This window comes from Microbacterium sp. IEGM 1404 (assembly GCF_030056775.1).
Lineage (GTDB): Bacteria > Actinomycetota > Actinomycetes > Actinomycetales > Microbacteriaceae > Microbacterium.
This window is the reverse complement of sequence record NZ_JASHKP010000001.1, coordinates 1-56,461: the sequence shown is the minus strand read 5'-3', so window position 1 is coordinate 56,461 and position 56,461 is coordinate 1. Positions and strand designations below refer to the sequence as shown.

53 protein-coding genes and 1 pseudogene are annotated in these 56,461 nt (G+C 69.0%); 18 read left to right on the top strand and 36 right to left on the bottom strand.

Annotation, left to right across the window (positions count from 1 at the left end; translation table 11 throughout):
• Positions 1 to 21: 21 nt before the first annotated feature.
• The 18 genes from QM517_RS00270 to QM517_RS00185 all read right to left on the bottom strand — a co-directional run bounded on the left by QM517_RS00270 (position 22) and on the right by QM517_RS00185 (position 22,394).
• Entirely contained in the window at positions 22 to 918 is an 897-nt protein-coding gene (locus QM517_RS00270; protein WP_259977976.1) for a bifunctional DNA primase/polymerase, read from the bottom strand.
• A gap of 173 nt (positions 919 to 1,091) precedes the next feature.
• The gene (locus tag QM517_RS18540) at positions 1,092 to 2,222 is read right to left on the bottom strand and encodes a helix-turn-helix transcriptional regulator (protein ID WP_259977977.1); all 1,131 of its coding nucleotides are present in this window, start codon (positions 2,220 to 2,222) and stop codon (positions 1,092 to 1,094) included.
• Positions 2,219 to 3,742, bottom strand: a complete 1,524-nt coding sequence (locus tag QM517_RS00260; protein ID WP_259977978.1) for a multicopper oxidase family protein — start codon at positions 3,740 to 3,742, stop codon at positions 2,219 to 2,221. The genes QM517_RS18540 and QM517_RS00260 overlap by 4 nt, the downstream gene beginning before the upstream one ends.
• The gene (locus QM517_RS00255; RefSeq protein ID WP_259977979.1) at positions 3,739 to 4,758 is read right to left on the bottom strand and encodes a DMT family transporter; all 1,020 of its coding nucleotides are present in this window, start codon (positions 4,756 to 4,758) and stop codon (positions 3,739 to 3,741) included. Before QM517_RS00255 ends, QM517_RS00260 begins: the two co-directional genes overlap by 4 nt.
• The gene (locus QM517_RS00250) at positions 4,755 to 5,042 is read right to left on the bottom strand and encodes a DUF2933 domain-containing protein (protein WP_259977980.1); all 288 of its coding nucleotides are present in this window, start codon (positions 5,040 to 5,042) and stop codon (positions 4,755 to 4,757) included. Before QM517_RS00250 ends, QM517_RS00255 begins: the two co-directional genes overlap by 4 nt.
• A complete protein-coding gene (locus tag QM517_RS00245; RefSeq protein ID WP_259977981.1) occupies positions 5,032 to 6,090 on the bottom strand; it encodes a type II glyceraldehyde-3-phosphate dehydrogenase in 1,059 nt (352 codons plus the stop codon). Before QM517_RS00245 ends, QM517_RS00250 begins: the two co-directional genes overlap by 11 nt.
• 38 nt (positions 6,091 to 6,128) lie before the next feature.
• Positions 6,129 to 7,775, bottom strand: coding sequence for an ABC1 kinase family protein (locus QM517_RS00240; protein WP_283284316.1), 1,647 nt, complete (start codon positions 7,773 to 7,775; stop codon positions 6,129 to 6,131).
• Entirely contained in the window at positions 7,775 to 10,981 is a 3,207-nt protein-coding gene (locus tag QM517_RS00235; RefSeq protein WP_283284315.1) for an HAD-IA family hydrolase, read from the bottom strand. Before QM517_RS00235 ends, QM517_RS00240 begins: the two co-directional genes overlap by 1 nt.
• Positions 10,982 to 11,000: 19 nt before the next feature.
• Complete coding sequence (locus QM517_RS00230; protein WP_283284313.1) at positions 11,001 to 13,595, bottom strand: heavy metal translocating P-type ATPase; 2,595 nt, start codon at positions 13,593 to 13,595, stop codon at positions 11,001 to 11,003.
• Positions 13,592 to 16,045, bottom strand: coding sequence for a phosphoketolase family protein (locus tag QM517_RS00225; RefSeq protein WP_283284312.1), 2,454 nt, complete (start codon positions 16,043 to 16,045; stop codon positions 13,592 to 13,594). Before QM517_RS00225 ends, QM517_RS00230 begins: the two co-directional genes overlap by 4 nt.
• A gap of 58 nt (positions 16,046 to 16,103) precedes the next feature.
• Positions 16,104 to 16,961: a F510_1955 family glycosylhydrolase gene (locus QM517_RS00220; RefSeq protein WP_259977987.1), complete on the bottom strand. Its 858-nt coding sequence runs from the start codon at positions 16,959 to 16,961 to the stop codon at positions 16,104 to 16,106.
• Positions 16,962 to 17,157: 196 nt separating this feature from the next.
• Positions 17,158 to 17,784 (bottom strand): DUF305 domain-containing protein, encoded by a 627-nt coding sequence (locus QM517_RS00215; RefSeq protein WP_259977989.1) that lies wholly within the window; start codon positions 17,782 to 17,784, stop codon positions 17,158 to 17,160.
• 105 nt (positions 17,785 to 17,889) lie between these two features.
• The gene (locus QM517_RS00210) at positions 17,890 to 18,381 is read right to left on the bottom strand and encodes a DUF6153 family protein (protein WP_259977990.1); all 492 of its coding nucleotides are present in this window, start codon (positions 18,379 to 18,381) and stop codon (positions 17,890 to 17,892) included.
• 154 nt (positions 18,382 to 18,535) lie between these two features.
• Entirely contained in the window at positions 18,536 to 19,117 is a 582-nt protein-coding gene (locus QM517_RS00205) for a hypothetical protein (protein WP_283284309.1), read from the bottom strand.
• Positions 19,118 to 19,146: 29 nt separating this feature from the next.
• Complete coding sequence (locus QM517_RS00200; RefSeq protein WP_259977992.1) at positions 19,147 to 19,413, bottom strand: hypothetical protein; 267 nt, start codon at positions 19,411 to 19,413, stop codon at positions 19,147 to 19,149.
• Between the two features lie 20 nt (positions 19,414 to 19,433).
• Entirely contained in the window at positions 19,434 to 21,713 is a 2,280-nt protein-coding gene (locus QM517_RS00195; protein WP_283284306.1) for a heavy metal translocating P-type ATPase, read from the bottom strand.
• Positions 21,710 to 22,063, bottom strand: a complete 354-nt coding sequence (locus QM517_RS00190) for a heavy-metal-associated domain-containing protein (RefSeq protein WP_259977994.1) — start codon at positions 22,061 to 22,063, stop codon at positions 21,710 to 21,712. The genes QM517_RS00195 and QM517_RS00190 overlap by 4 nt, the downstream gene beginning before the upstream one ends.
• A gap of 46 nt (positions 22,064 to 22,109) precedes the next feature.
• Positions 22,110 to 22,394: a metal-sensitive transcriptional regulator gene (locus QM517_RS00185; protein WP_259977995.1), complete on the bottom strand. Its 285-nt coding sequence runs from the start codon at positions 22,392 to 22,394 to the stop codon at positions 22,110 to 22,112.
• Positions 22,395 to 22,489: 95 nt separating this feature from the next.
• Here QM517_RS00185 and QM517_RS00180 point away from each other — a divergent pair, with 95 nt between their 5' ends.
• Positions 22,490 to 23,011: an ATP-binding protein gene (locus tag QM517_RS00180; RefSeq protein WP_259977996.1), complete on the top strand. Its 522-nt coding sequence runs from the start codon at positions 22,490 to 22,492 to the stop codon at positions 23,009 to 23,011.
• 113 nt (positions 23,012 to 23,124) lie between these two features.
• Positions 23,125 to 23,613 (top strand): hypothetical protein, encoded by a 489-nt coding sequence (locus QM517_RS00175; RefSeq protein ID WP_259977997.1) that lies wholly within the window; start codon positions 23,125 to 23,127, stop codon positions 23,611 to 23,613.
• Here QM517_RS00175 and QM517_RS00170 read toward each other — a convergent pair.
• Positions 23,603 to 24,724: an acetate/propionate family kinase gene (locus QM517_RS00170; protein WP_283284303.1), complete on the bottom strand. Its 1,122-nt coding sequence runs from the start codon at positions 24,722 to 24,724 to the stop codon at positions 23,603 to 23,605. The genes QM517_RS00175 and QM517_RS00170 overlap by 11 nt on opposite strands.
• Before the next feature lie 132 nt (positions 24,725 to 24,856).
• Between QM517_RS00170 and QM517_RS00165 the strand changes: the two genes are divergently transcribed.
• Positions 24,857 to 25,192, top strand: a complete 336-nt coding sequence (locus tag QM517_RS00165) for a cytochrome c biogenesis CcdA family protein (RefSeq protein ID WP_441338900.1) — start codon at positions 24,857 to 24,859, stop codon at positions 25,190 to 25,192.
• Between the two features lie 400 nt (positions 25,193 to 25,592).
• Here the strand turns inward: QM517_RS00165 and QM517_RS00160 are convergent, their stop codons facing one another.
• A complete protein-coding gene (locus QM517_RS00160; protein WP_283284301.1) occupies positions 25,593 to 26,708 on the bottom strand; it encodes a DNA cytosine methyltransferase in 1,116 nt (371 codons plus the stop codon).
• Between the two features lie 271 nt (positions 26,709 to 26,979).
• On the opposite strand from QM517_RS00160, the gene mobF reads away from it, so the two are divergent.
• The 3 genes from mobF to QM517_RS00145 all read left to right on the top strand — a co-directional run bounded on the left by mobF (position 26,980) and on the right by QM517_RS00145 (position 31,470).
• The gene (gene mobF, locus QM517_RS00155; RefSeq protein WP_283284299.1) at positions 26,980 to 30,543 is read left to right on the top strand and encodes a MobF family relaxase; all 3,564 of its coding nucleotides are present in this window, start codon (positions 26,980 to 26,982) and stop codon (positions 30,541 to 30,543) included.
• Positions 30,544 to 30,699: 156 nt separating this feature from the next.
• Positions 30,700 to 31,038 (top strand): sulfate permease, encoded by a 339-nt coding sequence (locus tag QM517_RS00150; RefSeq protein ID WP_259978005.1) that lies wholly within the window; start codon positions 30,700 to 30,702, stop codon positions 31,036 to 31,038.
• Between the two features lie 111 nt (positions 31,039 to 31,149).
• The gene (locus tag QM517_RS00145) at positions 31,150 to 31,470 is read left to right on the top strand and encodes a helix-turn-helix domain-containing protein (protein WP_259978006.1); all 321 of its coding nucleotides are present in this window, start codon (positions 31,150 to 31,152) and stop codon (positions 31,468 to 31,470) included.
• Between the two features lie 221 nt (positions 31,471 to 31,691).
• On the opposite strand, the gene QM517_RS00140 is transcribed toward QM517_RS00145, so the two are convergent.
• The 6 genes from QM517_RS00140 to QM517_RS00115 all read right to left on the bottom strand — a co-directional run bounded on the left by QM517_RS00140 (position 31,692) and on the right by QM517_RS00115 (position 38,663).
• A complete protein-coding gene (locus tag QM517_RS00140) occupies positions 31,692 to 34,694 on the bottom strand; it encodes a hypothetical protein (protein ID WP_283284294.1) in 3,003 nt (1,000 codons plus the stop codon).
• A 170-nt stretch (positions 34,695 to 34,864) separates the two neighbouring features.
• Complete coding sequence (locus QM517_RS00135) at positions 34,865 to 35,308, bottom strand: hypothetical protein (protein ID WP_283284292.1); 444 nt, start codon at positions 35,306 to 35,308, stop codon at positions 34,865 to 34,867.
• 409 nt (positions 35,309 to 35,717) lie between these two features.
• The gene (locus QM517_RS00130) at positions 35,718 to 36,692 is read right to left on the bottom strand and encodes an aldo/keto reductase (RefSeq protein ID WP_283284291.1); all 975 of its coding nucleotides are present in this window, start codon (positions 36,690 to 36,692) and stop codon (positions 35,718 to 35,720) included.
• 62 nt (positions 36,693 to 36,754) lie between these two features.
• Positions 36,755 to 37,027, bottom strand: coding sequence for a DUF2255 family protein (locus tag QM517_RS00125; RefSeq protein ID WP_283284289.1), 273 nt, complete (start codon positions 37,025 to 37,027; stop codon positions 36,755 to 36,757).
• A gap of 97 nt (positions 37,028 to 37,124) precedes the next feature.
• Entirely contained in the window at positions 37,125 to 37,778 is a 654-nt protein-coding gene (locus tag QM517_RS00120) for a flavodoxin (protein ID WP_283284287.1), read from the bottom strand.
• 30 nt (positions 37,779 to 37,808) lie between these two features.
• Positions 37,809 to 38,663 (bottom strand): aldo/keto reductase, encoded by an 855-nt coding sequence (locus QM517_RS00115; protein ID WP_283284285.1) that lies wholly within the window; start codon positions 38,661 to 38,663, stop codon positions 37,809 to 37,811.
• Positions 38,664 to 38,855: 192 nt separating this feature from the next.
• Between QM517_RS00115 and QM517_RS00110 the strand changes: the two genes are divergently transcribed.
• The 6 genes and pseudogenes from QM517_RS00110 (at position 38,856) to QM517_RS00085 (ending at position 43,760) form a co-directional block, all read left to right on the top strand.
• The gene (locus tag QM517_RS00110) at positions 38,856 to 39,722 is read left to right on the top strand and encodes a helix-turn-helix domain-containing protein (protein ID WP_283284283.1); all 867 of its coding nucleotides are present in this window, start codon (positions 38,856 to 38,858) and stop codon (positions 39,720 to 39,722) included.
• Positions 39,723 to 39,905: 183 nt separating this feature from the next.
• The gene (locus QM517_RS00105; protein WP_283284281.1) at positions 39,906 to 40,211 is read left to right on the top strand and encodes a transposase; all 306 of its coding nucleotides are present in this window, start codon (positions 39,906 to 39,908) and stop codon (positions 40,209 to 40,211) included.
• Positions 40,208 to 40,681, top strand: a complete 474-nt coding sequence (locus tag QM517_RS00100; RefSeq protein ID WP_283284279.1) for an IS3 family transposase — start codon at positions 40,208 to 40,210, stop codon at positions 40,679 to 40,681. The genes QM517_RS00105 and QM517_RS00100 overlap by 4 nt, the downstream gene beginning before the upstream one ends.
• 542 nt (positions 40,682 to 41,223) lie before the next feature.
• On the top strand, positions 41,224 to 42,651 hold the full coding sequence (gene ltrA / locus QM517_RS00095; protein ID WP_228179573.1) for a group II intron reverse transcriptase/maturase: 1,428 nt from the start codon (positions 41,224 to 41,226) through the stop codon (positions 42,649 to 42,651).
• Between the two features lie 106 nt (positions 42,652 to 42,757).
• Positions 42,758 to 43,234 (top strand): annotated as a pseudogene (locus tag QM517_RS00090) (transposase); the annotation flags it as partial.
• Positions 43,235 to 43,433: 199 nt separating this feature from the next.
• Positions 43,434 to 43,760 (top strand): DUF6221 family protein, encoded by a 327-nt coding sequence (locus QM517_RS00085; RefSeq protein WP_283284277.1) that lies wholly within the window; start codon positions 43,434 to 43,436, stop codon positions 43,758 to 43,760.
• An 82-nt stretch (positions 43,761 to 43,842) separates the two neighbouring features.
• On the opposite strand, the gene QM517_RS00080 is transcribed toward QM517_RS00085, so the two are convergent.
• The 4 genes from QM517_RS00080 to QM517_RS00065 are packed head-to-tail and all read right to left on the bottom strand — an operon-like array spanning position 43,843 to position 46,577.
• A complete protein-coding gene (locus tag QM517_RS00080; RefSeq protein WP_283284275.1) occupies positions 43,843 to 44,565 on the bottom strand; it encodes an aquaporin in 723 nt (240 codons plus the stop codon).
• Entirely contained in the window at positions 44,562 to 45,224 is a 663-nt protein-coding gene (locus QM517_RS00075) for an arsenate reductase ArsC (protein ID WP_283284273.1), read from the bottom strand. Before QM517_RS00075 ends, QM517_RS00080 begins: the two co-directional genes overlap by 4 nt.
• On the bottom strand, positions 45,221 to 45,637 hold the full coding sequence (locus QM517_RS00070; RefSeq protein WP_283284271.1) for an arsenate reductase ArsC: 417 nt from the start codon (positions 45,635 to 45,637) through the stop codon (positions 45,221 to 45,223). The genes QM517_RS00075 and QM517_RS00070 overlap by 4 nt, the downstream gene beginning before the upstream one ends.
• Before the next feature lie 49 nt (positions 45,638 to 45,686).
• Positions 45,687 to 46,577 (bottom strand): metalloregulator ArsR/SmtB family transcription factor, encoded by an 891-nt coding sequence (locus tag QM517_RS00065; protein ID WP_283284269.1) that lies wholly within the window; start codon positions 46,575 to 46,577, stop codon positions 45,687 to 45,689.
• Positions 46,578 to 46,645: 68 nt separating this feature from the next.
• On the opposite strand from QM517_RS00065, the gene chrA reads away from it, so the two are divergent.
• Complete coding sequence (gene chrA, locus QM517_RS00060) at positions 46,646 to 47,854, top strand: chromate efflux transporter (RefSeq protein WP_283284267.1); 1,209 nt, start codon at positions 46,646 to 46,648, stop codon at positions 47,852 to 47,854.
• A 36-nt stretch (positions 47,855 to 47,890) separates the two neighbouring features.
• On the opposite strand, the gene QM517_RS00055 is transcribed toward chrA, so the two are convergent.
• From QM517_RS00055 to QM517_RS00045, 3 genes are all read right to left on the bottom strand, one after another.
• Complete coding sequence (locus QM517_RS00055) at positions 47,891 to 49,120, bottom strand: hypothetical protein (RefSeq protein ID WP_283284265.1); 1,230 nt, start codon at positions 49,118 to 49,120, stop codon at positions 47,891 to 47,893.
• Positions 49,121 to 49,845: 725 nt separating this feature from the next.
• Complete coding sequence (locus QM517_RS00050) at positions 49,846 to 50,172, bottom strand: helix-turn-helix domain-containing protein (protein WP_283284263.1); 327 nt, start codon at positions 50,170 to 50,172, stop codon at positions 49,846 to 49,848.
• Complete coding sequence (locus QM517_RS00045; protein WP_283284261.1) at positions 50,169 to 51,257, bottom strand: tyrosine-type recombinase/integrase; 1,089 nt, start codon at positions 51,255 to 51,257, stop codon at positions 50,169 to 50,171. The genes QM517_RS00050 and QM517_RS00045 overlap by 4 nt, the downstream gene beginning before the upstream one ends.
• A 256-nt stretch (positions 51,258 to 51,513) precedes the next feature.
• On the opposite strand from QM517_RS00045, the gene QM517_RS00040 reads away from it, so the two are divergent.
• Genes QM517_RS00040 through QM517_RS00020 form a run of 5 tightly spaced genes read left to right on the top strand, consistent with a single transcriptional unit; the run spans position 51,514 to position 54,597 of the window.
• Entirely contained in the window at positions 51,514 to 51,762 is a 249-nt protein-coding gene (locus QM517_RS00040) for a glutaredoxin domain-containing protein (RefSeq protein ID WP_283284259.1), read from the top strand.
• On the top strand, positions 51,759 to 51,965 hold the full coding sequence (locus tag QM517_RS00035) for a hypothetical protein (RefSeq protein ID WP_283284257.1): 207 nt from the start codon (positions 51,759 to 51,761) through the stop codon (positions 51,963 to 51,965). Before QM517_RS00040 ends, QM517_RS00035 begins: the two co-directional genes overlap by 4 nt.
• The gene (locus tag QM517_RS00030; protein WP_283284255.1) at positions 51,965 to 52,162 is read left to right on the top strand and encodes a hypothetical protein; all 198 of its coding nucleotides are present in this window, start codon (positions 51,965 to 51,967) and stop codon (positions 52,160 to 52,162) included. Before QM517_RS00035 ends, QM517_RS00030 begins: the two co-directional genes overlap by 1 nt.
• 52 nt (positions 52,163 to 52,214) lie before the next feature.
• Positions 52,215 to 53,879, top strand: coding sequence for an HsdM family class I SAM-dependent methyltransferase (locus QM517_RS00025; RefSeq protein WP_283284253.1), 1,665 nt, complete (start codon positions 52,215 to 52,217; stop codon positions 53,877 to 53,879).
• Entirely contained in the window at positions 53,866 to 54,597 is a 732-nt protein-coding gene (locus tag QM517_RS00020; protein WP_283284251.1) for a hypothetical protein, read from the top strand. Before QM517_RS00025 ends, QM517_RS00020 begins: the two co-directional genes overlap by 14 nt.
• 18 nt (positions 54,598 to 54,615) lie before the next feature.
• Here the strand turns inward: QM517_RS00020 and QM517_RS00015 are convergent, their stop codons facing one another.
• From QM517_RS00015 to QM517_RS00005, 3 genes are read right to left on the bottom strand one after another with little or no spacing between them, the layout of a single operon-like run.
• Positions 54,616 to 55,194: a recombinase family protein gene (locus tag QM517_RS00015; protein ID WP_283284249.1), complete on the bottom strand. Its 579-nt coding sequence runs from the start codon at positions 55,192 to 55,194 to the stop codon at positions 54,616 to 54,618.
• Positions 55,191 to 55,949 (bottom strand): Fic/DOC family protein, encoded by a 759-nt coding sequence (locus QM517_RS00010; protein WP_283284247.1) that lies wholly within the window; start codon positions 55,947 to 55,949, stop codon positions 55,191 to 55,193. Before QM517_RS00010 ends, QM517_RS00015 begins: the two co-directional genes overlap by 4 nt.
• Entirely contained in the window at positions 55,942 to 56,145 is a 204-nt protein-coding gene (locus QM517_RS00005; protein ID WP_283284245.1) for a hypothetical protein, read from the bottom strand. Before QM517_RS00005 ends, QM517_RS00010 begins: the two co-directional genes overlap by 8 nt.
• Positions 56,146 to 56,461 lie beyond the last annotated feature (316 nt).

Below are 56,461 nucleotides of genomic sequence, written 5' to 3'. Positions count from 1 at the left end.
GCCGCACCTGGGGCTGACCGTTCACAAGGCCGCCCGGATCGAGGGCTGCACAGCGACCGGGGACATTCCGGCAGGCACGGGCCGGGCCGCGGCCTGCGGGTGTGCGATGCGATACGCGGAGCGGATCGTCGTAGTGATCTCGGGAACCGGCAAGCCGGCGCGTTCGGCGGCCGGCCCAAGGACGGCGTGGGCGTCGGCGGAGGGGACGCCGGCCTCGGCGGCGCGGCACGCGGCCCAGAACAGGGCACGGTTGCGTTCGCCCTCACCGCGCGCGGCAACCCAGCGTGCCAGCCGATCGGGGTCGAGGTCTCCGACGCGCTCCCGCGGCCCCGCCCACGGGACCGGCTCGGGGCGCGGGTCCAGCAGCTCCCGCAAGGCGCGCGCGTCGACCGGCGCGCCGTCGGAGGTCGCGGTGGCGACCACCGTATAGGAGCGCTTCCCAGCCCGCCCGATCACCGTTGAGGGCGGCACGACGATGTAGCCGCCGTCGCCACGGAAGTCGATGTGCGCGGCCGGCGCCTGCCAGGAACGGTGCGGATCGTCCGGGCTTGCCGGGTAGTAGGCGTGCAGCCCGCCGGACGGGGTGCGCACGAGCGCGGCCCATCCGTCGACCAGGCCCTCGCGCTGCGCTCGCCCGAACGCGACGTATCCGGTTCCGGCCGGGTGGACGTCGACGTCGACCACCTCGAAGCCCGAGACCGCGCCGGTCGGCACGCCGATGTTCGCGGTCGGCCAGCGCCGCCACCACGCGGCCACCTGTCGCAACTCGGCGCTCGCGTCATGGAACCCGTGCTCGGTGCGCGGCTCCTTCCCCAGACGCCGGCACGGGAAGACGGGGACGCCGGCCTGGGCGAACGACCTCGCCGCATCCGACAGCGGCATCGCCGCGGCGGCGCGTAGCACGACGCCGATGTCCATAGCCGGCCTCCTCCCTACGCCCCCGATACCAGGGCTCGCTTCATGGCTTGCGACCATGAGGTGCGCGAGGTTCACCACGCAGCAGGCAGACGGACGATCAGCGAGTACGCCCGTCAGGTGCAGCGGTGAACCTGACGTATCAACCCGGCCTACCGGGAGGGCGCAGAGATCGTCTAGGAAAGCCGCCGAATGTGCGCGTCGCGGCGCGAATCACGCGACACCGCACGAGTTACGGGCTCAAGGACCGGAGTGAGGGCGCACACACCACGGCACGACTCGCACGGCATGGCGCCGGTGCAAGAAGGGTGCGGATGCCGCCGGTACTGCGTGGGGGTGATTCCGAAGCGCTTGCGGAACCATACTGCCGCAACTCGCGCGTCGTTCCATCCGACTTGCCGGGATGCATCGGCGATCGGCAGGTCGGTTTCCTCGATCAGTCGCGTGAACTCCGTCAGGCGGGTCTCGATGAGGAACCGCATGGGGGCGACACCGACCTGCTGGGTGAAAACGCGTGTGAGATGGGCGCGGGAGACGGCCACCTCCGCGGCGAGCCTGCCGACCGTCCACGGCTCGGTCATGCGCGAGCGCAGCAGGACGACCGAGCGGCGCACGGGGCGAGCGATTGGCGGCTGCGCGAGCCGGCCGCGCACCGGGAGGACGAACCTCTCGGGCACGGCGCCGTCGTCGGCGAGCAGCGTCGGTAGGGCAATCTCGACGGCGCGGGAAAACAGAGAGATCAGTCGGGTGGTCGCGACCTCCGGTGGCGCGGTCTCGTTCACGAGGCTGATCTGGCGCCACAGCGGTTCGATGCGGTGCAGGATGTCCACGCCAGGCTGCAGCACGAGTGCCGAGCCGTCCCAGGCGTCAGGATGCACGCCCGGACGGACGCGCGTGGTGTCGGCGAGCACCCATCGCATGTGGGAGCGGAGGAAGGACTCGTCGAAGTAGAGCGTCCATAGCCGCACAGTCGGGTCTGGGCGCACTGAGCACCACATGCCGGCCCCGAGAGCCATCGCGTAGCCCGGTGTCAACTCGTGGATGCCTGTGGCTGTCTCAATATGTGCGGCGCCCTCGAGGACGTGGACGATCTTGGCGTGCCCAAACACGGCGCGGTGGATGCGTTCGGCGCGGACGCTCTCCACCGCCGACAACGGCGGACCGGCCGGCCGGCCAATAACGTAGCCGCGGCCGGTATCGTCACGATCCCGCAGGGGTGCGACCGCATCCCGTCCGATCAATGGCGCCGTCACGCGTTCATCGACACGACCAGTTCCGTGGCCTCCGGAAGGTTGCGCCGTGGTCACGCCCGATAGCCGATGACAGTGGTCATGCCGGTTTCGGCGTGGTAGATGTTGTGGCAGTGGGCGACCCAGAGACCTGGGTTGTCAGCGTCGAAGTCGACGGTGAGGGTCTGCTTGGGCAGGACGATCGAGGTGTCTTTCCGCGGGCCGCCACCTTCATGCTGGTAGGTGTGACCGTGTAGATGGAATGGGTGCCACATCTCGGTGTCATTAGTGATCGTGAACCGGACGCGTTCGCCTTCGCGGATCTCGTGCGCGCCGTCGAGGGGCTGATTCATATCGAACCGTCGCCCGTCGATGCCCCAGTCGTATTCGGCCATACCTCCGGTGAGAGTGATCGCCACGGTCCGATCGGGCTGCCGTGAGGACAGCGCAACGCTGCTATCTGACGTCAGCAGCTGTGCGGTCCCGATCCGGCTGCTAGTGAGCTCCGGGATGCTCACATCGGCCGTCGGTGCTGCCGCGGCGCTGCCGGTGCGGATGACGGCGAAACCGCGATCGCGTTTGCCCTCGGCCTGAGCGATGAGGGGGAACGCGCCGTCATCCAGGGTAATGATCGCGTCGTAGCGTTCGCCCATGCCGATGAGGATGCTGTCGACTTCGACCGGTTCCACGGGGAATCCGTCGGTATGGGTGATGGTGAGCGTGTGACCGCCGATGGCGATGCGGAACGCGGTGTCGCTGCCGGCGTTGATGATCCGCAGCCGCACCTTCTCGCCGGCCCGCCCGGTGAACTGGGTCGGGTCGGCGGGGGGCTTCCCGTTGACGAGGTAGAGGGGATAGTAGACGTCGCCGGCGTCGCCGCCGAGCAGGTCGGAGGTGGCGCCCATGAGGGTGTTGCCCATCCGCATGAACATGTCGCCCATCCCGCCCATGTCGCCCATCCCGGCGGACAGCTCGTCAAGGACGTCGTCGGGGGTGGCGGTGACGCCGTCGAGCCAGTCGTCGAGGATGATGACCCACTCGTCCTCGTACCCGCCGGGCTCGGCGGGGTCCTCGACGATCAGCGCCCCGTACAGGCCACGGTCCAGCTGCACCCCGACGTGGGGGTGAAACCAGTAGGTGCCGGGATCGGGCGCGATGAACTCGTAGTCGAAACTGGCCCCGGCCTTGATGGGCTGCTGGGTGACCGGCGGGACGCCGTCCATGTCGTTGCGCAGCGCGAGCCCGTGCCAGTGCACGGAGGTGTCCGCCTCGAGCTGGTTCCGGACGGTGGCCTTCAGAGTGTCTCCGGCGCCGAGACGGATCACGGGCGCCGGAACAGACCCGAACGCCCAGGTCGGCGCGGTCGCCCCGGCTAGGTCCAGCACGGTCGGGGCGGCGGTGAGGGTCGCGGTGGTGACCTTCCCGGTGCCGCCGCGGCGCCGCTCGGCGCCTTGGACCTGGGCGCCGTCGGGCTGCACCCAGTTCGCCGCCGGCGCGCAGGATGCCAGCGCGACCGTCGCGACGGCGCCAATGCTGACGCCGAGGAACCCTCGCCGAGTTAGGAGGAAGCGGGGGCGTGGGGCGGGCGACGGGTTCATCGTTGTTTCCTTTCCGGCCGGGAGCGCGGGCCGTGGTTTTCGTCAGGGAGGCCGTCCGGGTCGGACGTCGCATGATCGGCGGAGGCTCGTGGGGCACGATTGCCGGTTGCCGTGACGGCCGAGGGCTCTGAGCGCCTGGATCCGATGGCGAGCAACGCCATTGCGATAAGCACGATCACGGTCCCGATCCAGCCCCACAGGCCCGGGTCCTCGCGCAGGATCAGCAGCGACAGCAGGATCCCGAAGACCGGCACGAGCAGCGTCCACGCGGCGAGGAGGTCGAGCCGGGCACGTCCGATCTCGGTGAACCAGGCGACCGTGGTGGCGGCGGTGCCGACCAGTGATAGGAACAGCAGGGTGAGGATGAACCGGATGTTCCAGTCGATCGTGGGCGGCCCTTCTGTGACGGCTGCGGTGCCGGCGAGGATCGCACCTCCGATGAGCAGCTGAGCTGCCGCCACGATTCGGACGTCTGCGTGCACGATCCGGCCGATGAGGGTGCCTGCGGTGATCGCGGCGGCGGACGTCAGTGAGAGCCACGCTCCGGTGCCGAGCCCGGAGGGAAGGACGATGATGAGTAGGCCGGTGAAGCCCAGGCCGATCGCGGCGATCGCGGCCGGGGTGGGACGCTCGCGGTAGAGCCACCACGCGGGCAGCAGGATCAGGATCGGCTGCGCGTTGGCGAGCACCGTGGCGATCCCGGTCGACAGTCCGGTGGCGGCGACGAACATCGTCGCGAATGCCAGGGCGATGTTCACCAGTCCGAGGCAGCCGATCAGTGCCCATGTCTTCGGGTCGCGGGGAAGAGGTGCCCGCTGGATGCCGGCGACGGTTGCCAACGCGACCCCGGCGATGAGGGCTCTCAGTGCCGCGAGCCACAGCGGCGGGGCGTCTTGCAGGCCGACGGTGATCGCGACGAAGCACGACCCCCAGGCGAGCGTCACCCACAGCATCCGCAGCGGTCGGGGATGCCCGTGCCGGCTGGCGTGCGCGAGGGGGCGGACGACGGTGTTCACGACGAGTCTCGCGTGTCGATACCGCTGTCGCCCCCGTGGCGCCGATGATCCGAGTCGTGGCCGCCGGTGTGGTGGCGGTGGCCGAACAGGTGCATGGCGGCCATGCCGATGATCGCGACGTAGGGCAGCACTGCGACGACGTGGGGAAGGTGGTCGATGAACAGGTAGATCGCGATCCCGAGCACGGAGATCCCGATGATCAGCCACGCCGTCACAGGCATCCGTCGCCGCGGGCCGCCTTCGCCGGGATGGTCGGCGGAGTGCGGTTGGTGATCACCGGTCATGGCCTGGCTCCGCCGCCGCTGTGAGGAAGTCCTGGCGCATGCCGAGGCTCTCGTCGGTGAGGCGGATCGAGGTCGCGGCGTCGGGGACGGTGCCCGTCAGCGCGCGGATCGCGTCGATCGTCTCGGGCACGACGATGGCCTCGTTGTAGACCTGGTAGGCGAGGTAGGCCTCGCTGCCGTTCACGGTGACCAGGTCCTCCCACACCGCGACCTCCCACATGTCTCCCCGGGGGCGGCCGAGATCGCGCATCAGCTCGACGGTGGAGTTGAGGGCGACCAGGCCGTCGGACATCCGGATGAACGCGATGCGGGGCGCGGCGCGCAGAGCGTCCAGCACCTCGTCGCGGGTCGCCTCCCGGGTCAGCTGCAGCGTCCAGTAGTGGCTGTGGGTCTGCGTGTGGGCGCCTTTGGCGGCGATGGTGACGACATCGAGTCCGGGGAGCACGGTCTGTGCGTCGGGGCCCTGATGAGAGGGGATGGTCGGTTCCGGGACCATCGTGTTCATGACCCCGCCCAGGTGCGACTCCCACGGATCGGTGGCGCGGCGGATGAGCACCCCACGGGCGCGCAGCAGGAGTCCGGCCGCATCCAGCGCGCCGAGGATCCGCACGATGCTGGTGGTGTTGCAGGAGACCACCCGGGTGCTGTCCCTGCCGATGGCGCTGGCGTAGTTGGCTTGGGCGACGAAGGAGTGGCCGGTGGTGGAGTGGGACTCGCCGCCTTGGAGGACCACCTTGACGCCGAGGGCGCGGTAGCGCTCCAGGTTCCCCGCTGCCACATGCTTGGGGGTGGTGTCGACGACCACGTCGCACTGCGCGAGAAGGTCGTCGAGCACTCCCCGTGCGGTCACGTCGGCGGCCCGCATGGCCTGCTGCGCCTCGATGGTGGAGGCGAACACGGGCAGGCGGTTCGCTGCGGACTTGATCCGCCAATCGGTGGCGATGTCCGCGACGCCGACCAGGTCCATGTCCGACTGCAGCAGGACCGCGTCGGCGACGCGCTTGCCGATGACGCCGTAGCCGTTGACACCGACTCGAATGGTGTTCATGTGCGTGCCTTTCTGATGAGGGATGGGAACCGCGGCGGTCATCGCCGTCGCCGCGTGGTCCAGAGCAGGTAGCCGCCGAGTGCGGTGACCACGCTCGCGCCGGCGCCGATCATGACGCCTTCCCGCGAGCGCCATCTCGTGTTCCCGCTGACGAGTTCGCCGATGCCGTTGATCAGGGCGGCGGTGATCATGCCGGCGATCAGGCGATTGCCGATCCGTTCAGCCCGTCCCACGAGCGGTTCCAGTTCGGCCGCGCGCAGGTGCACCTCGAGGCCGCCGTTCTCCAGCACCCGCCGGAGCTGCTTGAGCGTTCCGGGCAGCTCGAGCAGCAGTGCTCCGGCATCCGCGGATGCCTGTGCCCAGCGTTTCGCCAGGGCGGGGAGGGAGAACTGTCGCTGCACGATCCGCTCCGAGAAGGGGGTGAGCGCCTGCAGCATCTCGAACTCGGGGTCGAGCCGTGCCGCCAGTGCCTCGCCCATCATCAGGACCTTGAACAGCAGAGCGGTCTGCTGCGGCAGCTGGAGGTGGTGGTGGCGCAGCAGGGCGAGCAGCTCTCCGAGCAGGTGGCTGAGGTGGATCTCGGACAGGGGACGCCCGCGATACCGCGACACGAAGACGTCCAGGGAGCGGCCGAGCTCGCCGCGGTCGGAGGTGTTCTTGGTGATCGAGAGCGCGAGCAGGGCCGTGGCGAGCGCGTCGGAATCTCCGCGGGTGAAGGCGAGCAGCACGTCGGAGAGCTGCTCGGTGACCTCTTCGTCGAGTTGGCCGACCATGCCGAAGTCGATGAGGGCGATGGATCCGTCGGGGTGGATGAACATGTTTCCCGGGTGCGGGTCGGCGTGGAAGAAGCGGTTCTCGAACACCATGGTGAGGATGAGGTCTGCGCCTCGCCGGGCCAGCTGGCGCCGGTCGATGCCGGCCGCGTCCAGGGCGGGCAGGTCGTCGACTCGGATGCCGTGCATCCGTTCCAGGGTCAGCACACGTGACGTGGTCGTCTCCCAGAACACCTGGGGGACGGCGACGTCGGGTGAGTCGGCGAAGTCGGCGGCGAACCGCTCCGCGTTCCGGCCCTCCTGCAAATAGTCGAGCTCGGCGCGCAGCGTGCGGGAGAACTCCTCGACGATGCCCGGCAGGTTGTACTGGCGGGCGGACTCCCACCGTTTGTCGGCGCGCTCGGCGAGGTTCTGCAGGATCTCCAGGTCTTCGTGGATCTGGGCGACCGCGCCGGGTCGGCGGACCTTCACGACGACCTGGGTGCCGTCGTGGAGGATCGCGGCATACGCCTGCCCGATCGACGCGGCGGCCAGCGGTTGCGGGTCGAACTGTGCGAAGAGCTGTTCCGGGTCCGCGCCGAGCTCCTCGCGGATCACCGCCTTCATCGGCTCCCAGTCCTCGGGCGGCGCGGCGTCCTGAAGCTTGGCGAGCTCGGCGAGGTAGGCGGCGGGCAGCAGGTCGTTGCGGGTGGACAGCAGCTGGCCGAGTTTGATGAAGGTCGGTCCGAGCTCCTCGAGGGCGAATCGGAGGTGTTCCGGGCTGGTGTAGGGCTCGTCCCGGCGCGCATGCCCGAGAACACCCTTGTTGAAGGGAATCCACTTCTCCAGTCCGAGCAGCCCGAGTCCGAGTCCGAGTCCGTGGTGCTCGAGGATGGTGGCGATGCGCCGATACCGGCTCCGATGCGTGCTCATCAGTCGAGGCCTCCTTCGCGGTTGGTCGCGTCGCGGGCCGAGCTGCCCGGGCCGATCGCGAACGTCCTGATCTGTCCGGCCGAGAGCGGCACGGCGACCGCGCCGACGCGCACGTGGATCGCGGGTGCTGAGCCGGCGTGCACGCGAAGCTCCAGGCTGCGGTCACGGAGCATCACGTCGACGAGGTGGCCGCGGTATCGGATCTGGAACCCGACCCGGGTGAGGTTCGGAGGCAGTCGGGGGGCGAAGACGAGCTCGTCGTCACCGAGGGTCATGCCGGCGAAGGAGCGGACTGGCAGGTCGATGGTGCCGGCCATCGCGCCGAGGTGGATCCCTTCGCGGGTCGTGCCGCCCTGGGAGTCGTCGAGGTCGGCGATCAGCGCCTCGCGGAACGCGATCCAGGAGCGGGACGGGTCGATGCCGGCCAGGACGGAGGCGTTCACGACTCGGCTGAGCGTCGACCCGTTGGCCGTGCGGGCGAGGTAGTACTCGACCGTGCGGGTCAGGTCCTGCTCGGAGAACGGGTAGCCGAGCGTGGCGAGCTGCGCCCGGAGCCCGTCGTGGCCGAGCAGGTAGACCAGCATGACGACGTCGGGCTGCTTGGCGAGCTTGTACCGGTTGGTGCTGTCGTTCTCGGACTCGAGGATGAGGTCGAGCCGGCCGATGTTCCCGTACTCCTCGCGGTAGTGGTCCCAGTCCAGCTCCTGCAGGCTCTCGTAGCCGTCGAACTGGGTGAGGATGCCGTCGCGGTGGAACCCCACCGCGAGTCGTGTGCTGAGCCGGGCCCATCCCGCGATCTCCTCGTCGGTGACGCGGAGCCGGTCGCGGAGGCTCTCGCCGCGGTGCCCGTGGAGCAGGGCGAGTGTCTGGGCCGCTCGCGTGGCGACCCACGAGGCGAGGACGTTGGTGTACGTGTTGTCGCGCAGGCCGCTGCCGGGAGCGTCCGGGGCGCCGTCATGGAACTCGTCGGGTCCCATCACCCCGGCGATGTGGAAGCGGTCGGTGGCAGTGTCGTGCTCGGCGAGCGAGGCGAACAGGCGGGTGACCTCGATGATCAGCTCGCCGCCGCGTTCGGCGAGCCACTCGAGGTCGCCGGTGGCCTGGTAGTGCTGCCAGGCGTTGTAGGCGATGGCCAGGCCGACGTGGCGTTGACGGTGGGAGTTGTCCGGCATCCACCGGCCCGAACGCGGGTTGTAGAGCGCCTCGGGCGTCTCCTCGCGACCGTCGCTGCCGCTCTGCCAGGGGAAGAGGACTCCGGCGAGTCCGGCGGCGGTCGCCGCGGCGCGGGCGGCGTCCAGTCGCCGCCAGCGGTAGTCGATCAGCGCCCGGCTGATCTCGGGCGTGCGCAGAGCGATCACGGGCAGGACGAACACCTCGTCCCAGAAGACGTGCCCCCGATACCCCTCACCGTGCAGGCCGCGGGCGGGCACCCCGGCGTCGAGCTCGACGGTGTGAGGCGAGAGGGTCTGGAGCAGGTGGAAGACGTGCAGGTTCAGGATGAGTCGGCTGTGCGTGTCGGCGTCCAGGGTGACCGCGAAGCGTTCCCAGAGTCGCCGCCACGCCGCCGCGTGGCGTTCCCGCAGCCCCTCGACGTCGCCATCGCGCTCGGTGAGCAGGGTCAGGGCGGCACCACCCGGCTCGCTGATCGCCCGATCGTGGGAGGTGTAGATCGCGACCGTCTTGGTGAGGGTGACAGGTCGACCCTGCTCCAGAGGGATGCGGAACTCCCGGGTGTACTGCGATGACGCGTCGATGCGGTGATCGGTCGCGCTGTCGGTTCCGGTGAGGGTCGTGCGGACGGCGGTGGCGATGTGGACCCGGCTCTGTCGGGTCCGCACCTCGCAGAGGGTGGTGTCGCCGACGTGGCGGAACGTCGGCTGCGTGAGGTGGGTGGCGTCCGATCCGAGGTACGCGGCCACGTTGCTGTTGCGCACCCCGGCGTCGATCCCGGCGCGGAGGGTGACCGTGCCGCTCCAGTCGGGGGCGGTGAGCGTGGTCTCCAGCACGGCCAGGTGAGGTTCGTCCAGGGAGGTGAACGTCGTCTGCACGAAGTCGAGTCGATCCCCGTTCCCAGCGGTGAGGACCGCGCGGCGGACGACCAGGCCGCGGCGCAGGTCGAGCTCGCGTTGTTCGCTGTGCGTCACGACCTGGCCGGTGGACAGCCACGGCCCGTCTCCGATGCGGAGGTCCACCGGAAGCCAGTTGGGCGTGTTGACGAGATGCTCCTCCTCGAGCTCGCGCCCGTGGATGGTGCTCGCCAGTCGGTTGTACACGGCGGCGAGGTAGGTGCCGGGATAGTGGATGCCGTCGTCGTGGTGCTCGGGCCGGGCGCCACGGGTGGCCAGGTAGCCGTTGCCCAGCGCGGTGAGCGCCTCCCGGTGCCCTTCGTGCGCGGGGTCGAAGCCGTCGTAGACCAGCTGCCACGGATCCGTGGTGGAGACGCCCAGGTCGAGCTCGGCGACATCGGCCAGGACGAGGTCGGCGCCCGCGGCCTCGAGCTGCTCCCGCGCTCCGGCGCGGTCGATGCCGACGACGAAGCCGAAGCCTCCGCGCCTCGCGGCCGCTACGCCGGCGACCGAGTCCTCGACGACCGCGGTGCGGGCCGCGGCGACACCCAGTCGCCGGGCCGCCTCCACGAACATGGCGGGATCCGGCTTGCCTTTCAGGTGGTGCGTGAGCGCGATCCGGCCGTCCACCACGGTGTCGAAGCAGCCGGCCAGTCCTGCGGCGGCGAGCATCTGCTGCGCGTTCCGGCTCGCGGTGACCAGCCCGACCGGCACGGCCGCGTCCCGCAGGCGATGCAGCAGCGCCGCCGTGCCCGGATAGACCCGCAGCCCGCGGGTGTCCAGCTCCGCCAGGAACAGCTCGTTCTTGCGCGCCGCGAGCCCCGCGATCGTCCACGCCGTTGGTGGGTCGTCGGGATCTCCGGCGTCCAGGGCGATCCCACGGGCCGTCAGGTACGCCGATACCCCGTCCTCGCGGGTTCGCCCGTCCACATAGCGGCGGTAGTCGGCGACCGGGTCGAAGGTCGTCTCGGGGTCGTCCACCTGCACACGCGGGTCTCGCAGCACCTCGTCGAACAGCTGCTTCCACGCGGCGGCATGGATCGCGGCGGTGTTCGTGACCACGCCGTCCATGTCGAACAGCACCGCGTCGTAGACGGCATCGAGGTGGTGAGTCCCGTGCTCTGCGGGCCGCGGAGTCATCGCGGCGCCTCGCGTCCGGTCATGAGGCGCCGCCGGGCGTCGACGCCGGGGCGAGGCTGCTCGCCTCTGCCGGGGCCGCGGGGGCCTGCTGGGCGGGCAGCCGGAGCCGCTTGAGCAGGAGCGCGTTGACGGCGACGATCACGCTGGAGCCGGACATGCTGATGGCGGCGATCTCCGGGGAGAGCATGATCCCGAACGCGGGGTAGAACACGCCGGCGGCGATGGGCAGCGCGATCGCGTTGTAGCCGATGGCCCAGCCGAGGTTCTGCCGCATCTTCCGCAGCGTGCCCTTCCCGATCTTCAGCGCGATCGCGACATCGAGCGGGTCGGAGCGCATCAGGACGACGTCTGCGGTCTCGATGGCGACGTCGGTGCCGGCGCCGATCGCGATGCCGAGGTCCGCCTGGGCGAGGGCGGGGGCGTCGTTGACGCCGTCGCCGACCATCGCGACCTTCTTGCCGGATGCCTGGAGTTCGGCGATCTTGGCGGACTTGTCCTCGGGCAGCACGTCGGCGATCACGGTGTCGATGCCCAGCAGCGAGGCGATGCGCTCGGCGGTGGGCTTGTTGTCGCCGGTGAGCATCGCCACCTCGATGCCCTGCTCGTGGAGTGCGTCGATCGCGGCTTTCGCGGTGTCGCGGGGGGCGTCGGCGAGGGCGATCACGCCGGCGATCTGCCCGTCGACGGCGAACATGATCGCGGTGCGGCCGCCGTCTGCGAGGGCCTGCTGCTGCGAGACGACCGGGCCGGTGTCGATGCCCTGCGCGGCCATCAGCCGGGCGTTGCCGAGCACCACCTGCTTCCCGTCCACGGTGGCGATCGCGCCCTGCCCGGTGACGTTGCGGAACGCGGACGCGGTGCGGCGCGGGATGTTCCGGCTGTCGGCGTAGGTGACGATCGCCTTGGCCAGCGGGTGCTCCGACTCCCGCTCGAGCGCGGCGGCGAGGGCGAGCAGCTCGAGGTCGTCCATGCCGATGGGGATGTAGTCGGTGACCTCCGGCTCGCCCTTGGTGAGCGTGCCGGTCTTGTCCAGCACGACGGTGTCGATGTGCGCGGCGGTCTCGATGCCGGTCGCGTTCTTGAACAGCACGCCGCGCTTGGCGCCCAGGCCCGTGCCGACCATGATCGCGGTCGGCGTGGCGAGCCCGAGGGCGTCGGGGCAGGTGATGACGACGACGGTGATCGCGAACAGGATCGCCATCGGCAGCTCCGCCCCGGCGAGGAACCACACCAGGAACGTCAGGGTGCCGCCGAGGAGGGCGAGCAGGACGAGCCAGAACGCGGCCCGGTCGGCGAGGCGTTGGCCGGGGGCTTTGGAGTTCTGCGCCTCCTGCACCAGCTTCACGATCTGCGCCAGCGCGGTGTCCGCGCCGACCTTCGTGGCGCGCACACGGAGTGTGCCGACGGTGTTCACGGTCGCCCCGATCACCTCCGAGCCGGGCGCCTTCTCGACCGGCATGGACTCGCCGGTGACCATCGACTCGTCGATCTCGGACTCGCCGTCCTCCACCACGCCGTCGGTGGGGACCTTCGCGCCGGGGCGGATGAGCATGAGGTCACCGGGGACGACCTCGGAGGTGGGAATCTCGACCTCCTCGCCGTCGCGGAGGACGACCGCGCGGGCGGGCGCGAGCTCCAGCAGCCGACGGATGGCGTCGTTCGCACCTCCCCGGGCGCGCATCTCGACCCAGTGCCCGAGCAGCACGAAGGTGGCCAGCACGGTCGCGGCTTCGTAGAACACCTCGCCGCCTCCGGTGAGGGTGATGATCAGGCTGTAGATCCAGCCGGCGCCGACACCGACCGCGACCAGCACCATCATGTCCAGGGTGCGGGCGCGCAGAGCCCGGTAGGCGCCGTCGAAAAAGATCCAGGCCGAGTAGAAGATCACCGGCAGCGACAGGATCAGCATGAACACGTCGTCGCGCAGCCCGAACGGGGCCGGCGCCTCGAAGCCGAGCACCTCCCGGCCGATCGGGGACCACAGGGTGATCGGGATCGACAGGATCAACGCGACCAGGAACCGGTTGCGCATGTCGCGGATCATCGCCGCCATCGACATGCCGCCGTGATGCCCGCCGTGGCCCATCACATCCTGCGCGCTGCGGCCGGCCGGCTGAGCCCCGTGATCGTGCCCACCCTCGGTGGCCGGAGCGTGACCGGCATGCTCACCGGCGTCCACTGCGGAGTGGTCAGCGTGGTCCGCTGCCGGGTGCGGGTGCTCGTGCCCCGCCGGGGTGTCATGACCGGTGGAGACCGCGCGTCCCTCGTGCTCGGCGTGTTCCTGGTGGCCGTCGTGCGCGTCATGCCCGGCGCGGGCATCGTGCTCGGCGTGGTCGTGGTGGTCGGCGTGCTCGTGGGGTTCGTGGGCGGGGTCGCAGATGTGGTCCGGGACGGACTGCCCGGCGCAGTGGTAGCCGCATTCGATCACCCACTTCTGCAGGTGCGCGACCGAGGTGGCCTGCGGGTCGTAGGTGACGGTCGCGGTCTGGGAGACCGGGTTCGCGTCGACGGACAGGACGCCCGGCTGGCGGGCGAGGTGGGCTTCGGTGACGTTCTTGGAGGTCGCGCGGATCATGCCGCTGACCTGCAGGGTCACGGTCTTGGTGTCGGTCATCGGATTTCCTTCGCGGTGGAGGGGTGGTTCGGGTCAGTGTCGGGGTGGGGCCAGCGCCAGTCGGCGACGGCGGGGATGTCGGTGCCGTGCTCGCGGGTGTGGGCGCGGGCGCACAGCCGGGCGTCGACGAGTTCCTGCCGCAGCTGCGCGTGGGTCGCGGCAAGGCCCGGGACGTGGTCGAGGACGTCGATCGCGAGCCGGTAGCGGTCGAGGTCGTTGAGCATGACCATGTCGAACGGCGTCGTGGTGGTGCCCTTCTCCACGAAGCCGCGCACGTGCAGGTTCTGGTGCCCGGCGCGCTTGTAGGTGAGCCGGTGGATCAGCCACGGGTAGCCGTGGTAGGCGAAGATCACCGGCTTGTCGGGGGTGAAGATCGCGTCGAACTCCCGGTCCGGCAGGCCGTGCGGGTGCTGGTCCTCGGATTGCAGCCGGGTCAGGTCGACCACGTTCACGACCCGCACCGACAGGTCCGGGATGTGCTCGCGCAGCAGCGCGGCCGCGGCGAGGACCTCGAGGGTGGGCACGTCGCCAGCGGCGGCGAGCACCACGTCCGGCTCGGTCCCCTCGGTCTCGGTGCCGGCCCACGGCAGGATGCCCAGGCCCCGGGTGCAGTGCTCGATCGCCTCGTCCATGGTGAGCCACTGCGGGGCGGGCTGCTTCCCGGCGACGACGACGTTGATGTAGCCGGTGGAGCGCAGGCAGTGGTCGTAGGTGGACAGCAGCGTGTTCGCGTCGAACGGGAGGTAGACCCGGACGATGTCGGGGCTCTTGTTCAGGGCGAGGTCGATGAACCCGGGATCCTGATGGCTGAACCCGTTGTGGTCCTGCCGCCAGACGTGGCTGGAGAGCAGGTAGTTGAAGCTCGGCACCGGTTCCCGCCAGGGCACCTCGCGGGCGGCTTCGAGCCATTTGGCGTGCTGGTTGAACATCGAGTCGACGATGTGCGTGAACGCCTCGTAGCAGTTGAACAGGCCGTGCCGGCCGGTCAGGACGTACCCTTCGAGCCAGCCCTGGCACTGGTGCTCGCTGAGCACCTCCATCACCCGCCCGGTCGGCGCCAGATACTCGTCCACCGGCAGCACGGTCGCGTTCCACTGCTTGCCGGTGGCCTCGAACACGGGCGGGGCGAGCCGGTTGGAGGCGGTCTCGTCGGGGCCGAAGATGCGGAAGTTGTCCGGGTTGTGCCGGATCACGTCGGCGAGCCACTCGCCAAGCATCCGGGTCGCCTCCGCCGTTCCCGCGCCTCGCGCCTCGGGGTCGACCGGGTGGGCGTGGTCGCGGAAGTCGCCCAGGCGCAGCGGGACGGTCAGCTGCCCGCCGTTCGCGACCGGGTTCGCGCTCATCCGCCGCGCTCCCACCGGGGCGGCGGCGACCGTGGCGGGGAACGGGGCGCCGTCGGCGTCGAAGAGCTCGTCGGGCCGGTAGGAGGCCAGCCAGTCCTGGAGGATCTGCAGGTGCTCGGGGGTGTCGCGGACCTCGGCGAGCGGCACCTGGTGGGACCGCCAGGTGCCCTCCACGGGGAGCCCGTCGATCACCGGCGGGCAGGTCCAGCCCTTCGGGCTGCGCAGCACGATCGCTGGCCACGCAGGCCGGCCCTCCAGGGTGCCGGCCGCCGCGGCGGCCTTGATGTCCGCGATCCGGTCCAGCACCTCGTCCAGCACGCCGGCGAACCGGGCGTGGGACTCCCGCGGGTCCTCGCCGTCGAAGCCGACGGTGACCACAAACGGCTCGTGCCCGTAGCCGCGCAGCAGCGCGACCAGCTCGTCCTCGGGGATGCGGGACAGCACCGTCGGGTTGGCGATCTTGTACCCGTTCAGGTGCAGGATCGGCAGCACCACCCCGTCCGCGGCGGGGTTGAGGAACTTGTTGCCGTGCCACGCGGTCGCCAGCGGCCCGGTCTCGGCCTCCCCGTCGCCGATCACGCAGGCGACCAGCAGGTCCGGGTTGTCGAACGCGGCGCCGTAGGCGTGGACGAGGGAGTAGCCGAGCTCGCCGCCCTCGTTGATCGACCCGGGCGTGTCCGGGGAGGCGTGCGAGGGGATGCCGCCGGGGAAGGAGAACTGCCGGAACAGCGCCCGCAGCCCCTCCTCGGTGCGGTCGATCCGCGGGTACAGCTCCGTGTAGGTACCGTCCAGGTAGGCGTTCGCGACCATGCCCGGCCCGCCGTGCCCCGGACCGGTCACGTACAGCGTGTTCAGATCCCGGTCGGTGATCGCCCGGTTGAGGTGGGCGTACAGGAAGTTCAGGCCCGGGGTGGTGCCCCAGTGCCCCAGCAGCCGGGGCTTGATGTGCTCCGCGATGAGCGGGTCGCGCAGCAGCGGGTTGTCCAGCAGGTAGATCTGCCCGATGCTCAGGTAGTTCGCCGCCCGCCACCACGCATCCACCCCCTCCAATCGTTCCGGGGTGACGGCGGTGGTGCGGTGGGCCCAGCGGGCCGGTGCGGTGCTCATGGTCGGTCTCCTCGCGGTTCGCGGCCGGGGCCGCCGAATGTGGTCATGGTGATGGTGGTCATTGTGCGGTCCCTGTCGGGAGGACGACGGTGGTCTCGGTGCCGTGGATCCAGACGATGCCGCGGTCGTCGACGAGCACGACCGCCCCATCTGCGTTCCCGAGCGCCTGGACGGTGCCCGTGGCGGCGCCGACGCTGTCCCAGGATCCGGTGCCGGTGAGCCGCCAGAGGGTGCCGTCGGTGTCGACGCCGACCAGCCCGCCCGTGGAGTCCGCCTCCACCAGGTAGAGCGGCGGCGCATCCGCGACGAGGTCGAAGGTGGCGCCTGCATCCCGGCTCTCCTGCAGGCCCTGCCGCGTCGCGGCGTAGAGGGTGCCGTCGGTGGTGACGGTCAGGTCGGCGGCGGGGAGCTCGGCGCCGTCGATCCAGGTGGTCCCGCCGTCGGGGCTGGTGCGGATGGTGATCGAGCTGGACCCGATCCCGTGGATCGCACCGTCTCCGGCGGTGAGGACGTGGAAGTCCTCCTGCCCGGTGAACGCGACCGGCTCCCAGGTGGTCCCGGCGTCGGTGCTTCGGATGAGTCCCAGGTTGTGCTCGCCGAGCTCCGCCGGGGTGTTCGGTCCGGGGTGCCCGGAGGCGTAGAGGACGTCGCCGTCGGCGGTCAGGCCCATCGCGTCGAAGTCCGCGCCTCCCAGGGGGCCGGAGACGTCGCCGGTGTCGGTGAGGGTGTAGAGGCCGGTGTGGGTGCCCAGCAGCACGGTGCTCCCGCCGAGGTCGACGATGCCGTGCACATGACCGAGACCCGTGTCCGGGGCGGGTGCCGAGATGGCGGTCGGCGTGGGGGTGCAGCCGGTCAGCAGCAGGCCCGCGGCAGCGGCGACGGCAGCGGCCGTGATCGTGGTGGCGTTGCTGCTCATGCGATCGCCTGGATGAAGAGGATGGTCGCCGCGGAGAGGATGATCAGGGCGAGGATGATGCCCACGAAGCACGCGGCCAGAGTCCGGGAAGTCATGATGGGCCTTTCGACGGGCCGGCGCTGTCGGTCAGGACGGATGCGCCGGGCCTCGGGCGGGGCCAGGTCAGGGGTGGTCGGCCCCGCCCGAGGGGTTCGGGTCAGAGGGTGGCGAGGATGTCCTGCATGGTGGTGATCTCGGCGGTCTGTCCGTCGATGATCTGCTGGGCGAGCGCGGCCACGTCCGGGTTCTCGCCGTTGTTCAGCACCATCTGGGCCATGGTGACGGCGCCCTGGTGGTGGCCGACCATGCCCTCGAGGAACAGCCGGGTCGCCTCGACCCCGGTGGCGGCGTCCAGGGCGGCCATGTCGTCGTCGGACATCATCCCGTCGCCGTGGTCCATGCCGCCCATCCCGCCCATGTCGGACATGGAGTCGTCGTAGGGGATTCCCCAGTCCTCGAGCCAGCCCTTCATGGTCTGGATCTCGGGGCCTTGGGCGGCTTTGATCTGCTCGGCGAGGGTCACGACCCGCTCGTCGATGCCGTCCTTGGCCAGGATCTGATCGGCCATCTCGATGGCCTGTTCGTGGTGCGGGATCATCATCGTGACGAACATCTCGTCAGCGGAGTTGAACGATGCCTGCTCGGAGGGGGCGGGGGTGCTGCTGGTCATGCCGCCGGGGCCGTGGTCCATGCCGGGCATGGATCCGTCGGTGGGGGCGCAGCCGGCGAGCACGAGCGCAGCGGCGAGCGCGCCGGTGCTCAGCGCGAGAATGCGGAAACGCATGGGTGGGTGTCCTTGTCTAGTCGGTCGAATGGTGAGTTGATTCCCGTGCCGTATGCGGGCACGGCGCAGCATCTCCCGGCACAGCGGTGACGGGAGGGCGGGGAATCAGGTTCGACTGATCGACAGGACGATGAGGGAAGGTGGTCGGGGGTGCGGTAACGCGGTGAGCACATTCCGCCCGTGCAGGCGCAGCAGGGCGAGGGCGGTGCCCAGGCGGGCCAGCAGCGCCGGGGCGAGCAGCACGATAGTGGCGGCCAGCAGCGCCAGCACGCACGCCATCATCAGCATCGAATGGTCCGGCATTCCGCCCGAGCTGTCGCAGTCGCCCTCGCAGTGCCCGCCCGATGCCTCGGGGCCTGTCCCGATGGTGTTCTCGAGCATGCTCCCGGTCGCGACGGTGCCGCCCAGGTCAGAGTCGGGCGCGGCATGGGCGGCTTCGGAGGCCGCTGCGGGGGTGTCGGCGTGCCCGCTGGTGAGCGTGCCGGTGAGGGTGTGCATGGCCAGCAGGCCGGCGATCAGCAGGAGCGCGGTCGCGAAGGTCAGCAGCAGCCGGTGCAGCCCGGATGGGGCGTGCACCAGGGTTCGGATGTGGTTCACCGCCGACCTCCTTCCCGCGTCCAGCGTACCCCGGTGTGCCTGGATCCCCGCCGGCGCCGATCGGGCGCACGGCGGTCCTGCCCAGCCTGGTCGCCCGACCGATGCCTGGCCAGGGGCGATGGTCCCGGATGGGGACCGGTGCGCGGCAGCCGGCTCATCGGCGGCCCGTTCCGGCGCGGTGGGCCTTCTCCATCAGAGCCAGCAGCCCGAGGGCGTCGTCCTTGATCTGGGTGCGGCCGACGACGGCCCAGTTGCGGGCGAGGTGATCGCGGAGATAGTCGAGGATGTGCTCGAGGGGGACGGTGTGCCAGGAGCCGGACCGATGGGGGCGGGCGGTGTTGCCGAACGCGACCGTGCGGATCAGGTGGCCCTCCGGGGCGAGGACCTGCCCGGTCGTCAGCAGCTCCTGGACGAGGGCGGGCGCGTCGGCGGGGGTGCAGCAGCCGAACCGGGCGAACGCGGCCTCCAGCACCGCGGGGTCGCGCATCGCGGGGTTCAGCTTCGGGGCGCCCTCCTTGACCTCGCCGACGATCATGTCCGGCGCCCCGGGGCGGGCGCCGAGGGCCGGGTCGGGGTCGTCGCCGGGGATGTGGTGCAGTCGGATCGCGAGGATGTCCAGGTCGGTGACGGTGCGCGGCCCGTCCGGACCGGTCGCGTCCAGCACTGGGTACTCGGCGACGGTGAAGTACCCGTTCGCGCGCAGGTAGGCCTGCACCAGCCCGACCGCTGTATCCATCCCGCGCCCCCTTTCCCTGCCGTCGTGGGTCAGGCGGCGTTGGCGTAGCGGGCGGGGTCGGCGTCGAACAGCGGCCCGCACTCGGGGCAGCAGAACCAGTACCGCGCGCTCTCGTAGTCGCGGAACAGGCCGCGCTTCTCGGCCCATGCCGGGTCGACCTGGTTGCCGGGCATGACCGGGCAGGTGACGAGGTCGGTCGCCCCGGCCGGGGGCTCGTGGTGATGGTGCTCGTGGGACCCGTGATCGTGCGCGACGTGCTCGTGGTCGTGGTGCTCGTGGTCGTGGTCGTGTGTCATAGCTGTCTCCTTGCGGGGTGTCAGGCGTGGACGGGGGTGATGTCGCGGCTGGGCGTCGGGACGGTGGGCACTGGGGCGGGCAGGGGGCGGAAGCGGCGCAGTCGGAGGCTGTTGGTGACCACGAAGACGCTGCTGAACGCCATCGCGGCGGCGGCGAGGATGGGGTTGAGCAGGGCGAGCATCGCGACCGGGATCGCGGCGACGTTGTAGGCGAACGCCCAGAACAGGTTGCCCTTGATGGTGCCCAGGGTGCGGCGGGCGAGCCGGATCGCGTCCGGGACCAGGAGCAGGTCGCCGGAGACGATGGTCAGGTCCGCGGCGGTGATGGCCGCGTCGGTGCCGGTGCCCATCGCGATGCCGAGGTCCGCTTGGGCGAGGGCGGCGGCGTCGTTCACGCCGTCGCCGACCATCGCGACCACCCGGCCGGCGGCTTGCAGCTCCCGGATGGTGTCGAGCTTGCCCTGCGGGGTGACTCCGGCGCGGACGTCCTCGATTCCGGCGTCGTCGGCGATGGTGCGGGCGGCGCCCGGGTTGTCGCCGGTGAGCAGGATCGGGGTCAGCCCGAGCCCGCGCAGCCGGGCGATGGCCTCACGGCTGGTGGGCTTGATGGTGTCGGCGACGCTGATCGCGCCGCGCGCCCGCCCGTCCCACGCCACGACGGTCACGGTGGCGCCCGCGGCCTCATCGGCCGTGATCGTCGCGGCGAGCTCGCCGGGGATCGCGATCGCCCATTGCCCGGTGATCCAGGTGGCGCGGCCGGCGGCAACCATGCGGCCGTCGACGATGCCCTGCACGCCTTGGCCGGCCTCGGCGGCGAACGACTCCACGGCATCCACCGGGCCGTCGGCTGCGGCGGTGATGGCGCGGCCGATGGGGTGCTCGGAGCCGTGCTCGAGCGCGGCAGCGACCCGGATCAGCTCCGCCTCATCGGTGCCGGGGGCTGGGTGGATGCCGGTGACGGTCATGGTGCCGGCGGTGATGGTGCCGGTCTTGTCGAGGACGACGGTGTCGATGCGGCGGGTCTGCTCGAGCACCTGGGGTCCGCGGATGAGGATGCCCAGCTGGGCGCCGCGGCCGGTGCCGACCAGCAGAGCGGTCGGCGTCGCCAGCCCCAGCGCGCACGGGCAGGCGATGATCAGGGTGGTCACCGCGGCGGTGAACGCGACCTCCAGCGGCGCTCCCGCGATCAGCCACCCGGCGAACGCGGCCAGGGCGAGGACGATGACGATGGGGACGAAGACTGCCGACACCCGGTCGGCGAGGCGCTGCACCTGTGCCTTGCCGGTCTGCGCCTCCTCGACCAGCCGCGCCATCCGGGCCAGCTCCGTGTCGGCGCCGACCCGCGTGATCTGCACGAGCAGGCGCCCGCCGGTGTTCACGGTCGCTCCGACCACGCGGGATCCGGGGGCGACCTCGACCGGCACGGACTCGCCGGTCAGCATCGACTCGTCCACCGCGGAGACGCCCTCGGTGACCAGGCCGTCGGCGGGGATCTTCTCACCCGGCCGCACCACCACGACATCACCCGGAACGAGCTGTGCGACGGGGACGCGCTGCTCAGTGCCTTCGCGAAGGATCACTGCGTCTTTGGCGCCGAGTTCCAGCAGGGCGCGCAGGGCCTCGCCGGACTGCCGCTTGGCACGGACCTCGAGGTAGCGGCCGAGGAGGATGAACACGGTCACCAGTGCGGCGACCTCCAGGTACACCTCATGACCGCCGGACTGCGGGGTGCCGACGAAGGTGACGCTCATCCGCATTCCCGGCATCCCCGCGCCGCCGAAGAACAGCGCGTACAGCGACCAGCCGAACGCGGCCAGCACGCCGACGCTGATCAAGGTGTCCATCGTCGCCGCCCCATGCCGGGCATTGATCGCCGCGGCGCGGTGGAACGGCCACGCCCCCCACACCACCACCGGGGCGGCCAGGGTGAGCGTGAGCCACTGCCAGTAGGTGAACTGCAGGGCGGGGATCATCGACAGCACCGCCACCGGCACCGCCAGCACCGCCGAGACGATCAGCCGCTGGCGCAGTGACGCCAGCTCCTCGTCCCGCGGGGTGGTCTGCTCATCTGTGTCGGGGGCGGGTGGGGTGGGGACGCTCGCCCCGTACCCGGCCTGCTCGACCGCCGCGATCAGTTCCTCGACCGGCACCGGGGCCTCCGAGTGCACGCGGGCCTTCTCGGTGGCGAAGTTGACGGTCGCCGCCACGCCGGGCAGTTTGTTCAGCTTCCGCTCGACCCGCGTCGCGCACGACGCGCAGGTCATTCCGGTGATGTCGAGATCGACGTCCAGCGTGCTCATGATGTTGCGGCGAGGCTGTATCCGGCCTCCTCGACCGCCTCCCGCACCCGCTCCGCGTCCACCGGGGCGGTGCTGGACACGGTCACCGTGGACACGCCGCCGGGGTGCAGGTCGACCTCGACGCCGGAGACCCCGTCGATCGCGGAGACCTCCTCGGTGACGCTGCGTACGCAGTGCGAGCACGTCATGCCCTCCACCAGGAACTGGGCCGACAGATCGCCCGACGCTGGTTGCGCCGTCGCCGGAGCGGTAGTGCTCGCCGTGGTCGCGTGCGAGGCGGGGCCGCAGCAGGCGCAGCCCCCGCCGTTCGTCGCCTGCAGGCCGAGGTCCTGGAATCTCTGTCCGGTCATGTTGTGCTCCTTTCGCGAGCGTGTTGATGCGTGTGGTGTGAACGTTCTAGGAGCGGACCAGCCGCGCGATCGCGGCGTTCGCTTCGCGGAGCTTCTCCTCCGCGACCGGGCCGCCCTGCGCGGTCGCCTGCGCGACGCAATGCCCGAGATGGTCCTCCAGCAGCGTCAGCGCGACCGACTCCAGCGCCTTCGTCGCCGCCGAGACCTGGGTCAGGATGTCGATGCAGTACACGTCCTCGTCGACCATCCGCGCGATCCCGCGCACCTGCCCCTCCGCCCGATGCAACCGCGCCAGCAGTGCCTGCTTGTCATCCACGTATCCGTGTGCCATCTCAGCCACCTCCGACGTCAATCCTATACCCTCTAGGGGTATAAGGTACTTCGTGAAGAGGATATTCCCGGTGCGGGCAGAGCGAAAGGGCGAACGTGACCAACTGGTACGTCATCACCGGCGGGCCCAGCTCGGGCAAGACCACCACCGTGAACCTGCTGCGGGACCGCGGCTACACCACCACCATCGAGCATGCCCGGCACTATCTCGACCTGCAGCGCATCGCCGGCCGCACCGTCGAGGAGGTCCGCGCGAAGCAGCGGCAGTTCCAGCGCGGCGTCCTGAACATGCAGCTCGCGGAGGAAGCTGCCCTCGACCCGGACGCCACCGTGTTCCTCGACCGGGCCGTCCCCGACTCCCTCGCCTACTACCGCTTCCTCGACCTCGAGCCCGACCCCGCCCTGCTCACCGCGCTCGAGCACGTCGATTACCGCAAGACGTTCATCCTCGACCTGCTGCCCCTGGCCGCCGACTACGCCCGCACCGAGGACACCGCCGCCCAGCAGCGCATCCACGAACTGCTGACCCAGGTGTACGAAGCGCTGCCCTTCCCGGTCGTGCGGGTTCCGGTCCTCAGCGCCGAGGAGCGGGTGCAGTTCATCCTGGACCGGCTCTGACCGCTCTCGCCCGATCGGGGTGTCCTGTGCAACGCTTGGCACCCAGGGCATATCTCACCGGCACAGGTCCAGGCGAGAACGCGCCCCACGGTCGAACAGGACGGATGTCTCGGATGCCCACTCAGGAACGTCTCCGGAAGGACCTGCTAGGCGGCGCTGTCACGACCGCGCTCGGCGTCTTCACCCTCGGGATCGGGGTCTACTTCCTGTTCCTTCGACCCTCCCTCCTGCCCGAAGACATCCGGCATACGGGTATCGACGCCGCCACGCTGCCAGTGGCATTCGTGGACTGGCTCGGGATCGTCTTCTCGACCTGGGGCGGCTTCATCGCGGGGTTCGGGATCGTGCTGCTGGGCATTGGCGCGTCCCTGCTGTCCCGCCGCACGCTGTGGCTCTACCTCGGCACGGCGGCCGGGGTGCTCGTCGCCTTCGGCCGCTTCGTCATCAGCAACATCCTGATCGGCTCGGACTTCCTGTGGTTCATCGCGACCATGTTCGTGCTGGCACTGGTGCTCGCAACCGTCCTCGTCTTGAACGTCATCCGACGGCATCGGACGAACGAGACCGCCTCCTCCGACGTCGACCGAACCGCTAGACGCTGACCGCTGCGAGCGACTGCCGGGCGATCTCGAGCTCCTCGTCCGTGAGAACGATCAGCACGGCGACCGGTGAGCTCGGGTCCGAGATCGCTCGCGCCCCGTCGGCCCTCGCCTCGTTGCGTGCCGGGTCGATCAGGATGCCCAGGCCCGCCATGCCGGAGACCACCGCCGCGCGCGTCGCGGCGGCGTTCTCGCCGACGCCGCCGGTGAAGACGATCGCGTCCGCTCCGCCGAGCTGGGCGAGGTAGGCGCCGAGATAGTGGCGCAGCCGGTGATGGTAAACGTCGAGCGCAGCGGCGGCTCTCGCATCCCCAGCGGCGGCCGCGGCGTGGATGTCGCGCATGTCCTCGGTGCCGGCCAGCGCCCGCAGGCCGCTCTCGCGCGTGAGCAGCGCCTCCAGCCGATCCCATGCTACGCCGGCGCGGCCGAGCGCGAGGAGCACCCCCGGATCCAGGTCCCCGGCGCGAGTGCCCATCACGAGCCCCTCCAGGGGCGTCATGCCCATCGAGGTTTCCACCGAGCGGCCGCCGGCCATTGCGCAAGCGGATGCCCCGTTGCCCAGGTGGAAGATGATCAGCCGAAGCTCCGACAGCGGACGCCCGAGCAGTTCGGCGGTGCGGGCGGAGACGTGCTGGTAGGAGATGCCGTGGAAGCCGTATCGGCGGATCTGATGTCGCTGGACGAGGTCTGCGGGAAGCGCATACGATGCCGACGCAGCCGGCAGGGTGCGGTGGAACGCGGTGTCGAACACCGCGACGTTCGGGATGTCCGGGAAGGCGGCGCGCGCAGCGCGGATGCCGGTCAGGTTGACCGAGTTGTGCAACGGAGCCAGGGTGGCGAGCTCGTCGATCTGATGTTCAACCTCGTCAGTAATCAGCGCAGCCGCTGCGAATCGGTCGCCGCCGTGCACGACGCGGTGGCCGATGACCGCGATGCGCTCGTGCTCCAGTCCGGCCAGCAGCGTGCTGATCACGGCGCCGTGCTCACGCCCATCCGCACCGGCGTGGCCGAGCCGCTCCACGACGCCGCCCCGGATCGTCGTGCCCGTTTCCCCGTCGACCAGTCTCCACTTGACCGAGGATGAGCCCGCATTGAGGACGAAAACGACCGTCATCCGCGACCTCCCGAAGGCTCCACCACCGTAGTCGTCGGATTCTATGGTCTCCACCGCACCGACTTCCGGCCTGCAGCACAGCGCACCGCGAAACTCGGCATCAGACCCTCAACCGGCCTGGCCGGCGCACCCATGCTGGGCATCGCCTTCGGCCTCGGTTGGACGCCCTGTCTCGGCCCCACGCTCGCTGCGATCTCCGCACTCAGCCTCAGCGCCGCATCGGCACCACGGGGCGCACTGCTCGCCACCGTGTACTGTGTCGGCCTCGGCCTGCCGTTCCTGGCCCTCGCCACCGGGCTGGGATGGGCGACCACAGCGACCGCGTTCCTGCGCCGGCACATCCGCGCGATCAACATCGCCGGCGGCGTCGCAATGATCGGAATCGGCATCTTCATGATCAGCGGGCTGTGGACAATGCTCGTCTACTCGCTCCAAGGACTCATCAGCGGGACGGTCTTGCCGATCTAGCTCATCACTAACTCGAGCCCTGTAGGCCGTCGCCGAACCAGAAGCTGGGTCAGGCGCCGTCGGACGGAAGAGGACGGCGTATCCAGGCCGAGTAAAATGCCGCTGGGTTGACGAGCTGGAATCGCCAGTGCGCCTTTTCCTCGCGGTCGAATCCTGGGGCACTCATCCCAACCGCTCCCCGCGGTTCCGCATGAACGAGATCGGGTCGACGACTCAATTTTCTGGCCGAGCAGATGGTGATTGATCGCCCGGGCGCGCGACTCTGCGACGACATCGGCGAGCAGCACAAGCAGCAAGGGCAAGGGCAAGGGCAAGGGCAAGAAAGAGCTAGGCCTTGAAGGCCTCAAGATCCGCTGCGATGGAAAGCCGTGAAGCGTATGGGATGAGCAAGAGGCGCCAACTACATGGTGATACCCCGACGTAAGGCGTCGAGGGCTCGGATCGCTTGGCGTGGTAGGACGCCGTTGCCGAGTGCGGTGAGCTGCTCGCTGCCAGTCAACTCGTGATCGGGGTCTGTGACCCAACCGTCAGGCAAACCCATGAGCCATTCCACGAATCGCGGCGCAGGGCGAGGCTGACCGCCGTCATTCAGGAGGGCCGGCGAGGGGGCAGTCCGTCCGGTGAAGTATTCCCACCGTCGGATGGCTCCGGCGTAGTGTCCCCACCGTCGAACAGCTGCTCGATCAGCGGCCACAGCCCGGCCGGCTCCTTGCCCTGCCAGGATCGGGGTCCGTTCTGCGCCAGGTCGATGATCTGATGCGAGAGGGCGATCGTGCCGCGTCGGGCTCGGACCTGTTCCAGGGTCTCCGCGCCACGGGCGACGTCCGAGGCGAGCGGGGTGCGGAAGAGTGCGCCGGGCGAGGATGAAGATCCGAAATCGGGTGTGGGGTGCGCCGACGTGGGAAGCGGGTAGGCCAAGCCAGCGAGCGTCGTACCGGAGGTCGGCCAGATCGCCGAGTACGGCTCCAAGTGCCCGTAGAGGTCGGGCTGGTGTGTCTCCCAGATTCCACGGGTCGGGTTCCATTGCGCGAAGGGCAGAGCGTTCGGCGGGGGTTGCGAACTCGAGGGCTGCGGAGAGGGGGTTGCTTTCATCGGGGTCGTCCTTTGGTTCGGGGCGTCGAGCGGTGGCCGAGAGCAGGCCACGGACGTTCTCGGCGACGACCCACTCGGGTTGCAGCACGTCGATCGCAGTCGCCATCTGCGCCCAGAGGCCAGAGCGGGTGCCGGGGGCGAGGCCGGCGCGCTTGCCGACCGTGGAGACGTCCTGGCAAGGGAAACCTCCGCACAGCACGTCGACCGGCTCGGTCTGTCGCCAGTCGATCTGGGTGATGTCGCCGAGGTTGGGGACGCCGGGCCAGTGATGCGCGAAGACGCGGGCCGGGGCAGAGTTGAGCTCGGAGAACCACACCGTGCGCCCGCCGAAGACGTGCTCGACGGCGAGGTCGAGGCCGCCGTAGCCGGAGAACAGCGATCCGATCCGCAGCGGGGCGGCCGGGGCGGTGGCTGTGTCGAGCATCGCGGTTCCATGACGGTCGGCGCGTCCCGGTCGAGACGTCGCCGGGCTGGTCACCTTCCAGGTGCGCGCGCCATCCACGCGTCCCGGCGCTCCGCCCGTGATCGCGACACCGATCGCTCAGCGCGTCGGCCCCGGATCGCGTCCGCGAGAGCGTCGTCCCGGTGCGGCCGGTCAGCCGGCCTTCGGTCGGTCCACGCCTCTTGCAGACGAGGTTCGGACCTGGCGCGAGCGCCGGGTCCGAAGCCGGTGATCTCGTTCGCACCTGACGGGCATGACGGTCTCGATGCGGGTGATGAGCGCGGGCGAGGGTTACAAGTACCTGCTCAAGACGGTCGCCTCGGGCGACGGGAACCGTGCCTTGTCGACCCCGCTGACGAGGTACTACCTCGAGGAAGGAACTCCCCCCGGTCGCTGGATGGGCAGCAGCGTGCCGGCCCTCGGCGGCGGGAGGATCGTGTCCGGCGATCCGGTCTCGGAGGCCCAACTCCAGCTGCTTGTCGGCATGGGCCGCGATCCGATCACGGGCGATCCGCTCGGCCGCGCCTACCAGGACTTCTCCACCGCTACCGCTCGTGTGGAGAAGCGGATCGCGTCGCTGGACCCGAGCCTGGGCGTGGTCGCGCGGGCCGAGGCCATCGCGCAGATCGAGGCTGAGGAAGCCGCGCGCGGGACGCGGCGTGCCGTCGCCGGGTTCGACTTCACGTTCTCGATCCCGAAGGCTGCATCGGTCGTGTGGGCGGTTGCGGACGCCGGCACGCAGGCGATCATCGCCGACGCTCACCATGCAGCGGTTGCGGAGGTGGTTGCGTTCATGGAGCGGGAGATTGCGGCTACGCGCGTCGGCGCAACCGGACGCGACGGGGCCGTTGCACAGGTCGGCGTCGGCGGGCTCATTGCAACCGCGTTCGATCACTACGACAGCAGGGCGGGCGATCCCCACTTGCACACCCATGTTGTGCTCTCCAACAAGGTGCAGACGTTGCTGGACGGCAAGTGGCGGTCGCTGGACGGCCGGCCCCTGCACGCGGCGGTCGTCGCCCTGTCGGAGCTGCACGAGGCGGTGTTCGCCGATCACCTCACGCGGACACTAGGCGTCGAGTGGGAGGCGCGGGCTCGTGGCCGGGACCGGAACCCGGCGTGGGCGATCACGACCGTCCCGGAGTCGCTGATCGCGTTGTTCTCCTCCCGGTCGCGGGACATCGACCAGGAGACCGACCGGCTCATCGAGCGATACATCGGCGAGCACGGCCGGCGCCCGTCACCGGCGACGATCGTGAAGCTGCGCGCTCAGGCGACGCTGACGACGAGACCCGACAAGCAGGTGCAATCCCTCGCCGCGCTGACGGCGCAATGGCGTGAGCGTGCGAGTGCGAGCTTGGGCGAGAACGCGACCGAGTGGGCGCGGCGGATCACCGCCGCCCCGTCGCCGCCGATGCTGCGCGCCGATGACGTCCCGCTCGACGTGATCCGCGAACTCGGCCAGACGGTGATCGAGGTCGTCGGCGAGAAGCGGGCGACGTGGCGACGCTGGAACCTCTACGCCGAGGCCGCGCGGCAGACGATGGGGTGGCGATTCGCCAGCACGATGGATCGGGAGGCGATCGTGGGCATGATCGCCGATGCCGCCGAGGCGGGGTCGCTGCGGCTCACGCCGCCTGAGCTGGCGAGCAGCCCGGCGATCTTCCGACGCTCGGACGGCACGAGCGCGTTCCGGCCGAGGCACGCCACGGTCTATTCCTCCGAGCAGCTGCTGGCCGCGGAGGATCGCCTGCTCGAACGGTCCCGGATGCTGACCGCTGCGACGCTCGACCTCGCCCAGCTCGAGCGCGTCACCCGCCGGCCCGACCGTCGCGGTCTCGTGCTCGGCGCCGACCAGGCCGCCGCATTGGCGACGGTCGCCGTCTCCGGCCGCGTCCTCGATGTGCTGGTCGGACCTGCCGGCGCGGGGAAGACGACGGCGATGAGCGCGCTGCGTCGGGCCTGGGAGATGCAGCATGGCGAAGGGTCGGTCATCGGGCTTGCCCCGTCTGCCGCTGCGGCGCAGGTGCTCGGCGACGACCTCGGGATCGTCACGGAGAACACGGCGAAGTGGTGGCAGGATCACCTCGTTCACGGCACGACGTTCCACGCCGGCCAGCTGGTCATCATCGACGAGGCGTCCCTCGCCGGGACGCTGACCCTGGATCGGCTTTCCGCGCTCGTGGCGCAGGCCGGTGCGAAGGCGCTGCTGGTCGGCGATTGGGCGCAGTTGCAGTCGGTCGATGCGGGCGGTGCATTCTCGATGCTCGTCCACGACCGGGACGACGCGCCCGAACTGGTCGACATCCACCGCTTCACGCACCGCTGGGAGAAGGCGGCGTCACTCGGGCTGCGCCACGGCGATGCCGCCGTGATCGACGAGTACGACGCCCACGGTCGGGTTCACGGCGGCGACACCGACACGATGGCGGACGCCGCCTACACAGGATGGCGGAGCGACATGCTCGCCGGACGTCAGTCGGTGCTGATCGCGGAGACCCACGATTCCGTCTCCGCTCTGAACCAGCGGGCGCGCGCCGACCTGATCCTCGACGGCGCCGTGACCCCGCGGCACGGCTCCGTGGTACTGCACGACGGCACGGTCGCCTCACCAGGCGATGCCGTGATCTCCCGCCATAACGACCGGCGCCTGCGCGCCGCAGGGCGCGGCTGGGTCCGCAACGGCGACCGCTGGACGATGACCGCCGTGCGCAGCGACGGCTCGGTCACCGTCCGCCGAGCCGGCCGACGACGCGGCGCGTCCGTGGTGCTGCCTGCCGGCTACGTCCGCGAACACCTGGATCTCGGCTACGCGGTCACCGCGCACCGCGCGCAGGGGCTCACGACTGACACCGCGCATGCGCTGATCGAGGCGACGACGACCAAGGAGAACTTGTACGTCGCGATGACCCGCGGGCGCGAGGCGAACCACGCCTACGTCGCGACCGACCGGCCCGACGGTGTGCATGCCGGCCCGCATCCCAGCGACAACACGGCCGCGACCGCCCGCACGGTGCTGTTCGGCGTCGTCCAGCATTCCGGCGCCGAGCTGTCCGCGCACGAGACGACCACCTCCGAGCAGGAGGCATGGTCGTCCATCCGGCAGATCGCGGCCGAATACGAAACGATCGCCGCCGCCGCGCAGCAAGACCGCTGGGTCGAGCTGATCCGCGCCAGCGGCCTCACCGAGCAGGAGGCCGAGGATGCGATCGCCTCTGACGCCTTCGGCGCGCTCGCCGCCGAGCTGCGCCACGCCGAGGCCAACCACCACGACGTCGCCGTGCTGCTGCCCCGCCTGGTCGCCTCCCGCAGTCTCCACGACGCGGAGGACGTCGCGGCCGTGCTGCACGCGCGCCTGGCCGCCGTCACAGCCAGACCCGCAGGCGCGGGCCGCGCCCGTCGCGCGCCCCGCCTGATCGCCGGGCTCATCCCCGAAGCCGGCGGCCCGATGGACGCACAGATGCGGCGCGCCCTTCAGGAGCGCCGACAGCTCATCGAGGACCGCGCAGACGCGCTCGCTCATGCCGCAGTCGCCGAGCATCTCGCATGGGCCGGCCACCTCGGAGCGCCGCCGACGCGCGAGGCCGCCCGAGCCCGATGGTGGCAGGCTGCCGCGACCATCGCCGCGTACCGAGACCGCTACGGGATCGCAGCGGACATCCCGCTCGGCGCTGCCCCCGATTCGACCGCGCAACGCCTCGACGCCGCCCGCGCCCGCGCAGCGCTCGACCGCGCTCGTGCCCTGACCGACACGGCCGAGGGCGACGCATGGACACCACGCGATCCGCGCGCCGAGCGGAGCGGTCCCAGCCTGTGATCGGCGATGCGCTTCCGATGTCGCACCTGTCGGCGTATTCTGTGTGCAGGCAGTTCCTTTCGGCGCCGTCGCTTGTTGCGAAGGCATGACCGCACCGCTGGCCGGGTTGGTCCTTCTAGTTACTCGCTGCCGAGTCACTAGGAGAGGACCGCCCTCATGATCCGGCTGCTCTGGACTCTCAGCGTCCGTACCCGCGCATTCCTGCGCCGCTATATGCCGACTAACATTCTGCTCGACACGATCCGCACCCGCCGCGGCCTCAAGTGGGGTGTCCCCGCGATGCTCATCGCCGTCCCCTATCTGCTCGCTGCCGCCGCCTTGGCGGCCGTGGTCGCCGACGGCGGCCCTGGTTGGCTGAACGTCCTGGTCGTGCTGTTCATCTGGAACGCCGCGAAGTTCGCGTTCATCGGCCCGGTGAGCCTCATCCTGCTGGCCCGGACCCGCCTGCACGAAGCTCGCGCCCGCCGCGCACGGAGCCGCTACGCCGTCGTCTGACACGACCGCTCTCTACCCCGGTCAAACGGGCAGCCTCTCGCCTAGTGGATAACGGTATTATCCCCTTGTGGGCGAGGCGAGACGACGAGGCGACTCCGGCAGAATGGAGGGGTGCCTGAACACGTTCGCCCCGACCTGCCTCCGGGGGTCGGTGACGCCGTGAGCGCGTTCGGCTACGGGGTCCGGGTCGCGATCATTGGCTACATCCACGAGCACGGACCAGCCACTCGCGGACAGCTCGCGACCGCCCTGGGCCTGGTGCCCAAGACCGTGCAGTTCCACCTCACCGGCTTGACCGCGCTCGGCGTCGTCGTCCCTGACCCAGCTCCCGAGCTCGCCCGTCGCGGACAGCGCACCCGATATAGCATCGATGCCGCGCGGGTGCTCGATCTGTACGCCGAGCTCGGCAAGCACCTGGGCATCGGCGACTGAACCCTCCCGGCCCTGACTACCCCGGAGAGCGTCGCGATCCGCTGCGAGTCAATCGTGCCGCCGGCCCAGGGCTGTGCTTCTGGTGGCGGCGCTGCGTTCTACGCGATCACGCTCCAGGTGTTCGAGGCGTTCGGTCGCTGCTCTGACTGCGCGACCGTCAACTGACGCGTAGGTGAAGGTGCGGGCACGGTCAACGACCGTGCCCGCACCTGTGTCTGCGATCAGCGCTGCTCGTCGAACAGTGCCAGGAAGTCCTCGTCCTCCTCTCGCACGTAGCCATTGCGCTCGCGGTAGATCGCCAGGCGACGGCCGAACCACAACGTGAGCACGCCGGCCAGGGCGAAGATGCCGCCAGCGATGCCGAACGGGAGCATCCAATCCCCGGCGCCGGTCAGCGCCAGCGACGGCGGCAGGTCCGGCGTCTCGGGCGTCTCCGGAACGGGGATCACGGCCGTGGTCTCGTTGGGCGCTCCGCATAGGCCGCGGTGGATCTCAGTGCCGTTCTCATCGAACAGCGTCTCGATCCAGTAGTAGGTGCCGACCTGCTCGAACACCACTTCCTCGGAGGCGTACTCGCCGGGGCCGTCCAGCGGCATCGGTTCAGTGCGGAACGCGAGTTCGTCGGCCGTGCAGGTCGCCGTCTCCCCGTCCTCCCGGTATGCCTCGAAGACGAGCGTGGTGCCGTCCGGGACCGTCCCGCTGACGCGGGCGAGGTCATGCGCGGGCTCGCCGAGGGTGACCTCGGCGACGGCCTGCGTCGTGACCGTCAGCTGCTCGGGCTGCTCGGTGACCACGGTGGTCTCGCCGGGGGCGCCGCAGGTGCCTTGCACGAGGATCGTCCCGTCCGCGTCGTAGAGCGTCTCGATCCAGTAGACGTTGCCCGGCTGGTCGGTCGTGGTCTGGCCCGAGGCGTAGACGCCCGGCTGGGTGACCGGGATCGACTCGCTCTCGTAGAGCACGGTCGTGCAGTTCGGCTCCGCGTCGACCGGCTCGGGGCCGTAGGCGCGGAACTGGAGGTACGTCCCTTCGGGGATCGTGCCCTGCACCAGGGCCGTGTCCGCGAACGGCTCGCCCACGCGCGCGGTCGCCGTCGCCTGGGTGATGACCGTGACCGGCAGCTCGACTTCCGGCGTCGGCGGCACGAAGAACCGCTCCAGCACGTCGGCGGGCGAGGAACGATACGGCTGCACCCGGTCGTCACCGTCGAAGGTCGTGACGAGGACGTAGAAGCCGGGCTCGGTCGGAGTGATTCGGTCGGCATCGGTATAGCCGAGTCGGTACACGCCGTTGCGCGCCGGGGTCGTGATCGAGGTCAGCACGGGCGCGTCGGACAGCTCGAGGTCGTCTGTGAGTACGTCGTCCGTCGCGAATGGCCCGTACACGGTGTGAGTCACCTCGTCGTTGTCGGCCTGCCAATACCCGTCGCCCTCGAACTGCCCGTGGTTGGCCGGGAAGCCCGTGACCGTCACCGTGTCGAACGCCCTGCCGCCGGAGTGGACGTTGTACTCGCGCATCAGCGAGGTCGTCGTGATCGGCCAGCGCACGGAGGTCGTCTCGACCGTGATGCCGTAGTCGTCGGTCCAGTCCGCGGCGAGGTAGTCGCGCACCCACTCCGGCTGTGTCGCCGTGTGCGCCCGCCACACCCAAGTCACGAAACCGCCCTGCGGCGCCACGACCTCCGGCGATGTGTACACACCAGGACCGTCCGCGGTGATCGTGACGGTGCCCAGCGGCACCGCCCCGGCGTCCGCGAAACTCGCCTGCGCCGGCGGCACCGTGCCCGGCACCTGATAGGCGGTGCCCTCGAACACGACCGGGATGTACGCGCCGTCGCGCTTGAGCCACGCGCCGTTCGTGCTGGAGACCGTGATCGTGTCGGTCAGCGCGTCACCGGGCACCGCGAGGTGCTGGTCCGCCTCGGAGACGGCGACCGGCTGGAACGGGACGACGCTGCTCTCCGGCACCTGCCCGAAGCGATCGGTGAACGAGTCGGTCAGATACCGGCCGTTGGCGCCCTGGGCCGCCTTGTCGATCGTCCAGACCCAGGAGTAGAAGCCAGACTCAGCCGCGGTCACCGTGCCGGGCGAGGTGTACGAGCCGGCGCCGGTCAGTGTGACCGTCTCCTGACCGGCCACCGGCGCGCCGGCCGGCGCTGCATCGGCCTCGGCGGGCTGCTCATCGAACGGGCCGAACAGCGTTCCCGTCGCGGTGATCGGGACCGGCACGCCGTCGAGCCTGATCCAAGTCCCCTTCGTCAGCGTCACGGAGAGCTGATCGGTGAACGTGTCGCCCTCCGCGACGAAGCGGGAGGACACCTGCGTGGCGATCTGCGGCTGAAAGTCCAAGTCGATCATGGGCGTCCGCGCCTGGGCCGACAGCCCTGTCGAGGAACCAGCGACTGCCGCAATGAGACGCTGCGCTCCCGGCGTCGTGTAGAGGTCGACCTGCGCCCCGTACCCGGCCGCGGCGACGCTCATGCTCGCCTCGATTCGGTAGGACGGCGCCTCGTCGGCAGGGGTTCCCGTGATGCCGTACTGCCCGACGCCGAGCGTGCGCGACGTCGACCCGTCCGCGAACACCGCGCCCGCGAGCGTCGCCCCACCCTGCAGCGACACCGGGTGCGCGGCGACCGTCAGCGTGCCAGCGTATTGATCCGACATGGCGATGCTCAGCGACAGCGACGGATCGGTGACCGCGTTGACCGCGGCCTCCTGCCGCATGACCGCGAGGTTCGCCAGGATCGCGCCGCGCACGCCTACGGGCGCTCGGGCGACGTAGTAGTCATCGCCCGACATCCCGTGGCTGTTGTAGACGCCCGGATCGGCGACCGACCACACGTAGAGCGCGACCGCCGCGGTGAGGGTGGGATCGCCCGACTGGCCCCACCTGTCCAGCACGTAGTTCAGCTCCGCGAGCTGCTGGCGGGAGAGCGAGTCCAGGGAGGTCACCGTCTGCGGCCCAGACGTGGGATCGAACGGGGAGTTCGCGCCGAGGTCGATGCAATACCCCTGCCGACCGTCGACGTCCGTGTTGTATGCCCCAAGGAAACCCGAGTCACCGTAGTAGCCGGTCCCCAGGCTGCCCGCGTGCGCCGGGGCCGCACCGAGCACGACCGTACCCGCCAGCACGAGCAGCGCGACGAGGATGGCAGCGAGACGACGGATCACCGCGCCGGGCGGATGCACACCGCGGGGCTCGGGTGGCGATGCGATCGACGTTGACATGGGTCGTCCTCCTGACTCTGCAAAGGACGGTGGGAAGCGACCGTCCTCAGAGCAGGTGCGCGGATCGGCCCACACGACGTCGCGCAGCCGAAACCGAAGTCAGGTGGCAAGCAGGTCTGAGAGTGCTATACGAGCGATGCGTTACCGGACTTCCGGTTAGGCAGAGACGGTCAAAGCACATGACCCTGCGGCGGGGTTCGAGCGTCCCGCCTTGGACGTTGGAAAGCATCCGCATGAGAGCTCTGATTGCGCACCTTGCGCGTCCACTTCTCGACTTCCACCAGCAGTCCAGCAAGGTCTTCCGGAAAGGTCTCGCCATGCCGCTCTAGCGCCCACACATGTGTTCCGTCTGCCTGGCGGGTGATGCGTTCGGCTCGCCACAGCCATGAAACAGGCAGGCGTTCTGGATCAGACCAATCCCTCCCGGCGGCGTACTGCTCCTCGATTGCGAACCGGGCGCGGGAGTGCTCGGCAGGATAGAAGACGAAATGCCCAGCGCCGAACGTTTCGGGATCTTCCTCCAACAGGCTCACGTCCTCGCTGTGGCGCCGTGCAATGCGCCGAAGCCCGTCGTCAAGCATGAGCATCGCCTGCGTCAGGCGCTCGTCGCTCACAGCACCCACCTCATCTCGCCGGTTCACGAGAAGCAGGTGCGTAGGAACGATCGGGACAGCGCCGAGCGCCGGTTGCATCGCGAGGGCTGTCGACCATTAGGACGCACTGCCCTGTGCCGAGTTCTTCCGGACTCTGCGAACGAACTGGCTGTTGCTCGGAGCACCCGCAGCTACCTGGGTCAGAGATTCCATGTGGTGGTTCGCTGCGATCTCCCATTCTTTCTGCTGCAGATATGCCTTCTGACCAGGCAGGTAGTGCACGGTTGTCGACCGCGCGGTCGACCCGTCCGTTGCGGGATCATGCTCGCCGCAGTTTGGGGGCACGGTTTTCGTGGGTCGGTCGTCGGCCTGTCGAGAATTCGTCGGCGGCCACCGAGAGGCCGCCAGAAGCGATCGTTTTCCGGCGCCTCTAGAATCCGCCGGCATCGCGGACGCGGTAGTGCTCGTTCAGTGCCGTGAGCTCGGCGTCGGTGAGCTCGATGTCGACCGCGGCGGCTGCGTCGTGGAGGTGGTGTGGTTTGGTCGCACCGATGATGGGCGCTGTCACGACGGGGTTGCTGAGGACCCACGCCATGGCGATCTGCGCCATAGGAACGTTTCGTGCCTCGGCGATGCGTTGCACGGCGTCGATGACGGGCCGGTCACGTTCGGGGTCGTTGAAGAGCTTGTTGCCGATCGGGTCGTCGGAGGAGCGCTTGGTCTGCTCGCCTGCGGGCCGCGCGACTCGTCCCTTCGCGAGGGGGCTGTAGGGGATGCTGCCGACGCCCTGGTCGGCGAGCAGTCCGAACATCTCCCGTTCCTCCTCGCGGTAGAGCAGCGAGTACTGGTCCTGCATGGAGACGAATCGGGTCCATCCATGCAAGTCGGCGGCGTGCTGCATCTTGGCGAACTGCCATGCCCACATCGCGGATGCGCCGAGGTAGCGGACCTTGCCTGCCTTCACGAGATCGTGTAGGGCCTCCATGGTTTCCTCGACCGGTGTCTCGGGGTCGAAGCGGTGGATCTGGTACAGGTCCACGTAGTCGGTGCCGAGTCGGCTGAGGGATGCGTCGATCTGCTGCATGATCGCCTTGCGCGACAGGCCGCTGTCTCCGGGGCCGTCGCCGACTTTGATGAACACCTTGGTTGCCAGCACGATTTCGTCGCGATGGGTGAAGCGGCGCAGCGCCTCGCCGACGATCCGCTCAGAGTCGCCGTATGAGTAGACGTTTGCGGTGTCCCAGAAGGTGATGCCCTTGTCGAGCGCCTGCTCGAAGAACGGGAGGGCGTCACCCTGCCGCAGCGTCCACGAGAGGTGTCCGCTCGCGGGGTCGCCGAAGCTCATGCATCCCAGGGCGATGCGGCTGACCTTCAGGCCGGAGTTGCCGAGTCGTGTGTACTTCATGGTGTTCCTCTCGGTTCGGTGGCCCGCGAATGGTGGCCGCATGCGATGTGGGGCCGATCCGTTTACTTCGGGCCGATCCGGAGCGTCGTTCCGAGGGCGATCGGGCGGGTGATCCGCCGGACGCCCTCGCTGGAGCTGCCGTACTTCGCCGCATAGGCGGCGTCGATCTCGGCGTCGTGCTCATCGTCTCGAATGAACGTGACGTCCGTGGAGACCCCGCCGGACTCGATATAGCCTTCGCCGTGGATCTGTGTGCCGCGGAACCAGGCTGCGTCGGGGCCGTTCACCGATCGGACGTAGAGCTCATCGCCGATCCGCACCTGCCAGATGGTCACGAGGTTGCGGAGGCTGCCGTCGTCGCGGCGTCCGGCGATGCGGCGTCCGGCGATGCGGCGCCGATCCTGTCAAGCTCGTCCTGGGTCCAGCTGGTGCTCATTTCTGTGCTTCCTTCTTGTCGAGGCCGACGTGTGCGAGCCATCGGGCGACGTCGTCGGTGGCGTCGGTCGCGGTTTCCCCCTGGACCGCGAGGCCCTCGCCGATGGTCGCGGCGCCGAGCCGCTTCGTGTAGTCGTCCACGACCGATCCGAAGTCGCTGACGGCGTAGGTGACGAACGGCAGCACCCGCTTGCCCGACCAGTCCACGGCGTCGGCGAAGGTCCACATGATCATCGGCGCGCGCACGTTCCAGACCGGGCTGCCGAGGACGATGGTGTCATAGTCCTCGAGCGAGGGGATGGTGCCGGCGATCGCGGGGCGGGCGTCCTGCTGCTCCTCGCGCACATTGCGGGCGACGGTCTGCTCGTAGTCGGCCGGGTAGGGGTCGGCGGCCTCGATGCGGAACACGTCGCAGCCGATCCGGTCGGAGATCATGCGGGCGACGACCTCCGTGTTGCCGACGTCGAGAGTGCGGCGGTCGCCGTAGTAGTAGTTCTCACCGGCGCGGGAGAAGTAGACCAGCAGCACGCGGCCGGAACCCGATGCGCTGCTAGTGGGGGTGCTCATCGGGCGCTGCGCAAGCGGCGGCGCGCAGGCGGCGAGCCCGGCCAGGGCGCCCACGGAGAGCACGCCGAGGGCCGTGCGCAGCATGGCACGCCTCGACGGGTTCGGCCGCAAGGGTCACGCCTCCGCGCGTCCGGTGAGCCAGCGGACCATGTCGGGGTCGGCGTGGGAGAAGAACTGCGACTCGCCCTGATCGAGGGTGGCGATCTGCGCCATGTCGCCGTCGGTGAGCTCGAAGTCAAGCACGTCGATGTTCTGCTGCATCCGCTCCAGCCTGGTCGACTTCGACACGACGACCACCTCGCGCTGCACGAGCCAGCGCAGCATCACCTGAGCTGGACCCTTGCCGTACTTCTCGCCGATGGAGGTGAGGATCGGGCTGCTGAACAGGTCGTTCTTGCCCTCGGCGAACGGCGCCCACGCCTCGATCTGCGTTCCCTCTGCCTTGAGCAGCTGCTGATAGTCGGTCTGCTGCTGGAACGGGTTGGTCTCGACCTGGTTCACGGCCGGGACGACGTCGCTGAACGCGATGAGGTCGACGAAGCGGTCCGAGGCGAAGTTGGAGACCCCGATCGCTCGGATGCGGCCCTCCGTGTACAGCCTCTCCATCGCCCGCCACTCGCCGTAGTAGTCGCCGAACGGCTGGTGGATCAGGTACAGGTCCAGGTAGTCCAGACCGAGCTTCGTCATCGACGTCTCGAACGCCTCCACCGCGCCCTGCTCGCCACGCTTCTGAATCCACAGCTTGGTGGTGATGAATAGCTCCTCGCGCGGGACACCACTCGCGGCGATCGCGCGGCCGACGGCCTCCTCGTTGCCATAGGAAGCGGCCGTGTCGATCAGCCGGTAGCCCGCTGTGACCGCATCGCGGACCGCCTGCTCGGTCTGCTCCGCCGGGATCTGGAAGACGCCGAAGCCGAGGATCGGCATCTCAACACCGTTGTTCAAAGTGACGGTAGGGATGCTGCTCATGAGGGAGTTCCTTTCGTAGGACGGTCGGGGTGACCACCGGAGGTCATTGAGCGCGGTGTCGGGGTTCGCAAAGGACAAGAGCGCCGGCCTGTAACCATGCAACATCCTTCTGACGCTGCGGACCAGACCGGGCTCTTTGGTGTACTGACAGTGCCTGTTAGGACTCCGCGCCGCGGACCTACGCTGGGGTGTATGGATGCCCGAGCCGAAGCAAGCGACTTTCTCAAGAGTCGCCGTGCGCGGCTCACTCCTGACGCGGTGGGTCTGTCGCCGGCGGCCACCGGCCGGCGCGTCAAGGGTCTGCGCCGCGAGGAGGTCGCCACTCTCGCCGGGGTGAGTGCTGAGTATTACAACCGCATGGAACGCGGCATGCTCGACGGCGTATCCGAACCGGTGCTCCATGCCATCGCCCGCGCACTGCGTCTCGACGAGGCCGAGCTGACGCACCTGTTCGACCTCGCCCGATCCGTCTCCGCGACGGCGACCCCGTCGGCGGCCCGCCGGCCCTCCCGCCCACGGACCCGTCAGATCACCCAACGGCTGCTGGACGGCATGACCGAGATACCCGCGTATGCGCGGAACGACCGATACGACATCCTCGCGATGAACCGGCTCGGCGCGGCGCTGCTGCCCGGCCTGAAGACAGACCACCCCAACCTGGCGCGCTACATCTTCCTCGACCCCCACGCACAGACCTTCTACGCCGCGTGGGAGCAAGTCGCCCGCGACACCGTCGCCGCTCTTCGGATCGAGGCCGGCCGCAACCCTTTCGACCGCGGCCTCACCGACCTGATCGGCGAGCTCAGCACCCGCAGCGACGCCTTCCGCACCTGGTGGGCCTCGCACAACGTCCGACTGCACACCAGTGCCACCAAGACGTTCCATCATCCCGAGGTCGGCGACGTCGAAGTCACCGGAGAAGCGTTGAACCTCGCAAGCGAGCCCGGGACCACGATCATCGCCTACACCGTCGAGCCCGCATCTCGATCCGCCGAAAACCTCCAACTCCTCGCGAACTGGATGAATGCGGCCGAGACCCCACGAACCCAACAGAGCTAACGACACCACGCCCAGGACTGGCGCACCACCTCATTGGCTCCAATCGTGCGGAGCTGTCAGTCGCGGAGCGGCGGGAGGGCTCTCGACGGCGAGCTGACAACCTCTGCGGGCAGCGGGCGTGAGGAACGGATCGGTGACAACTGATCGTTAGTGTCGGGAGGCGCTGACGGGGAGGATGTCATCATGCCCGGTCCCTATCCCAGAGAGTTCCGCGAAGACGTTGTCGCGGTCGCTCGCAGCCGCGAGAGCGGCGTCACCATCAAACAGATCGCCATCGACTTCGGCATCAGTGAAGCAACCCTGCAGAACTGGCTCCGCCAGGCCGATGTTGAAGACGGCAATCGACCTGGTCAGACCGCGGCGGACGCGGCCGAGGCTCGGGAGCTGAAGAAGCGGATCCGGTTGCTGGAGCAGGAGAACGAGGTCCTCCGCCGTGCGGCGGCGTATCTGTCGCAGGCGAACCTGCGCCTTGGTGGCTCCCCAAAATGACGTACCCGCTCGTTGCTGAGCTCGCCGAAGCGGGGATTCCCGTGACGGTGTCGTGCCGGGTCCTCAAGCTCGCAAGACAGCCCTACTACCGGTGGCGCAACGCCCCTGTCCGGGACGCGGACGTGCTCCGCGCGTATCGGATCAACGCGCTGCATGACGCGCATCACGACGACCCGACGTTCGGGTATCGATACCTTGCCGACGAAGCCCGTCGGGCGGGATGGCGGATGAGCCGGCGGACGGCGTGGAAGCTGTGCTCGCAGGCCGGGATCCTCTCGTCCGCGCAGCGCCGGCGACGTGGGAAGGGCAAGAAGGCCGGCCCGCCGGTGTTCGACGATCACGTGCAGCGGGTGTTCCGCGCCGATGCCCCGAACCGGCTGTGGCTCACGGACATCGAGCGCCACGAGGCGCTCTTGAACCTTGCGGTGGTGAAAGGACACCGCTCGGCGTCTGTCGCAGCAGGCGTGTGATAGCTGGAGGACGATCTGGCCCGTTGGCGTGAGCGGGTTGGGTGGAGCAGTCCTCGACAACGACGAGTCGTGCCAGAACTGCCAGATGGTGCGGGCTCGGCTAGCGAGACGGAGAGGCATACGGATAGGAACCAGTGGCTGAAAGCCTCTCAATACGAGACCACCGACTCCAACCTGGCGGATGCGGGTCGGGTTGCATCGCGCACCTTCACGGCTTCGGCGGTGAGGGGAACTCCTGGGCTGGGTGATGTCGCCGGTCGGGAGGCCACGGTGAAAGCCTGCGGCGTAGCCGTGGCGAGGATGCTGGGGCATAACTGGGTGCCGATCCCGTCGAAGGGTTCGAGAGTGAACGTGGGAACTATCCCGGCCTCGCCGGAGGTGCGTCGCCGCCAGCGACGACACCGAGGGCTGAGCGCACGGCCTGCTGATCGGGCCGGGATGGGACGGAGGGCCCGTAGTAGTCCGAGGCCGGGAAAGCCGGCCGCATGGCGAAGGGGTCCAGTGTGATCGCAGGATCGACAAGCAGTAAGGGAGACACAACCGTGAATGCGGATGTTCCGTGGCCAGCCGATACTCAGGAGGCGTGGGCGCGGGTACTGAGAATGCAGACGAAACTGCACCAATGGGCGACGACCGACCCCGGTCGTCGCTTCGATGATGTGTTCAACCTGGTCTATGACCCCGGGTTCCTCGTTGCGGCGTGGAGCCGGGTGGCGGGCAACAAGGGAGGCCGCACCGCCGGAGTCGACGGAATCGCCCCGCGATCCGTCCCGCCGGAGAAGGTGCACGGGATGCTCGCCGAGCTGCGCGAGAGCGTGAAGCACGGCGAGTTCGTCCCAGAGCGGGTGCGTCAGAAGTCGATCCCGAAAGCGAACGGCAAGGTCCGCAAGCTCGGGATTCCGACGATGACGGACCGGATCGTTCAGGCCTCTTTGAAGCTGGTGCTGGAACCGATCTTCGAGGCCGACTTCCAGCCGTCCTCGTACGGGTTCCGGCCGCGCAGGCGGGCGCAGGACGCGATCGCGGAGATCCACTACTACGCCTCACGTGGCTACGTGCAGGTGTTCGAAGCGGATATCACCGCGTGTTTCGACGAGATCGACCACGACGCGCTCATGCAGCGCGTCAGGGCGCGGGTCGTCGACAAGCGTGTGTTGCGTCTGGTCCGCGGGTTCCTGAGAGCGGGCGTCCTCAGTGAGGACGGCGTGAACAGGGACACGTTCACCGGCACCCCGCAAGGCGGGATCTTGTCGCCACTGCTGGCGAACATCGCCCTGTCCGTGGTGGACGAGCACTTCCAACGCAAGTGGGACATGCTCGGCCCGCAATGGTCGCGCACGAAGCATCAACGCGCCGGGGGCGCGACGATGAAGCTGGTCCGCTACGCGGACGACTTCGTCGTCCTCGTCCGCGGCACCCGCGAGGATGCCGAAGCGCTCTGGGACGAAACAGCCACCGTGCTCGCGCCGATGGGTTTGCGCCTGTCGGTCGAGAAGACGACGGTCACGCACATAGACACCGGGTTCGACTTCCTCGGGTGGCGCATCCAGCGCCGCCGGATCAGAGGTCATGGCGGGAAGACCGCGATCTACACCTACCCGTCACGGAAGTCGCTGGCTTCCATCCGGGACAAGGTGCGGACGCTGACCCGCCGGGCATCCCATCGAACGCTCGCCGACCTGCTGCGCCGCCTCAACCCGGCGCTGCGGGGCTGGTGCGCCTACTTCCAGCACGGCGTGGTCAAACGCGTCTTCACCGTCATCGATCACTTCGCCTTCTGGCGGATCGTGGGCTGGCTGAAGAAGCGGCACCCGAAGCTGAATATGCGCACCCTCGTCAGACGGCACCTGCCCCGGTGGCAGATCCGCGCCGAGGGGATCGAGTTCTTCCGTGCCTGGCAGGTCCCCGTGACCCGCTACCGCTACCGAGGAACCCGCATCCCGAACCCCTGGGCGAGCGTCACGGCGTGATCGCATGGAGAGCCGGATGCTCAGGAATGGGCACGTCCGGTTCGGAGGGCGGCCAGCAGAAACCCACCCGGCGCAAGCCAGACAGGGCGCTGCTGGCCGACCCTACACGGAGCATCGCACGAGCGAAGGCAAGCTCTACTGCTGCGCGATCAAGGACGTGTTCTCCAACCGCATCGTCGGCTACTCGATCAGCGACCGGATGACCGCGAAGCTCGCCGTCGATGCCGTCCGCAACGCAGTCGCGCGCCGCGGTGAGGTTGCCGGTTGCATCCTGCATGCCGATAGGGGCAGCCAGTTTCGTAGCAGGGCGATGGCCCGCGAGCTGCGCCGTCACGACATGGTCGGATCGATGGGCCGCGTCGGCGCGGCCGGGGACAACGCCGCCATGGAGAGCTTCTGGTCACTGCTGCAGACAAACGTGCTCAACCAGCAGCGGTGGACGACCCGGCAAGACCTGCGGCTCGCGATCGTCGTGTGGATCGAGCGGAAGTATCACCGCCAGCGAGCCCAGGACACCCTCGGCGGGTTGACGCCCATCGAATTCGAAGCCAAGCTAGCCGAGCCGCACACACTCGCGGCCTAAACCGAAACTGTCACCAGTTCGTTCCTCACGCCCAACCGCTGACCGTCTGGTGCAACTCCTCTATCGCACTGGGCAATGTCGGCTGACTTCGCAGTTATGGTGTGCGCGAGTCCGAGCAGGAGTTGGTGCAACGGGTCGTTGCACCAACTCCTGGGTGTGCGATGCTGGCAGGTTGCTCTCGATCGAGGGGGAGGTAGCCATGACGAGCGAGGCGACGGCGCTGGTGGAGTTTCTGCTGGGGAGGGTCGAGGAGGATGAGCGGATCGCGGACCATGTCGCGGCGGTGTCGCCGACGGCTGATATCGGGTTCTGCGTGTGGGCAACGCAGTTCGCGTTCGACCCAGAGCGGATGATCGTCGCGATCGACTATCAGCGCGTGCGTGCCGAGTGCGCTGCCAAGCGCCGGATCGTCGAGGCGTTCCGCACTGCCGCGCCCGCGACGGCAGAGACGCTGGAGGTGGTGCTGCGGGAGCTCACGTTCGCCCATGCAGATCACCCCGACTACCGGGACGAGTGGCGAATCTAGCGAAGTCGTGCGATGTCTAGCTTTTCCCTAGACTTCGCGGGTTCCGTGCGTCCCGGGCAGAGCAAGCTATCAGGGGGCCAAGTCAAGGCACCCGCGAATTGTCCAACGGGTCGTTGGAGAATCTCCGCGGCCGGGGGAACAACACGCCGGTGAGGGCGATCGCGGCGCCGGCGCCCAGGAGTTGAGCGACGAGGAACGGCAGCACCGAGGCAGGGGCGATGCCAGCGAACGTGTCGGTGAAGATCCGGCCGATGGTGACGGCGGGGTTGGCGAACGCGGTGGAGCTGGTGAACCAGTAGGCCGCGCCAATGTATGCCCCAACGGCCGTCGCGATCACTGGTGCGGGCCGGCCGGTGCGACTGAGCCCCATGATCAGGAGCACGAGCCCGGCGGTGGCGACGATCTCGGCGAGGAACGTCGCGGCGGTGGCGCGGTCGGTGGTCGAGATCGCGGTAGGGGTGGCGAACATCGCGTTGGCCAGGACCGCGCCACCGATCCCGCCCAGAATCTGTGCCGGCAGGTAAACCACGAGGTCTCCGGCCGACAGCCCGGTGCCGGCGCGGCGGCCGAGGAGCGTATCGGCGACGGAGACGACGGGGTTGAAGTGAGCGCCGGAGACGGGCGCGAGCAGCACGATCAGGACACCGAGGCCGAGCGCGGTCGCGAGCGAGTTCTCGAGCAGCTGCAACCCGATGTCGGTGGAGAGGCGTTGCGCGGCGATTCCGGAGCCGACCACGACGGTGACCAGCAGCCCGGTGCCGAGGAACTCCGCGAGAGCGCGCCGCCAGAGCGGGAGCCCCGTCACGACCGGGCGGCCGGAACGCTCGGGGTGAGCTCGGTGAGCAGCTGCTCGACGTGCTGCTGGATCTCGTCGCGGACGGCGCGGATCCCGTCCAGGTCGAGGTCTGCGGGGTCATTCAGCTGCCAGTCGAGGTAGCGCTTGCCTGGATAGAGCGGGCAGGCGTCCCCGCACCCCATCGTCACGACGGCGTCCGCGGCGCGGACGACATCGTCTGTGAGCGGCTTGGGGAACTCGTCCGCGACGTCGATCCCGGCCTCTTCGAGCACGGTCACGACACCGGGGAGCAGTCCGGCGGCGGGGTGGGAGCCGGCGGAGCGGACATGGACCTTCTCACCGGCCAGGTGCCTGGTGATCGCGGCGGCCATCTGCGAGCGGCCGGAGTTCTGGACGCAGACGTAGAGGATCTCCGGGACCGGCTTCGCGATCAGACCGCGGGACTGGGCGAGGGCTGTGAGCCGGTCGCGGGCGAACTTCTCCGCGACTGTGGGTAGGTGGGTGGTGACGGCGGCGGTGCGGGCCAGGGCGGTGTAGGACTCGAACACGACCCGCTCGACGGTCTCCTCGTTGACCGTCCCGGTGAACTGGTGTGCGAGCCGTTCGGCGGCGCGGTGCAGCACCAAATCCGGCGAGAGGAGCCCGTCCTGGCCGCGATGCGCGTTCATGCCGCCCGCCCGGCGGGGAGCAGCTCGGCGATCAGGGTCTCGACGCGGGCGCGGATCTCGTCGCGGATGGGCCGGACCGCGTCGATGCCCTGACCTGCGGGGTCGTCGAGTTCCCAGTCCTCGTAACGCTTGCCGGGGAAGATCGGGCAGGCGTCGCCGCAGCCCATCGTGATCACGACGTCGGACTCGTGGACGGCGTCGACGGTGAGCAGCTTCGGGGTGCCGCCGGCGATGTCGATGCCCTCTTCGGCCATCGCGTCGACGGCGACCGGATTGATCTGGTCCTTCGGTGCGGACCCCGCCGAGAGCACCTCGACCCGATCTCCGGCGAGGGACTGCAGGTAGCCGGCGGCCATCTGCGAGCGGCCGGCGTTATGGACGCAGACGAACAGGACGGTGGGCTTCTCACTCATGACGGGTCTCGCTTCCTCTCACCAGAAAGCATAGACCATCATCTATGGATTACGTGACGGATGCGCCAATGAGTTCGGCAAGCAGGCCGCGGACGCGCTGGTCGATGTCGTCGCGGATCTCACGGATCACGCTGAGCGGCTTGCCGACCGGGTCGTCGAGATCCCAGTCGAGGTAGCGGCGTCCGGGATAGACCGGGCAGGCGTCGCCGCAGCCCATCGTGACCACGACGTCCGCCGCCTTGACGGTCTCGTCGGTGAGTGGCTTGGGGAACTCGTTGCCGAGGGTGATGCCGATCTCGTCCAACGCGGTCACGATCGCCGAGCGGACCTCGGCCGCAGGGGCGGACCCGGCGGTGCGGACCGTGACCTTGTCGCCGGCGAGCTGGCGAAGGATGCCCGCGGCCAGCTGGGAGCGGCCGGCGTTCTGGACGCAGACGAACAACACCGACGGCGTCCCGATCGAGTTGCCTTCGGTGCGGTGCAGGGCGTCCAGCCGGGATGCCGCGAATGCCGCGGCGCGAGAGGCCAGCAGCGGGGCGCCGGTGGCGGCGAGCAGGTTCCGGGAGTCGGCGAGGAACCGGGCGACCGTCTCGCGACTGAAGACGCCCCGATAACGGGCGGCGAGGTCGTCAGCCACCCGCCCCCAATCCGGCTCCTCCGCGGCGAAGGCCGGGGTGCCGACCAGCGCGGTGACGCGGTCGGCTTCGTCCGGGTTGATCGAGTACCAGACCCGGCGCCCCTCCGGCTGCCGGATCACGAGGCCCTCGGCGTGCAGCGCCGCCATGTGGTGGCTGACCGTGGGCTGACGCAACCCGAGCTGCTCCGCCAGTCGGCCGACCAAAGCGCGCCCGCCCTCGGCGTCCCGGATGAGCTGGACGAGCCGGGCACGGGTGGGATCGGCAAGCACGCTCAGCGCCGTCGCCTCCACCACCTGATTCATAGACGCGAGTCTATCTTAGATAGGGTGTGAGACGCCCGCCGGGCCCCTACTCAGGAACAGGAGCAGTCATGACGCAGGCATCGACGGTCACGGCCCGCAGCACGGTGTGGGAAGTGTTCCTGGTGTTCCTGAAGCTCGGGACCACCTCGTTCGGCGGCCCGGTCGCGCACCTGGGCTATTTCCGCACAGAGTTCGTGGAACGCCGCAAGTGGATGGACGACCGCGAATACGCCGACCTGGTCGCGCTGTCACAGTTCCTGCCCGGCCCCGCCTCCAGCCAGGTCGGGTTCGGCGTCGGGCTGCTGCGCGCCGGCGGATGGGGCGCGATCGCCGCGTTCGTCGGCTTCACGCTGCCGTCCGCGGCGCTGATGGTCGCCTTCGCCTATGGCGCGTCCTGGTTCGCCGGCCCGATCGGCGAAGGTCTGCTTACGGGGCTGAAGATCGTCGCCGTCGCGATCGTTGCCCAAGCGGTCTGGGGCATGGCGAGAACCCTCACCCCCGACCGGCCCCGCGCCGGCATCGCCGTGATCGCCCTGCTCACCACCATGCTGATGGTCGGATCGGTCGGGCAGATCGCCGCAATCCTCATCGGCGCGCTCGGTGGACTGATCTTCTGCCGCGCCGCCGTGGAAGACCGGCCCGACATGCTCCACTTCCCGGTCCGACGTGCCGCGGGCATCACCAGCCTGGCCGTGTTTGCCGCGCTGCTGATCGGCGCCCCGATCATCGCTGCAGCGACCGGTCTGGGCGGTGTGGCGTTGTTCGACGCGTTCTATCGCGCGGGCGCACTGGTGTTCGGCGGCGGACACGTGGTGCTCCCGCTGCTGCAGGCAGGGGTCGTCGACCCGGGATGGGTCACCAACGCCCAGTTCCTCGCCGGATACGGCGTCGCCCAAGCCGTCCCCGGCCCGCTGTTCACCTTCGCCGGATACCTCGGCGCGATCGCCGACACCGGCCCCGGCGGAATCTGGGGCGCACTCATCGCCCTCATCGCAGTGTTCCTGCCCGGCTTCCTGCTGCTGCTCGGAGTGCTGCCGTTCTGGAACACCTTCCGCCGACACGCGTGGGCGCAAGCCGTCATGCGCGGCGCAAGCGCAGCCGTTGTCGGCATCCTCGCCGCCGCGCTCTACTCACCCGTGTTCACCACCGCCATCACCGACGCCGGATCGTTCTGTCTCGCCGTGATCTGCTTCGTGCTCCTGGTGTCCTGGAAGTTGCCTCCCTGGGTCGTGGTGCTCGTCGGTGCCGCTGGCGGCGTCCTGATCGGTCTGCTGTAGAGCCTCTCGCGGCGGCTACCCGGATATTGTCCAGGCTCACATTCGCATCGCGGGGTATTGCGCGTAGGCGGATGCGGCGACGAGCTGCCAGCGCGCCGCGACGTTCGGTGACATGCCGGTGAGGTCGCAGAGCGGGCCAACGGGCATCGTCGCGGCGAGGTTGAGGAGTGCTGCGCCGCGCAGTCCGACGACGCGGCAGGTGAGATTCTGCAGGTCGGCGGCGAAGCGGCTGGCGTGGACGTGTGCGCCGGCGCGTAGTTTCGAGGGGAACAGCCAGGTCGATGCCGTGTCCCATCGCCGTGGTGCTGCGAGCTGCAGCCTGATCAGCGCCGGCAACGGCGGTGGCAGTTGGACAGGGGTGAGTCCGAGTCGGAGACGCATCTGGTCGCCGTCATCGATGATGCTGGCGGTGGTGAGCGCGGCGATCGTTGTGGTGGGTCTGCCGGTGATCCCGGCGATCAGCCCGCAGATGCGGGTCCGCAGCCGGATCGTCTCGTCGGTGGCGAACCGGCGCATCCATGCCCGGTAGGTGTCGATCGGGTAGGCGGTGTAGGGGTCGGCGTAGGGGGAAGGGACCGGGTGGATGCGATCGGCCGCGCCGCTCTGCGACGCCCAGCGCAGGAACACGGCGAGCGGTTCGAAGTTGCGCGGGTGTCGGTCGAGGTAGGACTCTACGGCGTGCTGTGAGGCGGTCTTCAGCTCGAGGCCGTGAGTGTCGAGGTCGGCCAGGAAGTGGGCGGCGATCCGGCAGATGCGGCGGGCGCGGACGAACGTGCCGTCGGTGATCCCGTTGCGTTGGATGAGCAGGCGGGTGCGGGCGGGAACGTGCCACCGGCAGAACGGCCCGAGGGTGCGGATCAGGTGCTCGGGGCGGTGCTCGAGGAACGTGTCGATCCAGGCCACGAATTGCACCCATGTGGTGTCACGCGGGTCGAGGACGCCGACGTCGACGAGCGCGTGGCGGAGCAGGCTCGCCGCCTGAACGGTGGGGTGTTGGTCCAACGCTGCATGGGTGAGGTCGATGTCTTCGATGAGGATCTCGCGCAGGATCGTGGCGGAGGCGCTGCGGCCGGGCCAGCGGGCCATGCTCTTGGGCTCGGGGTGGTGGAGCAGGCGTTGCCGGAGCGGTTCGAGAGCCTTGCGGCGGGCGGGTGTTCCGGCCGCGAACAGGTCATCCAGGGCGATGCGTGCGAGGCAAGGGTAGCAACGTTTCCCGTTGCGGATGTCCTCGACGCCGCAGTCGGTGCAGATGAACCGGGATCTCACTCCGGTGCAGGTGGAGCAGGCGAGGGTGCCGTCGTCCGCGACGGAGGCGACTAGGCCGACAGCGCCGCAGCGCGGGCAGGGGCGGCGTGTCCCGCGGATCATGTTGAAGCAGGGTTCGCAGGTGACACCGCCGAGGAAGCGGACTCGGACTCGTCGTTCGCGGCCGCAGTGCACGCAGGGCTCGACCTTGCCAGGCGCGCACTGGGGGCAGACCGGGCCGTCCGGGGTGCGGTTGTGGACGAGCCGGTCCTGCCCGCAGCGGATGCAGGTCTCTTTCGCCTCCGGCCGTCGCCGGCGGCAGGTGCCGCAGAAGCTCTTCCCGTCGCGGCGGTGCGAGATCACCCGGATCCGGTCACAGCCGTCGCAGCGGCGGGTGTATCGAGCGTCGCGGCAGTTATCGCAGACCCGGCGGCCGTCCTCCAGCGTCTGGGTGAGCAGCTGTTCCCGGCAGCAGCCGCTGCAGACCGGCAGCGCGACCGGGATCCCGCGGTCTCGGAGCAGCCGCAGCAGCCGTTGCGCCTGACGGGGAAGCTGCGGATCCGCGTCGGTGGGCCAGGCAACGTCGGCATCGGCGAGGAAACGTCGAAGATGCGCTTGCCCCGCCGCCGTAGGGGCGAGCTGCTCGAGAAGCTCACGCACTCCTTCCGCGCCGATCGTCGTCCACGGTTCCCCGTGGCCGAGCAGCGTGGCGATGTTGTCAGGAAGTGCGGTGGATGGTGGCGAGGTCACGACCTGTCGGGCCGGGTGATCCGCGCGGGAACAGTCTTGAGCGTGCCGATGTCGGTGACCGTGGCGCCGCCGACGGCCTTCGGCTGCTGGCGGGCCGCGACGGTGAAAGTGATCAGGTCGTTCGGAGTGCAGTCCAAGATGACGCAGAGCGCGTCGAGGACCTCGATGTTCAGGCGTTGCGGTGCGGCCGTCACGAGCCGGTAGACCTGCTCGCGTGACAGCTGCACTCCCTGCTCGGCGAGCAGCGGCACCAGCTCGGTGGTCTTGTAGATGCCGCGCTCGGCGAGCTTGCGGCGAAGGTGCCAATCGAACTGACGGGTCATGCGGTCGCTCCTTCTCCGAGCACGCGGCGCAGCGCTTCCTGGAAGATCCGGTTCTTGAAGTCGTCACCGACCGACGTGTAGATCGCAGTCGTCGACGAGTGATTGTGGCCGACCTGCTCCTGCACGAACTGGGCGGCGTAGCCGAACTCGATCAAATGAGTCACGTAAGAGTGGCGGAGACTGTGCAACGTCAGCGCGCGATCCAGGCCGGCCGCGTCGCGGATCTCCGCGAACCGCTGATCGACCGTGCGGGTCGTGATCCGGGCGCGCCTCTCACTGATCCAGAGCGCATCGCTGTCACCGGCCAGTCGTGGGCGCACCTCCTCGACCCAGTAGCGCAGTCCTTCCGAAGCCCATGCAAACTCCGGGCATGCCAGCACGGTGCGGCGGCGCGGCGGCGACCCCTTCATCGCTTTGCCGTAACGGACGTGCACCTTCGCATACGCGCCCCACTCGGGCACGTAGGGATTGGGACGGAGGTCGTTCAGATCGAGCATCACCGCCTCGCGCCGCCGAAGCCCGAACGCGTAGACCGTCTTGAAGAACTGCGCATCCCGCAGTGCGGGCAGAGCACCCTTCTTGCGATCAGCGAGCAGGTCGTGGGCTCGCTGATCGGCGTGCGCGAAGAACGCCTCGAGCTCGTCGTAGCCGAACGGTCGCCGAGCCGGCTTCGCCTCGAACTCCGCCAGGTGCGCGAACGTGTTCCACGGATGACAGATCTGCGCCGGCGCGGCCCCGAACCGGTCCAGGCAGACGTCGACCCAGTCGTAGGCCGGATGCGAGATGTACCCGCAGAAGCCCTTCAAGACCTGGTGGTAGCCGCGGATCGTGGAATGCGCCAACGGCTGCGGACCAGACAGCAGTGACGACGTGAAATCCTCGACATCCTGCGGCCGCCACTCCCACGGGTAGGTGCCCGCGAACCGGAAGAACCGCTTCACGCCGTACTGACTCACCCGGATCGTGCCCTCCGACAAGCCGCGAGACCGCATCGACACGGCGTACCCGCGCAGCATCTCGTCAAACGTCGACCGCGCCGGATCCAGGAGCAACACCGGTGCCAGCGACCGCACCTCGCGGATCACCAACCAAACCTCGCCGTTGCGTCAGATGCATCAAACATGCTGTGAACGTATCACAGAGTCTACCAACGCAACGAGACAACCATGGTTGGGCACTGTCGTCCCCACCGGCGTCCCCAGCGTCGATCCACCCCCTCATCAGGGAATCGTCAAGCGATGCCCCTGAAGGCCGAGGCAATCACCCCGCTGCCAGCTCGACGAGGCGCCCCCGCGGTGTGCGGTGCGGGACGCTGAAGGCACGACACCATTGAGTCATCCGATGCAACTCCGCTTGCTTGTGTACTCCAAGGCCGGCTGTGTGCAGTGCACGGCGACGCTGCGGGCGCTCGATGCAGCCGGCATCGCGTACCGGGTGGTCGACCTCGCCGGTGATCCGGTGGCGCTGGAGCACGTCAAAGAGTCGGGCTTCCTACAGGCGCCGGTGGTCGAGGGCGCCGGCGATCCGTGGTCGGGTTTCCGACCTGACCGGATCGACGAGCTGGTCAAGTCGAGGCGGTGTGAGCGATGAGCACGATAGTGAGCTTCGCCACGATCCAGACCACATTCCCCAGCGGGGACAACGATCACTACCGGCTGGCGCAGAAGGTCGCCGAACGCGACCAACAGCTCCACGACTACGGCCGGCACGGGTACCGGTTCGCGAACTCGGTGACGGTCCCCGGAACCGAGTTCGTGACGGTGATCGACACACTCACGAGGGAGAGCGACTGATGCTGCACGAGCACTCCCCCGCACCCGCTCTTCTCACCCCCGACGAGGCGGCAGTCATTCTCGGCCGCGACGTGGCAGAGCTGCGGCGGTGGCGTGGCCAGAACGTCGGGCCCACGTTCCACGACCTCGGCCGCGGACTCATCCGCTACGCCCGCGACTCGGTGGTCGAAGAGGCAGCTACGACGTCGGCTCGATGAGAGACATCGCCGCCAGCCCTCCCGAGGAACGTCGGTCGGACCAGGCAAGATAATGAGTGTGAATTCCGGCGCGCGTGACCCCCTCGACAGCGCTGGACTCCGCAAGTCGCGCGGCGCCTTCTTCACGCCCCCCGAGATCGCTTCGTTCATCGTCGATTGGGCTGTACGTTCCAGGAACGACAAAGTGCTGGAGCCGTCCGCGGGTGACGCGGAGTTTCTTGTTCACGCCACTGCCCGCCTCCAGGCGCTAGGAGTACCAGCGCCGCAGGTCTTTGGAGTGGAGCTGCATGACTGGAGCGCTCGTCTCGGAGTGAGTCGGGTGGCCGCAGCCGGCGGAGACGCCGACATGACCGTGGGGGACTTCTTCGACGCACCCGCGGACGGTCAATATTCAGCAGTTGTCGGTAACCCTCCCTATATCCGCTTCCAGGACTTCTCTGGAGATGCGCGGGCCAAGGCTCGCGCAGCCGCACTACGCGGTGGCGTCGCGCTGTCGGGGCTTGCCTCTTCCTGGGCGGCGTTCACCGTGCACGGTGCGTTGAGTCTTCGGCATGGCGGACGTCTCGGCTTTGTGCTGCCCGCGGAGCTTCTGCACGCAAACTACGCGGCACCCGTGCGGCGGTTCCTTTTCGAGAACTTTGCGCGGGTAGACCTCATCCTGTTCGAGGAGCGGGTCTTTGCGGAGGCGGAGACGGAGGCACTGCTCCTTCTCGCGGACGGATATGGCGGCTCGACCGACCATGCGCGCATCCGCCAAGTCGCGACCGCAGCCGCTCTATCTGTCGAACTTCCGTCAGCCGCGACCTGGGCACCCTCGGATCCATCCGCTAAGTGGTCAGGATCCACGGTCAGTCCAGAGGCTGCCGGTATCTATGCCAAGCTCGTGCTGGACGGGCGTTTTGCCGCTCTCAAGACCTGGGGCGAGACGACGCTCGGCATGGTCACTGGCAACAATAAGTATTTCGCTCTGAGCCCCGCCGAGGTGTCTGAGCTGGAGTTGCGCCCTACCGATGTCCTCCGTCTCTCCCCTCCTGGATCTAGCCACCTTCGCGGCCTGGAGTTCTCCACGCGAGCTCACAGCGAGCTTGGCCGAGCAGGTAAACGGACCATCCTGTTCCGGCCCTCGGGCAATCCATCCGAGGCCGCGTGGCGGTACATCCGCCAGGGTGAGGACGACGGCGTGGACCGAGCGTACAAATGTCGTGTCCGCAAGGAGTGGTGGCGCGTCCCGCTGGTCTCGCGGGCCGATCTGCTGCTCACCTACATGAACGCAGACACGCCACGACTCACCACCAACACGGCTGGCGCGCTGCACCTCAACTCGGTGCACGGCGTGTACCTCAACGATGCGCACCGCGACTTGGCGCACGAGCTTCTTCCTGTCGCGGCCTTGAACTCAGTGACGATGCTCGGCGCCGAGTTCACCGGTCGTGCGTACGGCGGTGGCATGCTGAAGATGGAACCGGGCGAAGCGGATCTATGGGCACTTCCCTCCCCCTCGACGATTGCAGCCGCTCGTGAGGATCTGCTGGCCATACGTCCCCAGGTCGCAGGAAAGCTCCGCACTGGAAAGGTGCTGGAGGCAGCCAAACTCGTAGATGATGTGCTGCTAGTGGGGTCGCTCGGAATGCGCCGCCCAGAAGTGGCCGAGATCCGCGCTGCTCGTGCCGCGCTCGCTGGCCGCCGTGAGGCAAGGAGTCGACGTGGCAGCTATTGATGATCGCCTTCTTGCCGCGCTCAAGTCGTGCGGCTCCAAGCCGGGGAATGACGCACCCCAGGCCACCAAGAAGAATTACAACGAGAAGCTGTCGGCCGCCGTCGCGCTGGCGGTCGCAGCGGAACTCCGCGCTCGAGGAATGGATGGGGCACGACCGGCGGGTCCCGGTGAGGTCGGTCTCAGCGGCGCGGAGCGTCGTCTTGCCGGGGGGATCGGTGCGAAGAAGGTCGACGTCACCTGGGCGACCGAGGAGTCGGGGCTCATTCTCGCTGTGAGCGTGAAGACGATTCTCTTCAAAGACAGCCGCACTCAGAACTTCCAAAAGAACCTGACGAACCGGCGCGCGGACCTTTTGAATGAGGCGGTCACGCTGCACCGCAGGTTCCCCTACGCGGTCCTGGCTGCGCTACTCATCTTCGACGCCGGTGCCGCTCATGATGGAACAGGTCGACGCAAGTCGACGTTCCTTAACGCCGGTCCGCGCCTACGGCTCTTCACCGGTCGGCAAGATCCCGCGGGCCGCGACGAGCAGTACGAGAAGTTCTATGTGCTGCTGGCTGATCTCAATGACACCATGCCGTCCCTCCGGGCATACGAAGCGAACGACCTCGAGAACGAAGTCCCCCTCTCAGAGGCGTTTGACACGCTCGTAGCTCTCATCGGGGAGCGAAACTTCGACCTTTACGAAGGCCTCGACGGGCGAGTAATGAAGGCCTAGTTAGTTCGCCTCAGACGTCTACGCGCTCACGTTCTCGGTTTGGGCGAGCGCGCGGCGAACGGAGGCGGAGCTGACCTGCAACGTCTTGGCGATCGTCTCCCACGTCGCCGGCGGGGTTTGAGCGCGCATTTGCCGGGCGACTTCGATCCGCTCGACACTCATCACCGTGGGCCGGCCACCGACGCGACCTTGGGCGCGTGCGTACTCCAGACCGAGCCGGGTGTTCTCCCGGATCGTGTCGACGCGCAGCTGCGCGAACACAGCCACGATGCCGAACAAGGCACGGCCCATCGGGGTCGTGGTGTCGATCACCGGTTCGGTGAGGCTCTTGATATCGACGCCCTTGTCCTCCAGCTCATGCAGCGTCTCAATCAGGATGCGCTCGGTCCCGCCGAGCCGATCGAGGCGGCGCACCACCAGCACATCGCCGGCGCGGAGGTAGTCCATGCACGCGACCCACTGCGGGCGATCCTTGACCCGGCTGGAGTCGCCGTGGTCGACGAACACACGCTCCGCTCCTGCCGCGTGCAACTCGGCCTCCTGCGCCTTCGGGTTCTGCTCACGCTTGGACACTCGGGCATATCCGACGACGGTCATAGGTCCCTCCCCTGTTCCGCTTCACGGCCGGGCGTCGTCAGCCGGCGCGAGCGGCCCGTCGACATCGACGGTGCGGAGCGTCCCGGCGCGACGCTGCTGCTCAGGTTGGCGAACGCGCGCAGCTGCTCCATCCGTTCCGGGGAGAGCCGGCCCCCCGCGGCGGGCTGCACGATGCGGTCGAAGATCCCGCGCAGTTCGGTGAAGTCCTGTCGTTCCATCGCGGCACGTGACGCCTGGTCGTTCTCCGCCCCGGTGACACGGCTCCAGTCGAGGTCGAATCCGGCGCCGGCGGCGACCTGCGTCCAGAAGATCCGTTGCGTGCGGCCGTTGCCCTCCCGAAACGGGTGCAGGTAGTTCACCTGGTCGTAGTGGTACGCCAGGCGATCCACGAACCGGTCACGGTCCAGGCCGTGCAGCTGGTGCTCGTCCGCGAGCTCCGCGAACGCGAACCCGGCGCCGGACTCCAGCCGGGACACAGGCATGAAGAACTCCGCGCCCGGGTCGGTGCCCTTGCGGATGTCGACGGTGCGCAGCTGGCCGGCCCAGTCGTAGACGTCCTGGAAGAGCTGCCGATGGATTGCCTGGAGCTGTCGGAGATCTCCGGTGACCTTCACCGGACGGGTGATCATCTCGGCCCGTCGCCACTCGGTCAGTTCCGCTTCGGCGCGATCCAGCGTGGCGCGGTCCGTCAGGCCGAGCCGGTTGCGGAGGATGCCCGATTCGGGCTCGAGGTACGGGTCGACGAAATCAGGCAAGGCCCCAGCGGGCCCGTGTGCGGCGTCCCAGCTCGTCGACGTCGAACTCCCCCGCCGCGTAGGCGGCCGCGTCGGCGCGGTACTCGGGACCGGCGGTCAGGCCTTCCATCGCAGAGCTGTGTGCGGCGTCGGCCACGACGCGCTCGCGCAGTTCGCGCTCGGCCGCGGAAATGGTGCTGGCGGTCTTGACGCTCATGGTGGCCTCCCTCGTTGCTTCTAGTCTACCCGACTTGCTCAAAAACCTATAGTGGAGGTTTTGCACAGAATGGGGTTTTGACAAGGGTTTTGAGCACCGGAGCTTTCCCGACATCTCACGGCGCGCACCTGTGACTGATGACGCTCTTTGGCGGTGTTCTTGCAGTGCTGTTTGGCGGCGGTCATCCGATGTCGCGGTGATGGTCTCGAGTCCGTCCTCTCCGCCCGGGGATCACCGGAGACGACTCATAGTTCTCAGACCTCTCGATCGGGGCGCTGCTATAGGTAGCGGCAGACCTGGTCGGTGCTGCAGGTGT

Excerpts from the sequence above, each read along its gene's own strand:
- QM517_RS00270 (WP_259977976.1), bottom strand. The coding sequence starts at position 918 with ATGGACATCGGCGTCGTGCTACGCGCCGCCGCGGCGATGCCGCTGTCG.
- QM517_RS00260 (WP_259977978.1), bottom strand. The coding sequence starts at position 3,742 with ATGAACCCGTCGCCCGCCCCACGCCCCCGCTTCCTCCTAACTCGGCGA.
- QM517_RS00250 (WP_259977980.1), bottom strand. The coding sequence starts at position 5,042 with ATGACCGGTGATCACCAACCGCACTCCGCCGACCATCCCGGCGAAGGC.
- QM517_RS00245 (WP_259977981.1), bottom strand. The coding sequence starts at position 6,090 with ATGAACACCATTCGAGTCGGTGTCAACGGCTACGGCGTCATCGGCAAG.
- QM517_RS00240 (WP_283284316.1), bottom strand. The coding sequence starts at position 7,775 with ATGAGCACGCATCGGAGCCGGTATCGGCGCATCGCCACCATCCTCGAG.
- QM517_RS00235 (WP_283284315.1), bottom strand. The coding sequence starts at position 10,981 with ATGACTCCGCGGCCCGCAGAGCACGGGACTCACCACCTCGATGCCGTC.
- QM517_RS00230 (WP_283284313.1), bottom strand. The coding sequence starts at position 13,595 with ATGACCGACACCAAGACCGTGACCCTGCAGGTCAGCGGCATGATCCGC.
- QM517_RS00225 (WP_283284312.1), bottom strand. The coding sequence starts at position 16,045 with ATGAGCACCGCACCGGCCCGCTGGGCCCACCGCACCACCGCCGTCACC.
- QM517_RS00220 (WP_259977987.1), bottom strand. The coding sequence starts at position 16,961 with ATGAGCAGCAACGCCACCACGATCACGGCCGCTGCCGTCGCCGCTGCC.
- QM517_RS00215 (WP_259977989.1), bottom strand. The coding sequence starts at position 17,784 with ATGCGTTTCCGCATTCTCGCGCTGAGCACCGGCGCGCTCGCCGCTGCG.
- QM517_RS00205 (WP_283284309.1), bottom strand. The coding sequence starts at position 19,117 with ATGGATACAGCGGTCGGGCTGGTGCAGGCCTACCTGCGCGCGAACGGG.
- QM517_RS00200 (WP_259977992.1), bottom strand. The coding sequence starts at position 19,413 with ATGACACACGACCACGACCACGAGCACCACGACCACGAGCACGTCGCG.
- QM517_RS00195 (WP_283284306.1), bottom strand. The coding sequence starts at position 21,713 with ATGAGCACGCTGGACGTCGATCTCGACATCACCGGAATGACCTGCGCG.
- QM517_RS00190 (WP_259977994.1), bottom strand. The coding sequence starts at position 22,063 with ATGACCGGACAGAGATTCCAGGACCTCGGCCTGCAGGCGACGAACGGC.
- QM517_RS00185 (WP_259977995.1), bottom strand. The coding sequence starts at position 22,394 with ATGGCACACGGATACGTGGATGACAAGCAGGCACTGCTGGCGCGGTTG.
- QM517_RS00175 (WP_259977997.1), top strand. The coding sequence starts at position 23,125 with ATGCCCACTCAGGAACGTCTCCGGAAGGACCTGCTAGGCGGCGCTGTC.
- QM517_RS00170 (WP_283284303.1), bottom strand. The coding sequence starts at position 24,724 with ATGACGGTCGTTTTCGTCCTCAATGCGGGCTCATCCTCGGTCAAGTGG.
- QM517_RS00165 (WP_441338900.1), top strand. The coding sequence starts at position 24,857 with ATGCTGGGCATCGCCTTCGGCCTCGGTTGGACGCCCTGTCTCGGCCCC.
- QM517_RS00160 (WP_283284301.1), bottom strand. The coding sequence starts at position 26,708 with ATGCTCGACACAGCCACCGCCCCGGCCGCCCCGCTGCGGATCGGATCG.
- mobF (WP_283284299.1), top strand. The coding sequence starts at position 26,980 with ATGACGGTCTCGATGCGGGTGATGAGCGCGGGCGAGGGTTACAAGTAC.
- QM517_RS00150 (WP_259978005.1), top strand. The coding sequence starts at position 30,700 with ATGATCCGGCTGCTCTGGACTCTCAGCGTCCGTACCCGCGCATTCCTG.
- QM517_RS00140 (WP_283284294.1), bottom strand. The coding sequence starts at position 34,694 with ATGTCAACGTCGATCGCATCGCCACCCGAGCCCCGCGGTGTGCATCCG.
- QM517_RS00130 (WP_283284291.1), bottom strand. The coding sequence starts at position 36,692 with ATGAAGTACACACGACTCGGCAACTCCGGCCTGAAGGTCAGCCGCATC.
- QM517_RS00120 (WP_283284287.1), bottom strand. The coding sequence starts at position 37,778 with ATGCTGCGCACGGCCCTCGGCGTGCTCTCCGTGGGCGCCCTGGCCGGG.
- QM517_RS00115 (WP_283284285.1), bottom strand. The coding sequence starts at position 38,663 with ATGAGCAGCATCCCTACCGTCACTTTGAACAACGGTGTTGAGATGCCG.
- QM517_RS00110 (WP_283284283.1), top strand. The coding sequence starts at position 38,856 with ATGGATGCCCGAGCCGAAGCAAGCGACTTTCTCAAGAGTCGCCGTGCG.
- QM517_RS00105 (WP_283284281.1), top strand. The coding sequence starts at position 39,906 with ATGCCCGGTCCCTATCCCAGAGAGTTCCGCGAAGACGTTGTCGCGGTC.
- QM517_RS00100 (WP_283284279.1), top strand. The coding sequence starts at position 40,208 with ATGACGTACCCGCTCGTTGCTGAGCTCGCCGAAGCGGGGATTCCCGTG.
- QM517_RS00085 (WP_283284277.1), top strand. The coding sequence starts at position 43,434 with ATGACGAGCGAGGCGACGGCGCTGGTGGAGTTTCTGCTGGGGAGGGTC.
- QM517_RS00075 (WP_283284273.1), bottom strand. The coding sequence starts at position 45,224 with ATGAACGCGCATCGCGGCCAGGACGGGCTCCTCTCGCCGGATTTGGTG.
- QM517_RS00070 (WP_283284271.1), bottom strand. The coding sequence starts at position 45,637 with ATGAGTGAGAAGCCCACCGTCCTGTTCGTCTGCGTCCATAACGCCGGC.
- QM517_RS00065 (WP_283284269.1), bottom strand. The coding sequence starts at position 46,577 with ATGAATCAGGTGGTGGAGGCGACGGCGCTGAGCGTGCTTGCCGATCCC.
- chrA (WP_283284267.1), top strand. The coding sequence starts at position 46,646 with ATGACGCAGGCATCGACGGTCACGGCCCGCAGCACGGTGTGGGAAGTG.
- QM517_RS00050 (WP_283284263.1), bottom strand. The coding sequence starts at position 50,172 with ATGACCCGTCAGTTCGATTGGCACCTTCGCCGCAAGCTCGCCGAGCGC.
- QM517_RS00040 (WP_283284259.1), top strand. The coding sequence starts at position 51,514 with ATGCAACTCCGCTTGCTTGTGTACTCCAAGGCCGGCTGTGTGCAGTGC.
- QM517_RS00035 (WP_283284257.1), top strand. The coding sequence starts at position 51,759 with ATGAGCACGATAGTGAGCTTCGCCACGATCCAGACCACATTCCCCAGC.
- QM517_RS00030 (WP_283284255.1), top strand. The coding sequence starts at position 51,965 with ATGCTGCACGAGCACTCCCCCGCACCCGCTCTTCTCACCCCCGACGAG.
- QM517_RS00025 (WP_283284253.1), top strand. The coding sequence starts at position 52,215 with ATGAGTGTGAATTCCGGCGCGCGTGACCCCCTCGACAGCGCTGGACTC.
- QM517_RS00015 (WP_283284249.1), bottom strand. The coding sequence starts at position 55,194 with ATGACCGTCGTCGGATATGCCCGAGTGTCCAAGCGTGAGCAGAACCCG.
- QM517_RS00005 (WP_283284245.1), bottom strand. The coding sequence starts at position 56,145 with ATGAGCGTCAAGACCGCCAGCACCATTTCCGCGGCCGAGCGCGAACTG.